The organism is Ferrimicrobium acidiphilum DSM 19497 (assembly GCF_000949255.1).
GTDB lineage: Bacteria > Actinomycetota > Acidimicrobiia > Acidimicrobiales > Acidimicrobiaceae > Ferrimicrobium > Ferrimicrobium acidiphilum.
The window spans coordinates 1-57,671 of the sequence record NZ_JXUW01000011.1 but is presented as its reverse complement, the minus strand read 5'-3'; the positions used below and the strand labels follow the sequence as shown (position 1 = coordinate 57,671).

Below are 57,671 nucleotides of genomic sequence, written 5' to 3'. Positions count from 1 at the left end.
AGCCACCGATGCAGCAAAGGCATCATCTGGCAAGCGATCAACTTTTAGAACCTCACCTTGTCCTTCAATGACCCGTCGGACTTGCGAGGCACCGTCTGAGGATAGAAAGGAGATCGGAACTATCATCGCACACACCCCGCCCACACGCAGATGTCCAAAGGCTCGAGCGACGAAGTAAGCAGAGAGATCGGTGGTCGCCCTTGTGATATCAGGGTATGAGTGACGAAGCTTACTCCACTCCACTCCGTTGCTACCCTCGTAGCGAAGCGAACGCAATCTTGGACTCAAGAATGGTGGATTGCCAACTACCAAATCGAAGCGGTCAAACTGGTGTGAAAGGCGTGTGTTGATTTCAGGGTCGAGACCGTCACCTTGGAAGATAGCCAGATCGCTGCTTGCATGCATCCGATCGGCCAGATCATTACGGCAACACTCCGCTACCATTGCATCTTGCTCAACGCCTACCAGCGTGAGAGGTCCGGGTAACACTCGATCGGCAGCAAGGAGCAAAGAACCAGCACCCGCAGCCAAATCAAGTACCCGATGGACATCGAGAGTGTACTCATCGAAAAAGCCAGTAATCAACCGCATAGCAACGTCCAACGGGGTGAAGAACATGCCATTGGCCCGTTCACCGAAGGTGGGCTGGCCACCGGAGTCTCGGTGGCGGACCTCACCATTCAACAGTGCTGCGCCATAGCTTCGCCGCCTTGGCTCCCAAGCACCGGCGGAGTTGGGCCAACGATGTTGTCTACCTGGCCCACTACGACGGCGCAGTCTCGGTGGCGTGCACCCAGTTTGGAACCACCTCCACCCAGGTCTGACCGGGTGCAAGAGAGATCTGCTCACCATCCGAAAGATGATATGAGGTGGTTTGAGATAACGAAGACCGCTGCCAGCTTCCCTTGAAGATCTCGCCATTGCGCAGAATCCATGCTGGCCCAGTTCCAACCGTCTGCGAATGCACGCCAAGGCTGTGTGGTCCACTCTCGTTGTACTTACCTGGCGGGGCGTTCACGAACTGTATGACAACATTGGTCGCGCTCAATTGCTCACCACCGTTGCCGTTAGCAGGCTGGCCCGAATAGAAACGCAAAAAACGGTTCGCCGACGCGCTCCACTCCCAACTCACGTCCTCTGGAGACGAGAAGGGCAGATAGACGGTCCCAACGCTGGTTCCACCTTTAGGTAGCGTGGAGGAAAAATCGAAGAGGCGAGGAGGCGGTGTCTTCGACGACACCAGAGACCAGATCTCTGATGGTGACCCATAGAGATTTTCGGGAGGAACTCGCGAGGAGATTCTCTCGAAAGGAGCGCCGGTAAAGGCAAGCGCATCAATATAGTGGAGCCAACTCTGGGCTTTGACTGCATAGATATCAGGATTGATGCCTCCAGCAGAGACAAGGATGGGGTGACCAAGCTGATGGACAACATGCCAGTCGACCCAACGCAGCGATCTGATCGGACCCACGGTAGCCGGAGTCTGACATTGAAACACGGCTATGAACCGAGTAATACCACCCTCCGCTTGGACTTCATAGACCACGTCAGCCGCGCTGAGTCCACTCTGTGGACGAGCTCCTGGATCGTTGCCGACCTTGATTGCCAAGGCAGGGCGTTGTGGCACCTGCCCGTTAGGTGCAGGGAGGTCGGTCAATGGACACCGTGCCTGGGTCGATGCTGGAACCGTGGGCGGAACAGACTTAGATGTCTTGGGAGCGGAAGTGTGGCTGGTCTTTGTCGGTGTGACAACTTGGTGACTCGACTGCAAAGAACCTATGGTCACCGCCACGGCGAGAATCACGACCACCACAAGAATACCTATGATCTTGCCACGGCGACTTCGCCTGGAGCGCTGAACCTTGCCCCTTTTGGCACGCGCATGTTGCGCCATTCCACCTCCCCTAGCAGCAATCGTTGCTGAAGACTGACTTAATTACTCCGCGCGACGCCAACCAGGTCGCGGAATTTCACCCAGCCTACCTCGTAACAGCCATCGGTCACCCGCGCAACATCATCAAGCGACGTTACGCCACGACGGATCCACTGACCAACCGCTAGCGAGGCCGAATCTGCGAGCTGGATTACAAAGCTCGCAGTCGGTGGAATGGGGTGCTCGCGCAATGTCGTAGCTATTGCACCTGCTCGACGATGGATCGCAAAAGGCTGTTCGAGATAGCCCTGCCAGCAATCAACATCACTATCGATCAGGAACTCTAGTTGAGCCTCTTCCTCGACACCAACGCCAATGACGCGTGACCCAATCCGATGTGTCATAGTGGAGAGGTTCCGTACTATTGAACGCGAGGTCCCCGAGGTCAAGGTCGTACCAACCAACCGACGATCGATCTTGACCCACTCTGGCTCCAATGCTACAAGCATTGACAGTCCTCCGTAGCCAACTCCCGCGTTGTCGAGTGCTATCTCTGCACCTTCCGCTCTGAGAGGTGCCACCGCCTCGGCAAGCACTCTCGGATCCCGGACAATGTTCTCCTCAGAGATCTCGATGATAAGGCGATCGCACCAGGGTGCAAACAGATCCTGTACAGCCGTCGAGCCTACAATTGACGGCGAGACGTTAACGCTGAGACGCACCTCTGTCTCTTCGGCTGCGAACCGCTGTAGCAGCCGGTTAAGGGTACATAGTTCAAGTGTCACATCTAGTCCAAGTGCACTAGCTCGTGCAAAGAGCTCCTTCGAACCGACCCGCGGACTCCGCGTGAGTCCCTCAATGGCCATCAACTGCGCTGAGTGACAAGAATTCACCGGCTCCAAGACTGTCGTTAGTTCGTGGGGGGCTGCAAGGGTGCGCCGAACCTCGAACTCCCAGTCCCAATCTCTAGCAAGCGTGACTTCGATCTGCTCTGGCATCACGACACCTCCGATCCTGGTTTGGCGTCTGCAGCATTGAGAAGTCGCTCAAGTCTGGTTATGCCCAGAACCCGACGCGCGTGGTCGGTCACCACCAACGGATCGAAGCGGGTCTCCGAACTCCTGCCAAGGGCTCTCCTGATGCACTCTTGTATCGAGCAACCAGACTCTACCTCAGTCGCATTTCGAACGTGTTCAACTCCATTAACATCCATCGACCATACGAACAACGGTCTCCCGTAGTGGTCCACTCCGACACCAAACTGCACACCGACAAAACTCGAACTCCCAAGCGCCGTTGTAACCGGTTCAGTCACCGTAGCGAGTTCCCTACCAAGGGTAACGTTGCGTTCTATGCGGCTATGTCGTGACAACTTCGCTGCATCAATCCGTGGTAAACCCGCTGCTGGCCGTGCAATCCAATACCCCTGCCCAAGGTCGATCCCTAGACGGGAGGCAGCATCAAACTCAGATGCTGTCTCGATTCCCTCTGCAACTACCTTGATGCCTTTGGCTCTAGCTGAGGCCACAAGCGTTGCAACAACAGCCGCCTTGGTGTCAGAGCGATCTATGTCACTGATGAGAAACCTGTCGATCTTGATCATGTCGGGCTCGAGTTCATACATGAGCTCCAGTCCTCCGTAACCTGCACCTGCGTCATCAAGTGCGATACGCGCACCGAGCGAGCGATAGGTAGCGAGCTGTCGGCGCAACTGACCGGTCTCAGATACTGGGATATGTTCGGTAAGTTCAATAACCACCCGATCCAATCGTGCCGCAAGCAAGATTCGATGTATATCTTGCATACCGAGATATGTTGGCGACACATTTACATGGAGGACAAAACCGTGAGGGAGATAGTGAAGTATCGCCAGACCCCGATCTAGAGCAATAGCCTCCAACTCTGCACCCATTCCAAGTTCGGAAGCCTCCTCGAACAAGCGCTCTGTGGGGATCTCACCGGCGAACCGGGCTAATGCTTCATAACCAACCACATTGCCGTCGTCGAGTGACACGATTGGCTGGGCTACGATGCCAAGAGTGCTTGGATCGGCAATCGTGGAGGCGATCACTCTCTCGACGGGCTCAACATCAAGTTGAGTGACCCCCGAACCTTCCCCTGCCACCTGCTGCTGCATTGCCTACACCTCGTCATTCCATGCGCCATGCTGACCGCTTTTAGGCATTTCGGCAGAAAAACACGGGCCTTTAACATTCGATGAACCCCAGAGCTGGTGTGCAAGTATTTGATCCAGGACTCCCTCGACCGAATCTGAGCACCACGTGAACAGTTTCCACAAATTAGCTGGCTAGTATCTACGTGTCGCGGGCGCTTAGCTCAGTTGGTTAGAGCGCAGCCTTCACACGGCTGAGGTCGGAGGTTCGAGTCCTCTAGCGCCCACTACAAAGTCACTGTCAAGCGCTATCTAGACCGAGGTGGCGACAACGGTTACAGGCCTTTCACCCCCATCACTGGAAGACCGCAAGGTGGGAGGCACGGTGCTACAACTCATCTGGCAACCGACATACGGCCCACTACGACAACCGAGGCCGAGGCTTACCGCCAGGAACGCCTGCGAGAGCATCGTCACGGCGGCACTCGAGACCCAAGCGGCTGCAAGATCACCGTGGCCGAGCGGTGGGAGCGGTGGTCAACCGCGAGGCAGACGACCGACTCGACCACCGCGCGCGAGAGGAGCATTTGGGGGTATCAGATCGAGCCACGAATCGGAGCTGTCCGCCTAGCGGACCTCCGGCGGTCATATGTAGCCGCATCGGTGGTGAGCCTGTTCCGGCTACCGTGACCCGATACCTAGGGGTGCGAAGAAGCTACTCACCGACGTGGTGATCGAGGGCTTGCTCGCTTCCAACCCTGCCATCGGAGTCAAGCCGTCCCGACCCGGCCAGTCAAAGCGGAGATTCCCTACCGTTAGTGAGCTGGTGCGCCATCAGACGCCTCTCAACCCACCCCCGAAAAAGCAGTAGAGCCTTCGAAAAGTCGGCAATGACCTCAAGCTGGCCGCCGCCACGACCGAAGTAGTGGGAGACGCCGCCACGTGTATGAAGGCCGTTACGGGCTGAGCGTCGGCGGGCGGGAGGAAGCTAGTGGAAGGGCTGAGGTTGGAGAACCTCGATCGGGGTGCACTCGACGAAGGGTTGGCGACGGTCTGTCGTACCGCCCTGGGCCCGCTCGATGCCAGCCGGATCACGGTGTGGCGCCTCGATGAAGAGGGCCGCGTAGTGACCCCGTACCTGAGCATCACATCCGACCGTGACCCCGCCGACTGGTCGGCACTGCCAGTCATACCCATCGGCGACCTGCCGTGCTACGCCGCCGCCTTAGACGGGACCACTTCGATCGTCACCGGCGCAACCAGGGCCGAGCAGGTGCTGCTCGCCTCAACCTACGCCCCGTCAGTCCGGTGCCGGGTCCTTCAACATCCCCGCCAGGTCGGGATGCTCACTGTCGAAGGCGCCGACCCCGCAGCAGGCGCGCCGGTACTGGAGGTCCTCGCCGCTGCAGCCGGAACGTGGCTCGAGACCCTGGCGCCGGAGGACGCCGAAACGGATGCGGCGGATGCGGCGTTGCTACAACTCCTCGAAGCCGGGGTCCAGGCCTGCTCACCGATGGAGGCGGCGGAGGCCTTGGCGGCCGCCGCGGCCCGAGCTCTGCGGTTGCCGACCGCCTGCGCCTACCTGGTCGACGGGGCCGGAATCATCAGCGAGGTGGCGACCGTCGGAGCCGGGCCAGGGCGGAACGAGGAGCTCCGAGCCAGCCTGATCGGGCGGCTGGCCGCCGACTCCCCGGTGTGGCGAAGGGCTGTGGAAGGTCCGACCCCGGGCCCCGACCTCATCACCGACACCAGGGGCGCCGGCCGGGTGAGGAAGAACGGAGTGGCGCAGGTACTCGGCCTACGGTCCCTCGCTGCCATCCCGCTCCTATCCAGCGACGGTCCGCTCGGCCTTGTCCTATGTGGTGATCAAGCGCCGCGCCGCTACTGGAGGGCGAGCGACCGAGCTCGCCTGGGTCAGCTCGCCCTCGAGGGCACCGTCGTGGTCGACAACGCCCGCCTCCGGCAGGCTGAGCGCTACGAGGCCAGTCACGATCCGCTGACGGGGTTGCTCAATCGCCGGGCCTTCTCCCAAGAGATGGACACCGCTCTCGAGACGGCCGCGGCTGCCAACGACTTGGTGACGGTGCTGGTCATCGACCTCGACCGCTTCAAACAGGTCAACGATCAACTCGGGCACCAGTACGGCGACGAGCTGCTCACCGAGCTGGCGGGGCGCCTCCGCGCCGCGCTGGACGATGGTGACCTCCTGGCCAGGATGGGTGGGGACGAATTCGCCATCGCCCTACTCTCGGGCCGTGACGGGCGGCCCGAAGAGGTCGCCGCCGGCCTGTACGCCAGCATACGCCGGCCCGTGCTCCTAGGTTCAACGCCCGTCCAGGTGACCGCCAGCATCGGCATGGCCACCTTCCCGGGTGACGGGGCCGATCTGACCGGCCTGCTCCGGGCGGCCGACCTGTCGATGTACGTCGCCAAACGAGCCGCCCGGCCATCCGGGGGACACCCGCGCCATTCGACCTGCGGCCGCGACCGCGACGCCCGCCTCCTCGACGACCTGCGCACTGCCCTGGACCGCGACGACCAACTCGTACTGTACTTCCAACCGAAGGTGAACCTCTCCAGCAGCGAGATCACCGGCGTCGAAGCTCTCGTCCGCTGGCGTCACCCTGACCTCGGCCTCCTCGGCGCGGATCGCATCGTTCCGCCCCTCGAGGCCGCCGGTCTGGTGACCGAGCTCTCCGACTGGGTCGTCCCTCGCGCCCTCGACCAGCTGCGCCGATGGGATGCCGACGGCCTGGAGCTGAGCATGTCGGTCAACGTGTCGGCCGACGACCTGGCCAATGACCTAGTCGCCCGGGTGGTGCGTTGGCTCGGGCAGGCCGGAATTCCGGGTCACCGCCTCGTCACAGAACTCACCGAGGGCGCGCTGCTCCCCGAGGAATCCCGGACTCTTTCCGTCCTCGAGGAGTTGCGTGCCCTCGGGGTCGAGACGAGTATCGACGATTTTGGCACTGGTTACTCCTCACTCGCCTACCTAGCCGCCCTGCCCGTCGACGAACTCAAAATCGACCGCGGCCTCCTGCGCGACGACCCGCGACACCGGCGCATCCTACGCGGGATCATCGGCGTAGGCCACGAACTCGGGGCTCGGATCGTGGCCGAGGGGGTCGAGACGGTCGAGGATCTCCGCTGGTTGCGTGCCGCTGGGTGCGACCAGGCCCAGGGATTCCTCCTCGGACGGCCGGCACCAGCCGCGACCCTCATCGACGTCCTCCGAGCGGAATCCGGTGCAGCCCGGACCCCCCGAAGCCGCAGCAGTCGGCCATAGTTGGCTCGACCATCGGTGGTGCCTACGGCGGCCGTGGTCTGCAAAAGGTCCCCGCCACTACGGGGCATCGATGGGCCAGTGGATGCAGTGCACGCGATCCGACCCAACGTGATCTAGGCGATGGATCTCCAGTTCGACCAGACCGCGGCTGGTGGGATGTTCAAGATCCTCGACGTCGTCGACGCGTTAACCGGCGAAGCACTCGCCTGCGAAGTCGAGTGTTCCATCGACGCCGACGGAGTGGTCAGATGCTTGGACCACCTGGCCTCCAGCCGCGGCGTCCCGGTATACGTCTGTTCCGATGCGAGTCCGAGTTCATCGCCAATGTCCTGGTCGACTGGTACCGGTTCACCGGTACCAGTACCGTGTTCATCGACCCGGGCTCACCGTAACAGAACACCTGGATCGAGAGCTTCAACGGTCAGCTCCGCTATGAGCGCCTCAACGACCAGCTGTTAGACCGGTTGCTCGAGTTCCAGGTGGGTGCTGGCCGACCGGAGGGATGCGTACAATCACCAACTCCTTTCTCATTGGGTCAAGGAATGTCGGCGTGAAGTGGAACTGAAAGGCGAGGGAGAGTACGGGGCTAGGTTCTCACCGGATCGGTCTTATAGGCTGCGTAGTTGTTAAGTGCGACGTGAACTCCCAGCTCTTTAGGTGCTTTCTTGTCGATGAACTCTACAGCCCTATGGGCAACGGTCATCTTGGTGATGACCTTGCCGGAGGCGACGTCGAGGGCGCACATTGTGGTTGCTGATACCGCCTGCGCTTGTACTGAAGTCCCTCGACGCAAGGGGAACCCCTGGCACCACCCGAAGCATGGGTTGGGTGCGGCTTAGGGCTTGCACCTCTCGTCTTCTCGTCAACACAGAGCACGATCGTGCGCCTCTGGTGGGTTTATATAGATCCCAGCAACGTCTCTGACCTTTTCGCATGAACTCTGGGTCATTGGATATGCGTAAAGGTCTCTACTATGTAGGGCTTTAAGCCAAAGGTTCGCCAGATCCTTCGCACCAGGATCCTTCCATTATGGAGGGAGAGACTCCAGCGGCGGTTGGATCGTGACGACGCTCGAATAAGTCCGCTCCGGGTTCTTGCCAGGTCACGCAATTATTGAACTCACCTTTCAGATCGCCTGCTCTCGTGGGGAGGTGATATTCTTTACAAATATGAAACGAGTAAAGAAACAGTGGCGTAGCGCCAAGATTAGCGAAAAGCACCAAGTGACTATTCCGATTGCCGAGATGCGAATCGCTGGTTTGGAGGCCGGTGAGCGTGTCATAGCCAGAGCTGATGGCCCGGGACGGGTTGTACTGGAACGAGAAGAGGACATTCTGGAGAGTTTCTCCGGATCTTTGACGGGAGTATTCGATCACGCAATCCTTGAGCAACTTCGCAACGAATGGGACTGACTGTCATCGACGCAGGTATCCTCATTGGTTTCTTCGATGAAAGTGATGCGCATCATCCGGGGGCAAAGAGAGAGTTGGCGCACGCCCGAGAGCGCGGTGATCAAATGGCAGTACCGGCATCAGCGCTTGCTGAGACCCTTGTGTCCCCGGCACGCAATGGCGAGTCATCGGTGATGGCGATTCGAGAGTTCATCGAGCGTCTTCCACTCGTGGTGGCTGAACTTGATATTGAAACCGCCGTTGTGGCAGCGAGATTGCGAGCCCGTCACGGCCAGAAGCTCAAGCTGCCTGACGCCATCGTAATCGCTACCGCTATTCAAAAAGAGGCGAGTGCACTTGTCACAACCGATCGGGATTGGCCTACAAAGAGCAAATTGGGTTTCGAAGGAGATCTCATCAGGCTCTGACCATCGCCTTTTCGTCTTTCCTGATTTCGGCAAGCGTAATCGTGGATGCTGAGTAGGCGATGCCACCAGAGCGAGATGCAGTAATCAGGGCAATGTCAATTGCCGCAAGCGCTGGGATCCGGTTCTTATTGTCTCTCTCAAGGTCCACCGAGTGGGAAGGCGGGCGAAGTGCGCTGTCCACTGAATGCTTACAGGAATAGGAACTCGGGGGGCGCCTTCGCCGCCTAACGAGTGCTCCTGCAAAGTGGCGGACGACAGCGTCTGAGAACTTTACGTAGTGAAGTTGATCCATGGGTGGGACCACCACCTCTTGGTTCTGTTCTCCACCACCTCATCGTAGGTAGCCATCTCGACATCTCAGCCTTCTCGCCCTCATCCAATTATTTTGCAATCCACGCACACACTGATACTGAGAGCGAGGGTGGCGCGCTAGCAAGGTAGCCCCAGTTCACAGGACCTACATAATGCTTGGCTCTCATGGCCACGCCGCTGAGGATCAGAGGCTCCAGGCACGCTGATGACTAACCACACCGAGGCTGACTCCACTAACGTGAGGGTGATAGCAGTTGACGAAAGGACAGATGTGGCGATCGAACACCTCCGACTGAGCGACGGCAGAACGTTAGAGTATTCTGACACTGGATCCAACTATCAAGACACGATCAACGCTCACCATGGAACTCCAGGGACCGGCTCGCCAATGGATTACGAACTTGCCAACGCAGCCGAACTTGGCATCTGTCTGATCTATCCAACTCGACCAGGTTACGCGAGCTCCTCCAGGCATCCAGGTCGAAGCGTTGCTTCCGTTGCTAACGACATCAAGGAGTTGCTCGACCACCTCGAGATCACTCGCTGTGCTAGTTATGGCACTTCAGGAGGAGGACCGCATGCACTCGCCTGTGGCGCACTACTTCCCGATCGAGTAGTCGCCGTCGCCTCGATAAGTGGTGTCGGAGCATACGGTCAAGATGATCTCGACTTCCTTGAGGGGATGGGGGAAGATAACCTCGACGAGTTTGGGTTAGCACTCCAACTTAAGTGAGCACGACGGCGCCTTAGGTCGCCCAACAGCGAACTCGGAGCAAGCGCGTGAATCTGAGGTTGATGGCGACTTCTGCTGATAGAACATTCCACCGCGCGCCAACTGTTTAATGTAGCGGTGTGAGTGTCCCACCAACACCTGAGGCTAGCTCCAAACTGAGCGCTCGTTAGGATAGAGCTGTGGTAACATTGCACGAGGATGAGATTGAGCTTGACTTGCCACTCGTGCGCAGGCTCATCGACTCTTCCTTTCCCCACCTCGGCAATCAACCGCTAAGACCTCTTGACGCCGGCGGGTCGACCAACATCCTGTTCCGGCTTGGCGATGACCTCCTGGTGCGACTACCTCGCCAACGGGGAGGCTCAGCAAATATTGACAAGGAAGCTCAATGGCTGTCTCTTGTCGCTGCCGCATCACCAGTTGCAGTCCCAAAGATCATTGCGATCGGCGAGCCTGATCTCGGATTCCCGGAGCGCTGGGTGATCATGAACTGGATAGCAGGGAAGACACCAGGGTTAGCATCTGCTGATCACAACAGCTCCACAGCTGATGATCTGCAATAGACCTAGCCAACTTCATCAAGGCTCTCGGGGAGCTCGAAGTTCCAGCTGACGCGCTCACAGACCCGTTGCTTTCCCACTACCGCAGTGAATCGCTAGTGTCAATAGATGCTGACATTCGGAGCTACCTCGATGACTGTCGCAGACTTCACGGCCTTGACCTTGACCTCGATCGCTGCCAAAAAGTCTGGGAGGCTGCGATCGCGCTACCTGACAGTGCCGAGCCGGCGACTGCGCGGTGGCTACACGGCGACCTGCTCGCCGAGAATCTGTTGGTCCAAAACGGTCGACTGGCCGCGGTGGTCGACTTTGACTGTCTCTCCGTTGGGGATCCCACTGTAGACCTCGTCATCGCATGGGAACTACTCAACCCGCCAAGCCGCGAATTGTTTCGATCTCGCCTTGAAGTTGATGACGTCACCTGGATCCGAGGTCGGGCCTGGGCGCTGGCAATCGCGCTGATGACCTTCCCGTACTACTGGCAGACCATGCCGGAACGTTGCGCTGCTCGCCTCGCCATGGCACGTGCGGTATTAGCGGAAGCTCCGCCGTTGCTCGATAATGGGTGATGATTTGGCAGACTGTCTCGCACGCCTCGCCATTCCAAAACTGTTTTTGGTGATCAACATCATTCGGCTATGCCCACTAGCGTGATCCTGAAAGCAACTTAAGAAAGGGAGGCGATGGCACTCAATCAGCTCAAATTGAGCGACGGTAGAAGGTTCGAGTATTTTGACTCTGGACCTGACCGACGCTACACGGTCATTGCACACCATGGAACCCCTGGAGCTGGCGTTCCAATGAACTATGAGCTTGCTAACGCTGCCGAACTTGGGGTCCGTCTCATCTTTCCAACTCGACCGGGTTACGCAAGCTCCTCTAGGGATCCAGGCAGATCAGTAGCTTCCGTGGCCAGCGACATCAAAGAGCTCCTTGACTACCTAGAGATCGCCACCTGTGCTTGCTATGGAACTTCGGGGGGAGGACCGCATGCGCTGGCATGCGGAGCATTGCTTCCAGACCGAGTAGTCGCCGTCGCCTCGATAAGTGGTGTCGGAGCATACGGTCAAGATGATCTCGACTTCCTTGAGGGGATGGGGGAAGATAACCTCGACGAGTTTGGCTTGGCGCTTCAAGGCGCCGACAATCTCAGTCAGTATCTAAATCAGGCGCGGGAGGCGATGGTGGCCGCAGACGTTGATTCCATAGTTGCCACCATGGCCACACTATTGACCCCCGTTGATGTGGCAGCCATCCGACATCTCGGAAAGGAGATCGTCGATGACTTTGACCACGCCTTGAGCAACGGAATTGACGGGTGGCTCGATGACGATCTAGCCTTTGTCAAGCCGTGGGGATTTGAACTTGATGCGATGACTACCCCGGTGCAAATCTGGCAAGGTGATCAGGACCTGATGGTTCCGGTACAGCATTCCAGCTGGTTAGCAAACCACATACACAGCAGTGAGCTGCTGCGACTACCCGATGAAGGACATTTATCAACACCGCTTCATAACTCAACCAAGATCTTGTCCTGGCTGAAGGGTCATCTGCGCGACAATCTTTGATCGCGTTTAGCTCCGATTCTCTTGGCAACTATCGTCGTGAATCACATACACAACCACAGAGGCTGAACTAGTTCCTCTAATCGCGCCGCAGTAGCTGTTCTAGGACGCCTAACCATAAGAGTGGTTAGTCGACCACCACCAATTATCATGCCCACCAGTGTCAATGGTTGGATTATGACAGCTCGATGAGATAGGGAGAACACGTTCGGTGACTGAGAGCATAACACAGCACCTGCGTGTTGTCGAAAGAATTACGAGTCACCAGTCCCAGCCAGGACGAACTGCTGATCCATTGAGAGTGGTCCAGATATGAGAGCAAGGTCAGCCATCTGAGCCACTACCACACAGATGGGCGGAGAACTGGCCGTTCACCGTCATGCGCCCAGCCATAGACACAGATCATTGACCGACTTAGAGAGACTTAGAGAACAGTCAGCATCGCTGGCAACGTGCGACTAAGCGAGGATTAGAACGACAACTATAAAGCTCACCCAGCCGTTCCCTGCCAAGAAGCGGCTGAGTGAGCTGTCAGAACATTTGTATGCTGCCGACAAATTTGACTCCCGATGGCTAACCATGCCAGCAATGGCCATTGAGCTAAATCTCTGTCGAACCTGGTCACAACGCAGCAATGGCCAGCAGAGGACACTATCAGTCTGCAATCGTCTCCTCGGGGACATTGTCCTCAGATGGTCGCTTGTTGCCAATTGCGAACCCTGTCCCTGCTCCAAGTAGACATACGACGATGCCAACCACCATCGCAACATGGAGTCCAGAGAGAAATGCCGCGTGCGATCCATTGGTGATAGCCAGCTGCAACTGCGCCGGGATATGAGCGACATGCGGCGCCGCCCCCTCTGCTATCAACGGTTTTGCAGCCAGCAACTTCGGTGCCAGTGAGCCAGGGACCCCTGCCTTGGTCATTTTACTCACCAGCGTCGAACCCACTCGATCAAGGAGGACCGAACCGAGTACGGAGGTTCCAATAACTCCACCAATCTGTAACGCCGTCGACTGAACCCCGCCGGCTACCCCAGCATCCTGGGATGGTGCATTGCCCACTATCGCGTCAGAGGTGGCAGTCAGAACGAAACCGACTCCAAGACCCAGTATTACGAAGGGAACGGCGAGCAGGGTATAGCTCGAATTCACCTCGAGGCTCGTAAGAATCCATAGACCGACAGCGGCGAAAAGCATGCCAATCGTTACTGGGAATCGCGGACCAAAACGCTGATTCAGGGCTGCGCCGAGCGGAGCAGAGACAACAAACATCGCCGTCAGCGGCAACAGGCGAACACCAGCTTGTATCGGCGAATATCCATGAACCTCCTGCAGATAGAGAGAGACAAAGAAGATGACACCATAGAAGGCGAAGAAGTTAAGGATCACGCTGATGGTGGACATAGAGAGCGCCCGGCTAGCGAAGATCCTGAGTGGCAGCAACGGACTGCTAACTCGACCTTCGGCAAAGATGAAAAGAGCCGCAAAGATGATAGCCCCTCCGAAACAGGCGAGCGTCTTCGGATCCGTCCAACCCCAGGTCTGCGTTTTGATCAGGCCAAAGACCAGCAGAAACAGGGTCGCAGCTAGCGTCAGTATCCCAGGAAAGTCCGGAGACTCCACATCAGTCTCGCGACTCTCTAACAACACCAAGACACTGATAACGATGCCAATGATCGAGACCGGGAGGTTTAGGTAGAACACAGACTGCCAGGAGACGTCCTGAACGAGAAGACCTCCAACGATTGGTCCTCCTGCGATGGCGATCGCGGAGGCCGCACCCCATACTCCTATGGCAGTATTCAGCTTTTCGAGTGGGAAGGTCTTACGCAAGATCGCCAGCGTGTTTGGCATGATGAACGCCCCGAACGCCCCTTGGAAGACACGGAACAAAATAACTAGACCAATCGAACCCGATAGCCCGACTCCGACGCTCGCGAGGGCAAAGCCAGCCATCCCGATCAGATAGATCTTTCGACGGCCAACACGATCACCAAGCTTGCCGGCTGGAATAAGGAGGACCGCTGTAACCAACAGATAGCCATTGGTTACCCACTGCAGGTCCGCGAGGTTCGCATGTAGTCCTCTAGCGATAAACGGATTCGCAATCGAAACGACGGTTGCATCCAGACCAACCATAATGACGCCGAAGGCCACCGCAACCAGCGACCACCACGGGCTGCCTCGAAGCCCCCTCCTCGTAACACTTTGGGACGAATCCATTCTCTCTCCTTCTTTCTTACCACTACGCCAACTAGGGCATAATCAGCTAACTGCCTTTAGAACTCTGTCAGTCACTGCCATTTTCAACTACCAACCTAGCAGATTTGTTCCCAAAACTGATCCTCCCGAGCTGAATCCAAAGACTTACGGTGTGATCTATCATGAAAAACAGTCGCAAGCTGGGCAAAGGTTGTCATCCGATCGGCTGACACCGAACTCAACAATCGCTTTTTCAACGGAATACACTTGGTTACCATGACGTTGCAATTTCCCGCTGAAGAGAGCTTCGCCGCAGTTCGCGCCCGCCGCACTCATTCCATCAAATGGCAACGCTACCCAGCAGACGTCTTGCCGGCGTGGGTAGCGGACATGGATTTTCCACCCCCCAAAGAAGCCCTTGAGGCCGGCATCACACTTCTCGACCGAGGCGATACTGGATACCCTTCGCCCGATCTAGTCATGAACTACCAGCTCTCCTACCAGGACTGGGCCAAGAACAACTTTGGCACCCAACCCAACTCTCTCGCAACCGTTGCTGACGTAGTGGCAGCACTGCGAATTATCATTATGGCGGTGACCGACCCTCGGGCAGGAGTTATCGTCCTTACGCCGAGCTACCCACCGTTTTTTCGGGTTGTGAACGACGCCGAACGCGAGCTAGTTCCAGTCCCTATGCAGCGAATCAATCGACGTTACACAATCGATTTTGACCTCGTCGCTAGAGTCGCTGCCAAGGAGCATGTACAGGCGATCATCCTGTGTAATCCCCAGAATCCCACAGGACGTGTCTTCACCAGGAACGAATTGACGATGATCGCTGAGATTGCGGAAAGGGAACGGCTAATCGTCATCTCGGACGAGATTCACCAGGACCTTCGCGCACCGGGTACAGTCCATATTCCGTACTCCTCGCTCGATCACGAAAGCTCCAGCCGTGCAGTCGTCCTCGCGTCACCGTCGAAGTCATTCAACATCGCTGGCCTCAAGGTAGCTCATATCGAACTGCCAAGCGACACCGAGCTCCGCTCTCGCATCGAAGGCAGTCCTCTCCTAGCGCTCTCGCAAGCTACCTCTATTGGGCTCAGCGTCGGCACACAAGCCTACCGGACCGAGGGCGATTGGCTCGCCGAGGTTCGCACCATCATCGATGAGAACTTCAACCTCGTCATAAAGGGGTTGGGAGATCAAGACGGTATAACCATCACAGAGCGCGAAGGCACCTATCTCCTCTGGGGTGAGCTGCTAAGGCGTCCCTCCGGCCAGTCCGCCTATGAGTTTCTACTCAACCGTGCACGAGTAGCGGTAGGCCCAGGGGAGGATTACCTGCCAGGAGCACCAGAGTTCTTCCGGCTAAACCTTGCCGCCTGGCCATCCGTCGTCGAGACAATGATTGAAAGGATCCACGATGCGCTCGCTGCCCTCTAAATTCTCCAAATCTGGGCTCCTGCAGACGCAGGCGACTCTTGTACAAGGGGAGGACATCCCTCATCTCAGCCGATTCTTTGCCGCCCTTGCCGACCCGACGCGGCTCAAGTTGCTTGTTGCGATCAACTCCGCTGGTCGTCTAGGTGCCACAGAGTGCGTGAAGGCATCAGGGCTGTCGCAAGGACGAACCTCTGTGCATCTCAGCTGCTTAGCAGCCTGTGGGCTCATCGCTGTAGAACGTGTAGGGAGACGTAAGTACTACAGGATCGCTAGCACTTTAGTGCCAGAGATTCTCTGTCTTTCTCATGTAGTAGTGGACGAAAACGTTGCCACCCTTGCCCAGTGCAGGACTGCACAACCGACCGCGTCATAACCATCTATCGTCTCCCCCACGGCCGTCGCCCTCGAGATTGCGAAATCCACGAGGGCGACAGTCGTCGAAACTGATTAGTTGTCATTACGACTACGAACTCTGATCAACGCACGAGTCCCTCACGCGATCATGGCAAAATTTTGAGCTAAACCCGATAGGGATTGCTCGGCGAGACTAGATCCCTTCACCACCAGTGCTCAGCAACCCTCCTCGATCCAACAGAGCAAGGGCGGCAAGCATGTCGCCAACAAAATCACCGCCATCATAAGACCATTGATCAAGCACCGTCTCTGCGACCATAAACAGAGCGTTAGCAATCAACCCAACCCGGGAACTCGACTCCTCGAGTCCGAGGCGCCCAGCGATGATCGGACGCAGACGAACCGCTGACTCCCAGCCATCCACCAACCAACGAGCACGCAGCGATGGTGTGGTTGCCAACAGGCGCAACAGCTGCCGGTCTCTGTCTACATCGGAGTCTGCCTCCGTCGAACGAAACACCACCTGCACTGACTCTAACAGACTCTCGTCAGAGGGTCTAACAGCCAAGGAAGCAAGCAGCTTGTCGACCTTTAGCCACAGAAAACTCATCACCACCTCCTCTTTGGTGGCGAAGTATCGAAAGAAGGTGCGTGGAGAGATATCGGCGGCCTGAGCGATCTCCTCGACCGTAGTGTGATCGAAGCCCTTCATGACAAACAGATCGGCTGCCACCTCGGCCAGCAAGGCACGGGTGCGCTCCTTACGCTCTTCAATCGTCATAAGCTAACTCCATTCAGGGCTCCTCGGTTAGTCGCTACCATCGGCTGTCCCGTTGCGAACTCAATTGCCTCTCTATATCGAGAACTCCCGATGATGGGCAAGTAGTGGAAATCTCCGCCATCCAACCGATGCTCAGCATACTCTCGGAGTCGAATCTAGCTACCTGGACGCAGCCAGACCCTATCCCACTAGGCTTGCCCAAGTATGGCCGCCCCACTTTCAAAACGCGAACGTCAGATAGGTTTTGGTATCGTAGCGCTCACCGCTATCGCCTACATCGCCATCTGGACTCCAGTCATTATTGGCAAAGTAAAGCCAGCAAAAAATGCATCCTTCCTCAATAATCCAGCCGTCGCGATCACCGAAGGACTAGTGTTGATGGCGATCACAGCCTTCATGATCTATCGCAACCAACGCCGATTCGCCGGAGTTGGTGCAATCGTCGTCGCACTAGGCGCTGGATGGGGCAGCCTCGTGCTAGTTGCCTTTCCTCTGATGGCTTGGGGCGTTTTCGTTGGGTTCAAGGTTGATCGCGCCCAAGTCGAGCTACGACGTCAGGCGCGGCTGGCAAAGAAGGCTGGACTAGCTCCTCCAAGCTCGTCTGGTAGCAGCGCCGCCATGATGGCACCCAGGCCAAGGCCTACCGCATCAAAGCGCTATACCCCACCCAAACCTCCCTCCAAACGCGAGGCTAGGCGTAGGCGCAACAGCCGTCCCTGACACGGCGTAAACTGACAACTCACATGATGGGGATAATACGGTGCTCGAATCTGCACTAAGCGGAAAAACTATTTTTGTAACCGGCGCGACCGGGTTTTTGGGAACGGCTCTGGTAGAGACCGTGCTTCGAGCACTACCAGAGACCAAGCTGGTCTTGCTCATTCGTCCTGGGCGGGCTATCACCGCAGAGGGGCGCGCCGAGAAGGATCTATTCAGAAATAACTGTTTCGATCGACTCCGCGATCAATGGGGTTCGCAACGTTTCCGCGACGAGATCGCGAATCGAGTAAGCATCGCCAAAGGCGACGTAGGCACCGACGGCCTCGGACTCGACGAAGAGGGTCAGCGACTGCTTGCCAACAGCGACATCGTAGTTCACTCCGCTGCTACCGTGAGTTTTGACGCCATGTTCGACCAGGCTATTGAGATAAATCTTCTCGGGCCAACACGGGTGATGCACGCCTACCAGCAAGCACGATCCAATCTTGAGGATAAAGGACACTTCGTATCCGTCTCCACCGCCTATGTCGCTGGCTCCCGGAAGGGAGACGCCCCAGAGCTCTCACTAACCGAGCAACCTCACTATCCAGACATCCCTTGGCAACAAGAGGTCAACGCCGCGCGTGCACAGCGCACCTCCACCGAGGCCTCCAGTCGAGAGCCAGACACCCTGGCTGAACTGCGTTCGATTGCACTTGCTGAGCTTGGAGCTGCAGGAGTTGCGCTCCTTTCGGAGAAGATCGAACGACTGCGTGCTGAATGGGTAAAGGATGAGATGGTGGCCAAGGGCCGTGCCAGAGCTCAAAGCCTGGGGTGGCCTGATGCCTACGCGATGACCAAGGCCCTAGGGGAAAGGTTACTCGAATCGGAGCATGGCCAAGTCCCTCTGTCGATCGTCAGACCCTCGATCATCGAGTCTGCACTCCGTGACCCTTTTCCTGGCTGGATTCGTGGTTTTCGCATGGCGGAGCCGATTATCATTTCATTCGCTCGTGGACTCCTGAAGGATTTTCCTGGAGTCCCTGAAGGTGTCGTCGACGTTATCCCCGTCGATCTGGTCGTAGGCGCAATTCTGACGGCTGCAGCGCATCCACCTGAGAGCGTCAAGCACTATCACTCTGCATCTGGATCCGTGAACCCGCTCAAGTATCGTCAGCTAGTTGGCTTTATTCGTAAGTACTTCAGCGAAAATCCACTCTACGACGAGATTGGACAGGCGATTGCGATTCCAGAGTGGACTTATCCTGCTCGGGGCCAGGTGGAGACGACGCTACGGCGTTCCAAACGATTGGTTGACACCTCAACTAAGATCATCTCGAAACTGCCGCTGCGATCGAACTTCGTCGAATATCAAGACCAGCTCGCAGAGACTCAACAGGGCCTTGAACGGGCCAGTTCATACGTCGAGCTATACGGTGCCTACGCCGAATGCGAGGCCATCTATCTTGCCGATAATCTACTAGAGCTAGCCTCCGAACTCGATGATGCTGAGCGAGCAACGATAGCAATGGACCCACGCTTGATCGACTGGGAGTCGTTCGTGCTAACGACACACCTTCCATCGGTAGTAGAGCACGCTCGCGCACGTACCCGCCCCAAGAGCAGCGCCCCAAAGCGGACATCCAGGGAAGACCGACTTCGAGCCTCGCTCCTCACCGGTCATCGCATGGCGGCATTCGACCTAGAAAACACCATCCTGGCGGCGAACGTCGTTGACTCATTCTCTTGGCTTGCGACAGCGAGCGTAGAGGGAGGTCAGAGGCTGGCGATCGCAGCGAGCCTCTTGGCCGAGGCCCCACAGCTCTTAGCGCTCGATAATCACGATCGCTCCGATTTCCTCCGCTACTTCTATCGGCGTTACCGTGGTGCCGAGCTCGAAGAGCTGGAGCGCAAGGCACCTGAGTTTCTCACCGGATACTTGCTCCGCAAATCCTTTCCCCTCGGCCTTGCGCGCGTGCGCGCTCATAGGCGCGCAGGCCACTTCACCGTCTGCATCACCGGTGCACTCTCCTTTGCCGTTGCCCCTATGGCACCGTTGTTCGATCAGATGATCTCTCTGGAGATGACCACCGATGACAACGGTCGATTGACGGGTGAGGTCCCTGGCGCACTCCCGATTGGGGAGGCGCGCGGTGACCTATTGCGCAAGCTAGCCAAGAGCCACGGATTCGAGATCGAAGAGACGATCGCCTATGCCGACTCCACAAGCGACCTCCCGATGCTCGAGGCCGCCGGTGCAGCTGTAGCCGTAAACCCAGATACCAAACTGCGCCAGCTTGCCCGGCGCCGCGGATGGCTAATTGAAGAGTGGTCACGCGCGAAGGGGTATGGCAACATCTTCCTCCCGATCGGAGGCCAGCTTTGAAGGCACTAGTCGTTAGCCGGTCGCCGGCCAGATTTCTAACAGCACGGTTTCTAAAGGATCGGCTGACAGACAAGGCTATCGAGTCCGGTCCGCTCAGCCTAAAGGACGTCGATACTCCGAGACAGCCCTCCAACGAATGGGTACGAGTACGACCGCTGCTCTCTGGAATCTGTGGGTCAGACATCGCCACCGTATTCTTCAACTCCTCTCGCTACTTTGATCCACTCACCTCGCTACCCTTCACGCCTGGGCACGAGATCGTCGGCGAGCGAGTAGACCGCCCAGGAGAGAGAGTCGTCGTAGAACCCGCGCTCACGTGCGCGATAAGGGGTCTCGCCCCGTGCAGGTTCTGTGCGGCTGGTGAGACGCAACGCTGCGAGTCTATAGCCATAGGAGATCTCAAAGAGGGAATACAGCTCGGCTACTGCGCCTCTACCGGTGGTGGTTGGTCAAATGAATTCATCGCCCATGAGCGCGCGTTACACCTGCTCCCAGAGACATTGACACTCGAGGACGCTGTGATGATCGAGCCACTAGCCTGCGCGATTCATATCAGCCTTGCGCCAAGTCGCCGCCAAGGCAACCTTGCCATCATCGGTGCTGGTACCGTAGGGCTCACAACCCTAGCAGCCTCTGCTCAGCTCGGTGAGTACGACTCAATCACCGTGGTCGCCAAGCACCCCCTGCAACGCCAGCTCGCAAAGGATCTTGGCGCCACTCAGGTGCTGTATCCTGATGAACTCCTCGGTGCTGCTCGTCGGTTACACGCCAGCCAGCGTGTAGGACGGTATCTGAGCGATGGTTTTGACACCATTATCGATGCGGTGGGCTCTACCTCGACCATCGAGTCAGCCGTCGAAACCGTGCGTCCAGGCGGCGAGGTCATCATGGCCGGCATGCCATCGAGGCAATCATTGGATCTCGCTCCACTCTGGCACCGCGAGATCACGCTAAAGGGCGCCTATGCCTACGGCCAAGAGCAGCTCGACCCAGCGACCGCCAAGCGAATTGGACTGCTTAGTAGCGATGGACTACCACGCACCTTCGACATCGCCCTTCACCTGGCCCCTAAGCTAGGGCTAGGTAGGCTCGTAACTCATAGATATCGACTCAATGAGTATGTTCCAGCCCTTCGCAAGGCCTATCACGGTGGCCGCGAGGACGCCATTAAAGTTGTTTTCGATCTCACAAAAAGAAAGTCGGTACACGATGCCTAGACCCGGATTTGTTCTCGAGGTTGACCGCGCGACTCCTCCGACGCTATTTTGGCACGGAGAGTCCTTCCGGCTTGAGCGTCTGCCAAGAGGGTCACGCATCCTCTATCCTCCAGAGCCATTGAACCCGATCAATGACGTTCGCGCCGCCATCGAGAAGGCACTTGACAACCCGGTTGGCGATGCACAACCACTGTCGAGTCTGCTGAACGCAAACATGAAGCTGACGATAGCCTTTGACGATGTCTCGCTTCCACTCCCGCAGATGACGTCACCTGACATTCGCTCACTGGTGATAGAGGCTGTGCTAGAACGTGCAGCCGAAGCTGGCGTCACCGACGTTGCCCTCATCGCAGCTCTCGCACTCCATCGTCGCATGACCGAAGGAGAGCTTCGCCATGCGCTTGGTAATCGGGTCTACAATGCTCTCGCACCCAGGGGGCAACTAACTCAGCACGATGCCGAAGATAAGACGAACATGACCGTGGTTGGAGAGACGGACCGTGGTGAACTTGTAGAGCTCAACCGTCGCGCAGTCGAGAGCGACCTCTTGGTCTACGTCAACATCAACCTCGTCTCGATGGATGGTGGGCACAAGTCAGTCGCGACCGGACTCGCTAGCTATGACTCCATAAAATTCCACCACAACGTCGACACCATGGTCCACTCGCGATCGTTCATGGATCGACACAACTCAGAACTACACTCATCTAACTGGCGTATGGGTCACGTGATCAAAGATGCTGGAGTCAAGATCTTCCAGATTGAGACGACGCTTAACACCGCTACCTTTCCAGAGAACTTCCGCTTTCTCTCCAAGCGAGAATGGGAATGGAACCTTCGAGATCGTGGAAGTTTCATCGCCTCTAGCGAGGCATTAAAGAGGACTCCACCCCACCTCGCCCGCCAGATCTTCCAGTCGGTGCGATCTCCCTATGGCGTGACCGGAATCACCGCTGGGGAGGTAGAGGCGGTCCACGAGATCACACTTGAGCGCGTCTACCAACAGCAACTAGTTAGAGTGGACGGCCAGTCAGACATCTTGACCCTTGGGCTCCCGTTCATCGGGCCCTATAACGTCAACTCCATCATGAATCCGATCTTGGTCTATTGCCTTGGGCTTGGTTACTTCTTCAATATGTACCGCAACAAGCCACTGGTGCGAAAGGGTGGTGTGCTTATCATGTCCCACCCAAACCGTCCCGAGTTCGATCCAGCATTCCACCCGAGCTATGTAGACTTTTTCGACCAGGTACTCAGTGAAACCACCGATCCGCTGGTGATCGAGTCCAAGTACGAGGAGTCCTTCGCTCGCGATCCCTGGTACATCCACCTCTATCGGACCGGCAATGCCTATCACGGCGTACATCCGTTTTACATGTGGTATTGGGGTGCCCATGCCCTCGACCATCTAGGTGGCGTCATCATCCTTGGTGGCGATCCAAAAACGACTCGCCGTCTTGGCTTCCAGTCGGCATCCACAATGGCTGATGCTCTTGAGATGGCCCGAACGATAGTCGGACCTGATCCCAGTATCATGCACCTACACTCTCCCCCCTTGGTGATGGCCGATGTCTACTAGGAAGTCTCCACGCCCGCTAGCAGAGTTCCTGTTGCGTCGACCAACGCCACCTGGATCGATGATCCCACCGCGAACTCATGCCACCGGCACAAACTACGACACCAGTTTTTCGCGCAAAGAGGTTGTTCGACGCGTACGCAGTTTCCTGCTCGACACCAGCATTGCCCCACTTACTCGTTCGATCACAAAACCTACAATCATCAATGCATCAGCGCTAGAGGCACTGGAGCGACCAATCATCTTCGTGGCGAATCACCAAAGCCACCTCGACACTCCACTCATTCTCACCGTGTTGCCACCCAAGCTACGCCACCACACCGTCGTCGGCGCTGGAGCCGACTTCTTCTTCGACCGTAGAACGAAGGGCTTCTTCTCCTCCACACTCCTCGGCGCTATCCCCATCGACCGAGTACGACCCTCGCGTGCATCGGCAGAGTTGGCCACCCAGCTCCTGGAGGAGGGTTGGAACCTCGTTCTCTTTCCAGAGGGTGGGAGGACGCCCGATGGACTCACCCAAGAACTCAAGTCTGGTGCCGCCCAAATTGCGATCAAAGTCGGCCGGCCGGTGGTACCGATTTTCATTGACGGCACCTATGAGATCTTCGGCAAGACCGCTGACCGAATCCACCCCGGCTCCACTACAGTCATCGTCGGAGAACCACTGTTAGCTCGAGATCAAGAACGAGTAGCCGACTTCAACGATCGCATCACTCATGCCCTAGGTATCCTAGGCCGCGAGGCGGCAACCGACTTTTACACCGCCCGTCAACCGAACGAAGCCTTACCCTTCCCCGCTTCGTCACGAAGTTGGGTTGAGGAGTGGCGCACGAATGGACATCGTCATGGTCATAGAGATCCACGTAAGTGGCCCAAACTGTTTGGCTCCCGAAGCTAACAGCTAAAACCACTCCCAATCTGCAAACCTAAACACCAGGTGTTCGACCGAGCTGGTAGCTATCTAAGCTCCTCCGTAGACGAATCGGCAATAGAATCGATCGATCTCCACGACCAGTCAACAGCCGGATCACGTCTCCCCCAACGGGTTGATATGACACTGGTTCGGCACACGCAAGGTCGCCTGACTTAGAAAACCGCCACACACGTCAAACGCCCTTCGCCCTTGACTCGCGGCGACTAACTCATCTTAGTTCGACTCCATGAGGCGCAGCCCAGTAGGGGCGATTGAGTTAAGCGCTGGGGCGAGCTCAATCTCGAAAACCGCCATCGACGCAGGAAAAAGTGACCGCGAAAAGAGGACCGGATGATCTTCGTCGTCGAAAGTGATCCGCTCACACAAGAGTCCAGGCACCCCCGGGGCAACGTGAAGGAGTTCAGCATCGCCATCGCTGATACTGACCCCTGCGATAGTCTGGACAGCGCGCTTTAGAGGTCGCTTCAACAATCGCGAACCACTAAGCAGCTCATAGAAGGAACGATGCTCGAGATCAACAATAGAGAGGCCCTTGCCCAGATACGACGGCACCCATACCGTAATCTTTGCGAACGGCGCACCATCAGCTAGATTTACCCGGGTAACTTCGAGCAACTCACCACCGCCAAGCACCTCTTCAAGTCTCCCGGTCGCCGTAATGATCCGCGACGCGACAATCTGCCTCCGCGGCACAACACCGATCTCCTCAAGTTGATGCTCTATAGTGGAAAACTCGCCGAGCACTTGTCGAAATGGAGCACGCGTAACCACCCAACCTCTTCCCTGCTGCGACTCCACAAGTCCTTCGTTACGAAGGATCTCCAGCGCCTTCCGGATAGTAATGCGCGACACACCAAACCGAGAGCCGAGATCGGCTTCGGATGGCAAGAGGTCGCCATTTCGGAAATCGGTAGACGAAATCTCCGCCCTGATCTCCTCAGCGACACTCGAGTAGCGAGGTATACGTACATGTCTTATACTTGTATTCTACCACAACATGACCGGACCAAGTTAATCTGCCGGGCGGCTGAGGCAAGCATCAACAGAAGTGCGACACTCTTATCTCACATGATGACAAAACGGCACCAGATCTGAAGCCTGTGTACTGCTAGCCGGCAATAGTTGCTCAGCTACAGAGATCAGAAGCTACCTCTACGAATGCATAACCCTACATCTCGGCCGAATAGAGACAATCGAGTGCAATGTGCAGGGCCGCGCCAATAGTCCTCTAAAGGTGCCCCAGCCACCGCGCCCCTCCTATGTTGCTGTGCCTAATTAAAGTCGATAGACCGTGTGCGCCGCCGCCTGAGGCAGTTGCTCGTCGTTGGAGTTTGGGTCCTATCATCGGAACACGGTTGACAACTACCTCAACACCCGACTAGAGTATCGTTAATCCCATAGGGGTTGTGTGCCGAGAGGGATGAGGTCATAGGGTTCCCTACTGGGAACGGTTCGGTTCCCCTCCCCTAGGGCGACCGAAGCCACCCTAGGGTTGTGTGCCGAGGGGATGAGGTCCAAAGTTCTATACTTCCACACTGGCGCGATAGCTCTGCTGCCGTGGAGAGTCTCCGCGCCTCCAGGAATCAATCGCTGCCTGCAACTCATTGATAGTGTTCATAGCATTAGCTGTCAATCCGCTGCCTCCCTGCAGCGCGCGAACTTCATTGATGGAACGCGCCACCGCGGCTGCCAGATCAGGCCTTATGCCAATCGTCTTCCCAATATCGTCAGGATGAACTTCATTGGTATCAAGCATCATCTTGAGTAGCCCAGCTGCATCGACGTCTGGCCAGGCAGCACCGCACAAGTCACGAACGAATTGGAACAGTCCATCAGCATGACTCTTCATCGCGCACTGGGCGACTACTTCATAGCCACGACCAGTAACTGCATTTGCGAGGCGATCAAGAGCATGCCCAGGATCGAATCCATAGGTCAACAGGACCGCTACATCCGTTGAACTACCGGGAAGGAGCTGACCTACAAGTTGCTGCGTTGCAGCACTCGCGTGCTGGCCGCCTACAACCATGCCGTCAACCCAAGTGGCCAAGATGAGGAGGTCGTAATCAGCAACTAGCTCAGGCGTAACTTGATCAACCGGAACAGCAACGATCTCGTTAGTGACCATGCTGAGGAGTTCGGCCAACCTCATAGCTAAAGCCCGCGTTGTACCCCCGGGGGAGTCAATACTGATAAGCACCCTAGGCGGACGCAGACGTCCAGCGGACGAAGGCGCATGTCGCGAAGATCGAGAAAGCAAGCTCTTGCCGAGCTTTCTCCCCTGTGCCATCGCCTCAACTACCGTCGAGGGACCAATGAGCGAATCGCCAACGACATAAACCCGATCACCAAGGGCGATCTGGGCACGTGAGCGAGCTCGCTCACGACCTACGGAAAGATCTCCAACCGGCATTCTTCGAGATATCTCATTCTCTAACCCGTTAAAGATCCCACTAGCCACCCAATGGCGGTCCTTGATAACAGGTACCTCTTTACGTACCGGCAAAGACGGGAAGCTCGCCAACAGTTCTGGCTCGAGACGATAACCAAGGGCTGCTACTACCTCATCTACCTCCATGACCCGGAAGACTTTGTCTGTCACCTTTGGACGCTGTGCTCGCTCCTCTTGGACTGTAGCGACGAGCGTGGCTGCGATCCGCCCATTGGGCAATGGCCTCAGACTCGCAACCGTCACCGAGAAGAGCACCTCTACACCCTCGTGCTCAGCCTCACCGAGCTCGTCTGGACGCACTAGCGAGAAGCGGCGGTCCATCCAGTCAACGCATGTCGCATTCCCACCCAGTCTCCTTGTCATGCGAGCGACATCCATAGCAGTGTTACCGGCACCAACCACGAGCACATCGTGTGGGCCATTGATTATATTTGCATCTCCAGAGCTCTGTCGAATCGTTTGGTATGCGTGTGCGAGGAACTCGTTCGCCTCGGTCACCTTGACGCTCTCCTTGCCGGCCGCCGTGATCGGGAGCGGAGCATTAGCACCTTGAGCAATGACAACGGCATCATAGCTGTGTGACAGATCCTCAAGAGTCTCGAGTGAGACCCTTGTGTTGGTAACGATCTCAACGCCTAGCCCTTCAAGTTGGGAGGCGACACGTGAAACTACAGCATCCGGAAGCGTGAACTCCGGGATGCCAGAACGAAGGAGACCACCTATCTTGGAGGACGCCTCAAAGATCGTTGCCTGGCCACCACCTCGTGCAATGACATCAGCTACTCCAATACCTGCAGGCCCACCACCAATTACGGCGACTGAGATTCCGACGGGCTCGCTAGTAGCGGCCTTTGGCTCACTCCTGTCTGCGAGATACCGCTCGATCTCGTGTATTGCTACTGGCATATCGCCCGCCAATGCAAACGAACACGCTCCCTCGCACTGGGTTCCAGTATCACAAACACGTGAACAGATCTCTGGCATCGAAGAGCTCGCCGACAGAATCTCGCGTGCACCAGCAAAATCAAGATTCCGAGCACGCTCTATGAATGCAGGGATGTCATTGTGCGTCGGGCAACCTCGAACGCAGGTTGGGTCTGGACAGTTCAAACACCGGTTTGCCTCGGCTACCAACTCATCATCACTGAGAAATCCGACGCGCACCTCGTGCAAGTCAGCCCGGACATCAGCGGGCTCAAACAGATGTGCTCCAACTCGATCGCTAACCCGCAGGGAACCCTCCACATGGATTGCTGCAAATGGACAGGTGCGCTCGCACTGCCTGCAGGCCACGCAGATGGATTCATCCACATTCACGGTGTAGGTGAACTCATCGAGGGTGATTGCCTCCACTGGGCAACGCACCAAGCACTCCTGACAACCTGAGCAACGATCCTTCAATACTGTAACTTGTGGAAACTCACTACTATTCATCAATCTCACCTCTAAGACGCTGCATGCATAATGATGTACAACCAACCGGCTACCCCGCCAAGGGCAACCATGAGGGCGACCGCAGCCACCCGTGCGCCTGCCACATGTCGCGTGAGAGGAGCGAGATCTCTTTTGAAGATCCTGAGAACTGCATAGATGCTCCCAATAACTCCGACCGCCATTACCGCAACCTGAACATCAACAATCGACGGATTGGAGAGGAGATGGTAGTTCACAAGCGACCACTTCGAAGTATTCACACCAAATATCTGGACGATGGCAGGAATCAAACGTGGAACATGCTTGAAGAACTTTGGTAGCTGCCTGGCAAAGTAGTCCATGCCAACAATCGGAATGAGTGCATACGAAAGCGGGAGAAACACTTGTCGGAATGGATTGACCTTCTCCATGAAGTTGCCAGCGGCATGAACTCCTCGAGCGGGATCGAGGAAAAGCATCTGATATCCCTTGAAGATGAATGCTGTTAGCACTGAGGCCAGAACAATGATGAGCAGATAATCGATCGGATTTGGATAGTGATTCCATCCAGTCAACCGATTCAAGAAGCCGTCCACGCTGGCGTAGACATTGGTGGCGTTCACCTGCTGATAGATAACCAGACCCCAAAGCAGAGCAACAGCCCAGGCGATATCTGCGCGACGACGCTTCGGCGCAATCACTGAAGTGAGAGGACTCTGGAGATAGAAACCAACGTTATTTGAAGGACATGCCTTGTAGCACTCTGTGCAAAGACCACAGGCTGCATTCGACTCGGCCGACCCGGGCCACGTGTACCAAGGGCACCCGTAGCCGGAAGTTCCGCCTCGCATGCAATCCTTGGTGGTGCATGCAAGACATACCGCTCGATCGTTGGTCCTAAAACCAGCCACCGAACCCATAGAACCCACAGAACCGATAAGGGCAGATAGAGGGCAGAAGTAACGGCAGAAGGTGCGACGTTCGAAGACGAGATAGAAAGTTACGGCAGATACAACGATGCCGAGTACCATCAACGAGGTGTCTCGCGGCGTTCCTGGTCCGGCGATGTTGAAGTACTCCTCCATAAAGGTGAGGAAGATGAAGGTCGCCACCGAGAGGGTGAAGCCCCACTGCGCCCAGCTCTCAGGAAGCTTGCGTCCCAAGCCCAACGGCTTTTGAATCCGCTTAAAGAGAGTGCGCCGCTGAATCCACTCAGCAAACCCGCCGAATGGACACATCGAGCACCAGGCACGACCGATTACTGCCATCATGACAAACACTAGACAGAACCAAAGATACCAGGTGATGGCGGTAGCGAAGTTGAGACCTGGATCCACGACCCCCATAAATCCGAGAAAGATAACTAACCAGAAGATGATCTGGTTAGGGATGATCAACAGGAACTGCGTCGCTCGCCTGGACAGGATCCGCGCTATCACGGGGTGGTTCGCTAGATTTGCCTTCTTAGGAAGATCTGTCTCTTTAAATCTAGTCTCACTCGCCACCACTGGAATGTGGAGACGCTTAGAAATCGTATCATCCGTTACTAGCTTGACTTTGGTCGGTTCAACTTTCGTCACCGCTTTCCTCCTCAGCACACTTATACCACTCGTTCATAACTATTGATTAGTCATGTACTAATGGTTAGTGTAGTTGGGTGATTTCTACTTGTCAAGTCCTGGAGTAACCTTTATCCATGAACTTATCTATGTCACGCCGAGCAGACTACTGCGTTCGTGCTGCGCTCTATCTTGCGAGGACCACCAATAACCCAGAAGCGACCAAGGTCAAGGAGATCGTGGCCGAGATGGGAATCCCAGCGACCTTTGCCTCACAGATTCTGGCAGATCTGGTGCGTGCCGACATCGCGACTTCGAAGCCAGGACGCGACGGCGGATATCGGCTGAAGCGAGACACTAGCTCGATCACTCTTTTAGAGCTGGTTGAGGCGGGCGAGGGGTCACTTCGTGCCGATCACTGTGCCCTTGGCGAAGGACCGTGCAGATGGGACACGGTCTGTCCCCTGCACGCCAGCTGGCAGTCGACCGTAGCAGCTGTACGACAGCAACTCAGTACCATTACGCTGGCTGCTATCGCCGAGGAGGACCTCCGACTTGAAGGCGCTCATGAAAATCCGATAGATAGTCATAGATCATTTCACCGCATCGAGGCCGAGGACTCCAGCTACGTTGAATTACCGCTCATGGAGGTCGAACAGCTTCTAGGTCGCCTTCACGATCAACAGCTGATCGAAGAGTTGCGTGACCCTATCAACAGCATCGAGGCTCTACAAAGCACTAACCTCGCGATGGCCTACCTGCTCGACGGCGGTCGAAGGCTCATTCTTGAACTCATCGATTCGGATGAGCAGAGCATCCGCCTCGAGTTAGACCTCGAACCAATCGCTATAGACCCTAAACGAGTTGAACTAAGAGGACATGCAAAGATTCGTAGTACGATGTCGACCGACTCCGATCCTCTGGTGCGAGTCGTGCTCAATAAGACTGCGCGCCTGCTGGAGGGGCTAGCAACCACACGTTAGCCACGTCGCGGAACGATTTCGCTGTCGATAGCGTTGGCCCTTAGGTATGACTCATGCCCTCTGGCTGCGTGGTGACCTTCGGCTCGCGGACCACGCTGGTTTCGCAAAGCTAGCAAAGCTTGTGGAGTCCTCGGTCGCGTTTTTCAACCTAGACCCAGGACTCAGGCGCTCACTAACTCCGCACAAGCGCGAGTATCTGATGGCGGCGCTTGCCGATCTCGACGTCCAGCTTGAGGGCCGGTTGACCTTGTTCGCTCTAGATCCAGCGACCCAACTCCCTGCCCTCCTGGCTTCGCGAGGGATCACCACCGTCTACACGCATACATCCGTGGGTCCAGGGATTCGCCGAAGACTCAATGCAACCAGCAAAGCCCTTCAGGACTTCGGTATCGTCGTTGAGCCTCTTGACACTCCCTATCTGCTTCCACCGGGGACTCTCAGCACCAAGGACTCAACGCCGAACTCAAATAACCTGGGCTATCGGGTCTACACTCCTTTTTTCCGAGCCTGGCGCCCACTCGCACTTGCGACACGGCCAATCGAAACCCCGTCTTCGCTACGCCTTCAGTGTCTTGCTCGCAACTTCGAACCAAAGGCGGAGGTTGGCCGTGGTGGCGAAAGCATTGCGCACGCAGACCTCGCACGCTTTGTCAACGACCGAAGATCTCGCTATCCGACTGAGCGCGATCTCCCAAGCCGTCAATCCACATCTGGGCTGAGTGCCCATCTACACTTTGGAACGCTGCATCCACGCACGATCATCGCCTCAATCGGTCCAGACGATGAGAAGTTTCTATCCGAGCTCGCTTGGCGCGACTTCTACGCCGACGTTCTCTATCGGAATCCAGACGCCGTCGATAACGAGCTTGATATCCGTTTCCGGTCGATCCAGTGGCGACAAGCTGGGGACAATCCTGATCTTCTCGGCGCCTGGCAACTCGGACGCACAGGATATCCGATCGTAGACGCTGGGATGCGCGAGCTCAGAGCAACCCACCTCATGCATAATCGAGTACGGATGATCACCGCTTCCTTCCTGGTCAAGGATCTTCACTTCGATTGGCGCATCGGGGCACGATACTTCGAGGAACAACTCCTCGACGGGGACCTCGCCTCAAACCGAATGAACTGGCAATGGGTCGCCGGGACCGGAACCGACGCCGCACCCTACTTCAGGGTCTTCAACCCGACACTGCAGTCGAAGAAATTCGATCCCGATGGAAGCTACATAAGGCGATGGATTCCTGAGCTCGCGTCGCTATCTAGTGACAAGATCCATGCACCCTCAGATCATCTAGACCCAACCACGCTCGGCTACGTCACACCAATCGTCAACCATCGCGTAGAGCGCCTGGACGCGCTTGCTCGCTATGCCAACGCCAAGGACAATTTAGTTAACTCCCGAAAGCATGACTGAACTCGCCAGAGAGCCTTCTCTCCTCCCCACATGTGTTGTATCAGGCCGGAACCGCTGATACATCAAGACCCTCGTCAGCTGTTGTCCCAAGTACCCGCGAGACCACGTGAAGCAGTCCATCCAGCCTCTCCGCTTGGAGCTGACGGATCCTGCCAAAGGTTACTTACTCTCGCCCCTCGGCATCGCAGCTAACGACGGTGTTGCCGTTTGAGTCAAGTGTTTCCAGTTTGCGGATCCGATCGCCGTCTGCGAGTTATACGATCCCCTATTTCGAAGATCTGACTTGGCCCAACATACGCCTTTGCCGATAATGACTCTGGTCGCCGCTCTCATATTCCGGGTCGATCAGATCGGGTCGACCGGACTAGGTTCACCAATCGAGTCCGAAGAGCTAAAGTGGGGCTAGGGTGGCAATCTTTGCACGCAAGCTCACGGTGGGCACTCGCTTAAGCGTCCGTGTGTCTAACCAACGAATAACCGAGTCATCCTTGCAACCAGAAGTTGAAGCACCGCATCGGCATCCAATAGCGATTCACCACGCAGGTCACGGGCCGCGTCGGCTAGCCAACTCACGATCGTCACCGCTGAGTGATAGTTCAACCGTCTGGCCGCACTCAACATGTTTCGCAAGGCAAAGTCTGGAGGTTTACGGGCACCGACCGAATCAAGAGCTGCCTTAGCCTGTTCTAAGCTCCGAACCCCCGGTGATACCAGCACGACCATGTCAAGATAGCGACGCTGCAGGACTGTAATTAGAAGCTGTGGAGCCTTCTGCGCCGCGAGAAGCCGTTCAAGGACAGCCATCGCCTTGCCAAGCTCTCCACGCTCGATAGCGTCTGTAAGAGTCCAGAGTGGAACCTCTCGCGCCTGACCTAAGTAGGGGCGGATATCGGCGACATCGAAGCTGTCACTCCCGCGTTGCAGCCCTGCTAGCACCTGAGCAAGTGGATTGACTTGCGACAGATCGACACCAGCGTGTTCAGTCACCAACGCAATCGCCTGGTTAGTCAACCGTACACCAGCCGCCGCAAAAACTGATGAGATAAAGCTCCTTCGTTCAGCCTCCTTGCCGACGGTGAGCTCGACCTTTTCAAGCACTGGATCTTTTAGACCACTCAGCGCCTTTGGCAGCCGCTTATCGGAGCTAAATAGGACAACGATATGCTCGTCTGCCATCGCGGTGAAGCCTTCAGCTAGAAACGGAGCATCCTCGGCCTTCAACGCTTCGAAGGATCGGACAAGGATCCGAAAGCGACTGACGAACATTGGGGCCTGCGAGAGCATGGCGACTAAATCGCTGACCTCGTCTTCACGCAGATCAAAGACGCGCAACTCCTCACTAGCTGGATCGAAGTTATTCATCTCCTGAACGATACGCTCTTCGAGAACGATCGGATCGCTAGCGACTACCAGAGATACAGTACGCATTAGCTATTAGGTCTCTTGTGCCGAAGCAAAGCGGTCAACAACATCGTCGCCCCGCAGTGCCGCAATCGTATCCAGTGCCTTCACGGTACCAAGAACGTCATGTACCCGAAAGATCACCGCGCCCAGCATCATAGCAAAACTAGCTGCGGCGATCGATGCCAAACGACGCTCGGTGATATCTAACCCCAGCGTCTCGCCGATAAATCCCTTGTTAGAGGCGGAGATCAACACTGGATAACCAGTATCCACAAGACTCTTGGTCGAGTTCAAGAGTAGGAGCGACTGAGCCGTGGTCTTGCCGAGATCGAAACCAGCGTCGACGATCACCGACCGAGGATCGACTCCATCCCGAAGCGCTCTATCTACGCGTTGGAGGAGGAAGTCACGAACATTGGCGACGAGGTCGTCATAGACAGGATTCGGGTCAGGGACACGCGGCTTTAGACGGATATGGGTAGCAACCACACCAGCACCGTGACGAGCCGCTACCTTGGTGTAGTCAGGATCACCAAACCCGGAGATATCATTACCCAGATGTGCCCCTGCGTCTAGTACCGCATCCAGGACCTCCGACCTCCAGGTGTCGACCGAGATGGCTACGTCGAGGCGACTTGCGACGGCCTCGACGGCCGGCACTACCCGATCGAGTTCCACCGATAACGTGACCTCGTCTCCTGGGCCAGCCTTGACGCCACCTATGTCTAGGATATCCGCACCTGCAGCCACCAGTTCGTCGGCCTTCTCGAGGAAACGATCAAAATCAAAATAGGTGCCCTTGTCGTAGAACGAATCGGTGGTCCTGTTCAAAATGCCCATAACGATTGGTCTAGCGAGACCAATAGAGCGACCCTTGAGGCGTAGTTCACGCAATAGGTACCTTAAAAAAGCCGAGAGGTAAAACTGCGCCGATACTGATTGATACGCGGGTCGTCGTCGGGAAGAAGGTTGAGCAAGTCCAAGAAGCGTTGGCGGGCAGCCTCGTCGGCTTTGACCGATTCAAGGAGTTCATCCAGCTCTCTGGTGATCTCATCATCTCCGAGTCCAGCGTCGCCCTCTTTAGCGAGTCGTATTCTCGCCTTCAACTTGGCCACCTCTGCAGTCTCTGGAAATCGAGCGAGAATTCCCTCCGCCTCATCGAGCTCCCCACGATCAGCCAGAAGCTTAGCGAGCAGGTAGCCGGCGACTTCGTTGGCTGGCTCAAGTTCTAGTGCCTGTCGGAGAGCGGGTTCGTTCCCCTCCTCGATTAGCACGTCTACCACCGTCTTGGCTGGTGCAAGTTTAGCGACGAACTCGCGAACCGAAGACTCCGGATAGGCACCCACAAAGCTATCGACGATCTTTCCGTCTTTGATGGCGAAAACGGCAGGAATACCCTGAACTTTAAAGGCCTGAGCAGAGGCAGGGTTATCGTCGACATTGATTTTGGCGAGCTCGACCTTGCCCTCGGTTTCAGCTATCACCTTCTCGATGATAGGACTCAAGGTCTTGCAGGGACCGCACCACGGTGCCCATAGATCCACCACCACCGGTCGATCCTTCGAGGCCTCAATTACATCCTGTTCAAAGGTTGCATCAGTTACGTCCATACTCAACGATTCTACCCTCTACTAGGCGTCAATCCGAGTCCTGCCAACAGAAGGTGTTGGTAATCGAGTACCATGAGACGATGGCCGAATATGACCGCCTCCTCTCGCCCAAGGCACACGACGTTATTCGAGATCTCGCCCACCTCGCCGGTGATCTTCGGGTCGAGCTCTGTCCTGGTGGTCGCTCAAACCTAACCTATCGGATCGAGGATACCAATAGCCACTCGGTCATCTTGCGTCGACCTCCTCAAGGCATGGTCCTACCAACCGCCCACGACATGGCGCGAGAGTTTCGCTTCCTCTCAGCTCTCTCTCCAGTCGGCTTTCCAGTCCCCTCACCTATCGCACTCTGCGAAGACCTCTCGATTCTCGGCGCACCCTTCTACCTCATGGATGAGGCCAAGGGCCTTATTTTGCGCGACCAGAAGGCAGCCAAAGATCTCTCCGTTGAGACCCGATCCAAGATAGGGTCCAACCTAATCACTACCCTTGCCCAACTCCACTCCTATGATCCGAGCAAGCTTGGACTCACAGGAGGGGCTGACCCTTTTGAGTATCTCGCTCGCCAGCTTGATCGGTGGCTAGGCCAAATCGCAACCGTCAACACCTTCTCGACCGCTCTAATCGAAACGGTCACCCGTGTTGGCAACGCCCTCCGCAACCGCATGCCAACCACAGACAAAATAGGTGTGGTGCATGGCGACTACCGCCTCGACAATGTGGTTGTCTCCGCAGATGGAGACGTAGTCGCCGTGCTGGACTGGGAGATCGCCTCTGTCGGCGACCCACTGGCAGACATCGGTATGCTCGGGGTCTACTGGATGAACGCAGACGACAATAGGTCCCACGCTATAAATGGCACCACCAAATTGGAGGGTTTTGCCTCCCGTGAAGAACTGTACGATCTCTATGGGTCGCTTCGGCACATAGATCCAGCCCAGATCCTCTACTATCAACGCTTCGGCAGCTGGAAACTTGCCTGCATTCTTATCGGCGTTGTCGAGCGCTACCGCAAAGGCGCATCAGGTGGTGACACCTCCAGCATCGACGACTACCCGGCGCTCATCGACGAGCTCCTCGAAGCCGCCGATCCGCATTAACTCCACAGAGCAACCAACAACAAGAAGCCAATCCGAGGCTGACAGCTATAGATCAACCAGCACTAAAGAGCTACTAGTGCACACCCGGGGATCCCTTCCGATGGAAGTGATCACACAGTTAACGCCGACGCGTTAGCCCATCATCGACCGATTAGGTCAAGCTATCAGCTCGGCCGATTAGGCGGAATCAAGGTCCAACCGATCTGATGGTGTGAAGACTGACCCTGGCGCCTTTTGACTCCTTCAGTGTTGATGTAAAAACGATTAGCATCATCGATGCGATCGTCGAGAAAGAGAGAGACGCTGCCAAGCAGAGACTGGTCTGGCTGACTCCAAAAGACAACGGCGGTGTGCTCCCCTACCTCGACCTCGTCAACATGTATGTCAGCATCGTGCAGACTCTGTTCTATGAGCGCCACCATCGTAGCCAGCCCGGCCTTTGATTCGACGCTGATCCTCTCGTAGCTCTCGGATTCACTGCCACCGCTTCCACCCCCATGGAACGCCACTACATCCGGCGAACGCACCAAGGCGGTAAACTGCGGCAGCTCGATCGAAGCTTGGAATCGGCGGGGGCCACTAGCCTCCATCTCAAGCATATGTTTTGGCATAGTACGCACGAGCGACCTGGTCACATCACCCTCGGGTGACACGCCAATGAACCACCCTCGACCCAAGTCGCGGGAACCAAAATGAAGTACGACAGAACCGTTGAGGGCGCGGGGCTGTATGGCCATGGGCAATTTCGGATGGATTTGCTGCATACCCTCGCGCGTCAGCACCTCACTGTACATAGACACCAATTGTGCGGCACTGTAATGTGAGAGGCATGTAATCGTAACATGTTCTTCTAAGTCGCCCGAACGCAGACAACGGGAAAGTACCTGGAACGCATCTCCAGGGAGAGGTATTGGAAACCCGAGTACTGGGACGGCCTGATAGCGCAGAACATCCTCGACTCCACCACTCCCCATCCCAAACATCGCCTCGACCGCACGAATGGGAACGAACTCCTCGCTAGCACGGTCATCCGCCATCAGTCCCCCCTTTTCTCGACATGACTACCTTATCATCATGGCCGACCGACCCAGGTACTCTATGTCGAAGGAAATTCTCCACCACGGAGTTCCTAAATAGACCTAGCTATACCTCCGACTACGGACAGCGTTCTCACCATCTTGATCTCGGAATCGACGACAAACCTAGAGTCTCAAAAAGATCCAATTGGGTTAGCCGACAACGAAGTTGATCACCCGTGGCAGCTTGGTGATCACCCTTCGCACCTCAACCCCAGTCAGATAAGACGCTATTTCGGCTTCGGCGATGGGTCGGACCACTTCCTCGGTCGCGCCAGGGTCGATGGACAGAGTACCGCGAGTCTTCCCATTGACTTGGATAACCAAGGTGACCATCGCAGATGCAAGTACCGCGTGATCGGGCTTTGGCCACGGCTGGGCATGAACATCACGGTGATACCTTCGTTCGTAGAGCTCGCTGGCGATGTGCGGTGCCATCGGAGCGAGGAGTTCGAGCATGGTTCGAAAACCGTAATCGAGGGTAGCTGGATCCGCGCCATCGACCTCAGCCTTCGACAGGCCGTTTATCAACTCCATCAATGCAGCTACCGACGTGTTGTAAGCCCATCTCTCGATACCATCTGTGGCACGAGCAATGAGCTGTGAGATGGTGAGATAGATCGGCTCGTCCCTATCTGGCTCGCCCTCCACGACCGCGATCCGATCCGCCAGAGCCCACACCCGCTGTAGAAATCGATGACAACCCTCAATCATCTCATCGGTCTGATCGGTCCAATCGAAATCGTCAGCCGGGGGCCCAACAAAGAGATGGAACAAACGTAACGAGTCAGCACCAACGGTATCGAAATATCGCTGTGGGGTAACTAGATTACCCTTCGACTTCGACATCTTAGAGCCGCCTAAGCGAATCATCCCCTGCGTGAAGAGGCGCTTAAACGGCTCGCGTAGCGTCGAAGGGATCAGACCAAGATCCGAAAGCGCCCGAGTGAAGAACCTCGCATAGAGAAGATGAAGGATGGCGTGTTCTACCCCGCCGATATATTGATCGACCGGCATCCAATCCTCGACCGCCGCGGCATCAAAGGGGCGATCCTCGGAGAATGGATCACAGAATCGCAAGTAATACCAGGAAGAATCGACAAAGGTATCCATCGTGTCGGTCTCACGCGTAGCGAGACCTCCACACTTAGGACAGGTAGTAAAACGGAACGCATCACTGTGGAGCAATGGGGACTCTCCAGTGGGGCGAAACTCTACATCATCAGGCGCCAAGACAGGAAGTTGATCCTCTGGAACCGGCACCGTACCACATGAATCACAATAAAGGATGGGAATTGGACAACCCCAGAATCGCTGCCTTGACACTAGCCAGTCACGAAGCCGGTACTTCACCGATCCTTCACCGGCTCCAAGCTCTTCGAGCCGCTGGATAATTTTCGCTTTCGCTTCATCGATGGTTAGTCCATCAAGAAAATCACTATTTACTTTGACACCCTGACCGGTATAGACATGTCCTTCGAAACCCTCAGGACGTTGTACGGTCTCGACTGCTGGAAGGCCAAAATTTTGAGCAAAGGCGTAATCACGGTCATCCTCACCGGGCACCGCCATGATAGCTCCGGTACCGTAGTGTCCAAGTACGTAATCAGCCACATAGATGGGAAGACGTTCACCTGAGACAGGATTAATGGCATATGTGCCCAAAAAGACGCCTCGCTTAGACGCGTCCTCTCCTGCCATACGTTCTAGCTCGCTCCGAGTTGATACCTCCTCCAAGAAGGTGGCGACCAGGTCCTTGTGATCGTCGATGGTTAGCCGAGAGAGGTCAGGGTGTTCTGGTGCAACCACCGCAAAGGTGGCACCAAATATCGTGTCAGGACGAGTGGTGAAGACCTTCAGCCGATATCCATCAAGACCTCCAACCTCAAACGAGACCTCTGCCCCAACAGAGCGTCCAATCCAGTTGCGCTGCATCGTCTTTACTCGTTGAGGCCACTCAAGTTCCTCAAGTCCATCTAGGAGTTCGTCGGCGTACTGGGTTATCTTGAAAAACCATTGGGTCAGCTCTCTCCGAACTACCAAGTCACCAGAGCGTTCACAGGTTCCGTCAGCTAGCACCTGTTCGTTCGCCAGCACAGTTTGGCAGCCCGGACACCAGTTGACTGGCGCATCGCCACGATAGACCAGGCCAGCCCGATAAAACTGAAGAAAGAGATATTGCGACCATCGAATGTAGCTTGGGTCATGGCTGTAAATCTCGCGACGCCAGTCGTACGCAGCCCCGAGTCGCGATAGCGAAGCTTTGAGCTCTGCCATTCGTTCTTCAGTGAAGATACGAGGATGTACTCCCGTCTTGATGGCAGCATTTTCGGCTGGTAGTCCAAATGAATCGAACCCAATAGGAGAGAGCACCGCGTCCCCGTTCATCGTGCGATAACGAACGTTCAGATCCCCAAATGTATAGTTGCGAACATGACCCTGATGTGCAGGCCCCGAAGGATACGGGTACATACAAAGGACATAGGATTTAGGTCTAGGGTCATCATTACTAACGTGATAGGCTTCGCCTTGGCTCCACCTAGCTTGCCACGCAGTCTCTATCGCTGGCGGGTCATATCGATCGCTCATATGCAAAAAGCCTAGTGTGCACGCCATCCGAGCCACTCGGTTGTGGCAACGCACCGACCTGAGATCTATAGCCAGATACTACACTGTCTTCGGTAAACCATTGGGGGTGTAGCTCAGCTGGTAGAGCGCTTGACTGGCAGTCAAGAGGTCCGAGGGTTCGAGTCCCTTCACCTCCACCACATTACAGCAGGTCACAGCCACTATTTGATGGCAGGCAGCGACGAAGAAAGTTTGGCCGGTTGCCTTAGCGGTTGCCTATGGTAATTTGATCCTCACACAATCGGGTGCGCCGAGGTGTACAGCTGCTCTGTTCGGGCAGAGTTTTACGACCTCCTTTATTGCCTCAAGAAAAGAGTCCAAGAATCCTCACCGGTCGAGTGCCTTGCACTATCGACCCACGCCCGACCAGGCCATTTAAGAGGTCTCCCCGGAGCGGAAGTAGCACCGCGGCGAGCCGTAGCTAAAAACTCTCGTTCGCAAACTAGTACGACGCTCGCCTATCGATGAGACCTCCAGTATTCGAGGTTCTAGAACGCTCTGGCTCAGGAACTCAGCTACTACGCATTCCTGTACCAGAACGAGTCAAACCATCAGCTGCCTCCATCTCGTGCTATGGTAGAAATGGGCATACAAGCTGCTTGGTTGGGTTTCTAGGAGTTGAAATGCGGCCTATGCTACGAACCGTTTTTGAAGGAGTTAGTAAGTTTATGACCATTGGCAACAGGTCGAGGAGAGCTGCGTGACTTTACGAAAGTCCGATCTCTACGGCTCCCTCTGGAAGAGTTGCGATGAGCTGCGCGGTGGAATGGATGCCTCTCAATACAAGGACTACATCCTGACCTTGCTGTTCGTGAAGTACGTATCCGATAAGGCAAAGACTGACCGGAATAGCTTGATCGAAGTCCCAGTTGGCGGTTCCTTCGACGACATGGTCGCACTCAAGGGTGACAAGGAAATCGGCGACAAGCTCAACAAGATTATCGCCAGGCTTGCCGAGGCTAACGACTTGCAAAGAGTCATCGACCAGGCTGACTTCAACGACGAAGAGAAGCTCGGTAGAGGCAAGGAAATGCAGGACCGCCTCTCTAAGCTCGTAGCCATCTTCGCTGACCTTGACTTTCGAGGCAGTCGTGCCGAAGGTGACGATCTACTCGGTGATGCCTACGAATACCTGATGCGCCACTTTGCAACCGAGTCCGGCAAGTCCAAGGGACAGTTCTACACCCCAGCCGAAGTCTCTCGGATTCTTGCCAAGGTGGTAGGTATTGGTCCAGATACCAAGCAGGACCACACGGTCTATGACCCTACCTGTGGTTCCGGGTCGCTCTTGCTCAAAGTCGCCGACGAAGCTCCTCGTGGCATCACTATCTATGGGCAGGAGAAGGACAACGCCACCTGGGCACTGTCGAAGATGAACATGATCCTACACGGCAACGCGGATGCTGAGATCGAAAAAGGCGATACCATCACCAGCCCAGAGTTTCTCGACGGCAGTCAACTTCGCACTTTTGACTTCGCTGTTGCTAATCCTCCATTTTCAGTGAAGTCATGGAGTAGTGGCCTGGAGAACGACTATGGTCGCTTCGAGTTCGGCAGACCTCCTGAGAAGAATGGTGACTACGCCTTCTTACTACACATTTTGAAGTCCTTGAAGAGCACCGGCAAGGCGGCTGTCATTCTACCCCACGGTGTCCTCTTTCGCGGAAACGCCGAGGCAACCATTCGAAAAGAGCTCGTCAGACGTGGCTATATCAAGGGGATCATCGGACTGCCTTCCAACCTGTTCTATGGCACCGGCATTCCAGCTTGCATTGTGATACTCGACAAAGAGAACGCTCAAGCTCGCAGTGGGGTCTTTATGATCGACGCATCGAAGGGCTTCATGAAGGACGGCCCGAAGAACCGTCTACGAAGCCAGGACATCCACAAGATTGTCGACGTATTCAACAAACAGACAGAGATCGCTCGTTACTCCAGCATGGTGCCATTTGCCGAGATCGACGATCCAAAGAACGACTACAACCTCAACATCCCTCGCTATATCGATTCCTCTGCGCCCGAGGACATCCAGGATCTCCACGCGCATCTAGAAGGCGGCATCCCGGAGCGAGACATAGACGCACTCGCTCCCTACTGGGACGCCTTCCCGAGCTTGCGTTCAACGCTCTTCAAACCGAACCGTCCTGGCTATGTGGATCTGGCGATCGACATCACAAGAGTCCAGCAAACCATCCTGGACTCCGAGGAGTTCAAGAGCTTTGCGGAAGCGGTAAGGCACAAAGTCGATAACTGGTTTATGGACCACCGTCTAGCGCTAAAGAACCTAAGCTCTGACACCAAACCGAACGCACTGATCGCCACGCTTGGAGACGACCTACTAGAACGGTTCAAGGCTGCGCCGCTACTTGATGCCTACGATGTCTATGAACAACTCATGACCTACTGGCATTCGACGATGCACGACGACATCTTCCTACTAATGAATGATGGCTGGGTTAACGCTGCCAAGCCTCGCAAGGCCATAGAGGACAAGGACCGGAAGCTAGCGGAGGTTCCTGACCTTGTGATCGGCTCTGGTAAGTCCGCTACCAAGTACAAGATGGACCTGGTGCCACCGGAGCTGATTGTCGCTCACTACTTCGGTGATGAACAGACCCGAGCGGATGCGCTCAAGGCTACAGCCGAGGAAACCAGTAGAGCAATCGAAGAGTACATAGAAGAACATGGAGTCGAGGACGGTCAGCTATCAGAAGCCATGGATGATGGCAAGGTGATCAAGTCCCTTGCAATATCTAGGCTCAAGGAAGCTAAGCGGGAGAGATCTGACCCTGACGAAGTCAAGGGTCTGGAACGGCTACTTGAGCTGTATGCCGAAGAGTCCTGGGCCAAGAAGGCTGTCAAGGATGCCCAATCTGCTCTGGATCTCGCAACGTTGAGGAAGTGCGGAGAGCTAAACGAGGCAGATATCCAACAACTGGTGCTCGAGGATAAGTGGCATGCCAGTATTGCAGCCGGTGTCGGAAGCGAGGTCAACGCACTCACGCTAGCTCTTGTCGTCCGCATCCAGGAGCTCGGGGAGCGCTACGCCGAGACGGTTGATGAGCTTGACGAACAACTGAGAAGCCTTGAGATCAAGGTCGCAGCGCATCTGGTTGATATGGGGTTGGAGTGATGAGTGCGATAAAAACGTTACCCTCAGACTGGACCGTTGGGTTACTTGAGCACATCAGTATCAAGATCCAGGACGGAACGCACTTCTCGCCCAAGCTCGGCGGTACCGAGTTCAAGTACATCACCTCCAAGAACGTCGGCCCAGGGCGGCTGCGTCTCGAATCGGTGGAAACTATCTCGCGCGAAGAGCACGAGAAGATCTACCACAGATGTGACGTGCGTTATGGCGATCTGCTGCTGACCAAGGATGGGGCAAATACAGGCAACGCCACCATCAACTTGTTTCGGGAAGAGATCAGCCTACTTTCGAGCGTCGCATTCATCCGTGCCAACCCGCGACGATCCATCGAGAGTTACATTCTCCAGTATCTGCTTTCGGCAGCTGGTCGAAAACAAGTCGAGGATGCCATGGCGGGTAACGCCATAACCCGACTCACTTTGGCTAAGATCAAGGATCTTCGAATTCCACTGCCGCCGGTTCCAGAGCAGCGAGCGATTGCCGAGGTCTTGACCGACGCCGACGACTTCATCTCCACCCTGGAGCGCCTGATCAAGAAGAAGGAAGCCATCAAGCAGGGAATGATGCAGGAGCTCCTGACAGGGCGGACGCGGCTGCCGGGGTTCAATGGCTCATGGTCTAAGACGACATTGGGCAACCACGTCACATACGTGAGGACCGTTCCGCTGTCACGAGATCAGCTTGATGTTGCTTCGCGTCTCAAGTACCTCCACTACGGCGACATTCATACTAGGACAAGCCCGTTTCTAAATGCATCACAGGAAGAAATGCCCAGGGCATCATCCCATCTGGCTGGTAAAACTGGACACCTGAGAGTAGGTGATCTTATATTCGCCGATGCTTCTGAGGATTACGCAGGAGTCGGAAAATCTGTCGAATTAGTGGGCGTACCCACGGAGGGCGTGATTGCCGGGCTACACACCATCGCAGCGCGCTTCGACAAGTCGGTGCTAGCGGATGGATTCAAGGCGTACCTCCAACACATTCCATCGTTTCGACAGGGCTTGTTACGTCTGGCCGCCGGTACGAAAGTTCTTGCTACGACTCGTTCGTACATTTCTAGCATAGACGTTAGCCTGCCCTCCACAAAGGAACAACAAGCGATTGCCGGAGTGTTGACAGACTGCGAACAGGAGATCGCCGTTCTGGGTCATCGGCTTGATAAAGCCCGTGCCATCAAGCAAGGCATGATGCAGCAACTCCTCACCGGTCGAACTCGGCTACCTGTTGCGGAGACAATGACGTGAGCGACGGGAAGTCCATCCGCCTCTTCTTGGCAGACGGTACCCCTGGTGGCCTTTTGACAGCAGAGATCATGAACTGGACGGGCCACGTAGTCGCTGCTCCACGCTCTGACCTGGCTTCGCTCCTAAAGCGCCCGGAGGCCAGTCGGACTGGCATCTATATCCTGCTCGGTGACGACGCAAAGAGCCTTGGTGACACGATCGCCTATATCGGTGAGGGGGACGATGTCAGCAAGCGACTCTATCAGCATGCTCGACCCGAAGACCAGGGAGGTAAAGACTTCTGGAATAGGGCGATCGTCCTAACCAGCAAAGACACCAACCTCACCAAGGCGCATGCTCGCTATTTAGAGTCCCGCCTGATTACCCTGGCTCAACAAGCCAACCGGGCGGTACTGGTGAACGGAACCGCACCACCTCCGCTACCACTTCCTGAGGCCGATATCTCCGACATGGAGTACTTCATCGCTCAAGCAAAAATCGTGCTACCTGTCCTTGGCGTGAACCTATTTCGCTCGCTACCTTCAGCCGGAGAAACTCAGCAAGCACCGAGTGCCATGCAAGCCACGTCGTCGGCACTGTCTCCTATTTTTCAACTAGGTCCGACGAAAGAACGCATCATTGCGACCGCCCAGGAAGTCGATGGGGAGTTCACTGTATTAAGTGGATCACTAGCAAGGCTTAAGTGGATCGGTGTTGATGACGGCTACCTGCGTCTCCGTGAGAAGCTCGAAGAGGATGGCACACTCGTGCTCTCAAATGATAGCAAGTCTCGGGTATTCACCCGCAACCAGGTCTTCACCTCGCCATCGGCCGCAGCGGCGGTGATCTTGGGCCGTAGCGCGAACGGTAGAACTAACTGGAAGGTGCAAGACAGCGGAATTACTTATGGAGCGTGGCAAAGCCAAGGTATCGATCAGGCGCTAGCGGAGTCTGGACCATGAGCGACGTCGGCCAAACCGAACGCAACACTCAGAATCGGATCGTTCGCTTCTTTGCCGAGCAAGTCTGCTATGACTACCTGGGTAACTGGGAGTACCGGGTGGGTAACTCTAACGTCGAGGTAGGTCTGCTCACCGAGAACCTCAAGGCTCGTGGATATTCTGACTTACTAATCAACAAAGCAGTCGACAGACTCAAGAGCGACGCCTCGCTTGGCGGCGGTCGTGATCTCTATGAGGCAAACAAGGATGTCTATGAGCTCTTGCGCTATGGAGTTCATGTTCGGCCCGGCATAGGAGAGCAGACCGAGACGGTCTGGCTGATCGATTGGAAGCACCCAGAGGCAAACCACTTTGCCGTTGCCGAGGAGGTTACAGTAGCTGGCGTCCACACGAAACGCCCGGATCTCGTCCTCTACGTAAACGGTCTGGCACTGGTAACCATTGAGCTCAAACGCTCCAAAGTGGCGGTGTCAGAAGGTATTCGCCAGACCATTGGCAACCAGAACGCTGAGTTCATCCGATCATTCTTCACCACTGTGCAACTGGTCATGGCTGGCAATGACGTCGAAGGGCTACGTTATTCTGTCATCGACACACCCGAGAAGTACTGGTTAGCCTGGAAAGAACTCTCAGAGATCGAGGAGCCACTTGAGCGATCTTTGGGTCAGCTCTGCGCCAAGGAGCGGCTCTTAGAGATCATCCATGACTTCATGGTCTTTGATGCTGGAGTGAAGAAGACATGCCGTCACAACCAGTACTTTGGCGTCAAAGCTGCTCAGGCTCGGGTTGTAAAGCGCGAAGGCGGAATCATCTGGCACACCCAGGGCTCTGGCAAGTCACTCACTATGGTCTGGCTGGCTAAGTGGCTGCGAGAGAACCAACGCGATGCTCGAGTTCTACTCGTCACCGACCGCACCGAACTCGATCAACAGATCGAGGGGGTCTTTAAGGGCGTCAGCGAGGACATCTACCGTACCAAGAGCGGTGTTGATCTCCTTGGCACGCTAAACGAGAGTCTGCCCTGGCTGATCAGTTCGTTGATCCATAAGTTCGGCACCTCAGAGGACGATTCGGAGCGCGATGAGGCCGAGGGTGATTTTATCCGGGAGCTAAAGGCAAAACTACCAGCGGACTTCAGGGCCAAGGGCAACCTCTTCGTCTTCGTTGACGAGGCTCATCGAACTCAGTCTGGCAAGCTCCATGATGCCATGAAACAGATCCTCCCCGGTGCCATGTTCATCGGCTTTACTGGAACACCACTACTAAAAGTAGAAAAACAAACTAGCATCGAGACCTTCGGCTCATTCATCCATACCTATAAGTTCGACGAGGCAGTCGCCGATGGCGTGGTACTGGATCTGCGCTACGAGGCTCGGACCATCGATCAAGAGCTGATGGCGCCGGCCAAGGTCGACCAGTGGTTCGAGGCCAAGACCAAAGGCATGACCGATCTCTCAAAGGCGGAGCTAAAGAAGCGTTGGGGCAACATGCAGAAGGTGGTCAGTGCTGAACCGCGCGCCCGACAGATCGTCAATGACATCCTGCTCGACATGGAAACCAAGCCACGACTCATGGATGGTCGAGGCAATGCCATGCTGGTTAGTGCCAGCATCTACCAAGCCTGTAAGTTCTACGAACTGTTCTGTCAGGCTGGCTTTAAGGGCAAGTGTGCCATCATTACCAGCTACGAGCCCCAGGCTGGTGGCATCTCCAAGGAAGACTCAGGAGAGGGAGCCACCGAACGCTTGCGCCAATATGAGATCTATCGCCAGATGTTGGCTGATCACTTCAAGGAGACAGCTGATCAAGCAGCCGGGAAGGTCGATCTCTTTGAGCGCCAAGTCAAGGAGAGATTCCTCGCCGAGCCTGGCCAGATGCGCCTACTGATCGTCGTTGATAAGTTGCTCACCGGTTTTGATGCCCCAAGTGCCACTTATCTCTATATAGACAAGAAGATGCAAAACCATGGTCTCTTCCAAGCCATCTGCCGGGTGAACCGGCTCGATGGAGATGACAAGGATTATGGCTACATCGTTGACTATCGAGATCTGTTCAACTCGTTAGAGTCAGCGATCACAGACTACACCATCGGTCCCTTGGACGGCTATGACGAGCAAGACATCGAGGGCCTGATGTCGGACCGTATCGAGAAGGCCCGTATGGATCTTGATGAGGCACTTGAAAAGATCAGAGCGCTCTGTGAACCAGTTGAACCTCCCAAAGGTACGCTTCAGTACCAGAGGTACTTCTGTGCACGCGAGCCAGGTAATGTCGAGCAGTTAAAGACAAACGAGCCCAAGCGAGTCGAGCTCTATAAGGCCGTCACGGCATTGGTACGAAGCTATGGCAACCTGGCTAACGAGATGGATGTAGCTGGCTATAGCGATGCTCAGGCGCAAGCCATCAAGGTAGAGGTCACGCACTACGTGAATGTTCGCGACGAAGTAAAGCTCGGCGCAGGGGAGGACGTTGACTTCAAACAGTACGAGGCAGGCATGCGACACCTCCTTGATACCTACATCTTGGCAAAACCCTCCGAGGTTCTCTCCAACTTCGATAACGCTGGACTGATAGAACTGATCGTCAGACTCGGACCGAATGCCATCGAAGGACTACCTGAGGGAATCAAACAAGACCCCGAAGCAGTCGCCGCCACGATCACCAACAATATGCGCAGTCTCATCACCGATGAGCGACCGACAAATCCGAAGTACTACGACCGAATGTCAGCACTTCTTGATGCATTACTAGAGGAGCGTCGAAAGGGAGCACTTGAATACAAGGAGTTCCTTGCTAAGTTGCTAGAACAGGCAGCAAAGCTCGGCAAGAGAGAATCCGAGACTGACTATCCAGAATGGGCCAACAACGGCGCTCGACGAGCTCTTGTTGACTTCTTCGCCCCAGACCTCGACCTTGCCTCTCGGGTCGACAAAGTTGTACTTGAGACAAAGCCTGACTCATGGGTTGGCAATCAACTCAAAGAGAGAAAGGTAAAACTGGCGATTAGGGAAGCCCTCCCTGGCGGTGATGCTCGCCTTGATGACCTGTTTGAACTCGTGAAGGCACGAAGTGAGTACCGCTAACTCGCGTCTCAGGGTGAGCGACATCGAGGTCGATGTCGTCTACAAAGGGGTCAAGAACTTACATATTGGCGTCTACCCGCCCAATGGACGCGTGCGGGTTGCGGCGCCTGAAACGCTCGATGACGATCAAGTGCGCCTAGCGGTTATCACACGTCTCTCCTGGATCAAGAGGCAGCGCCAGAGACTGCAGGCTGCCGAGCGCCAGAGTATGAGAGAAATGGTTACCGGCGAGTCTCACTACGTGTGGGGAAGGCGTTACCGGTTGAAGGTCATCGAGTGCCCCGGTCGGGCTCATATAGAGCTGACAGACCAACGACTCCTGCTCTACATCCCGGTAGGCACAACTGTTGATCGGCGACGGGACCTACTAGATCATTGGTATCGTGAGCAACTGCGTCTCACCATTCCTCCTGTGCTCGCGGAGTGGGAACCAATACTTGGTGTCACGGTATCGCAATGGAGGATTCGCAGAATGAAGACGAAATGGGGTTCGTGTAATCGAGAGGCGGGTCGCATCTGGTTTAACCTCGAACTAGCCAAAAAGCATCCCGAAGGTCTCGAATATGTCGCGGTCCATGAGATGGCTCACCTCCTCGAACGGGGCCATGGGGAGCGCTTCATCAAACTGATGGACAAGAACATGCCTGACTGGAGAGCACGCCAAGCTCGATTGGACCGAGCACCGCTTGGTCATGAACGATGGGGAGAAATGTGAGATGACAGGTAATCAACAGGGCTCTCTGTGGAGGCGTTGGGACCCTCACATCCACGCTCCGGGAACACTCCTAAATGACCAGTTCGGCGGTAACGGGTCCATTGACGACTACCTAGATGCCATCGAAGCAGCATCTCCGTCACTAGAGGCCGTCGGAGTAACTGATTACTTAACGACAAGGTGCTACGAGGCGGTGGCCGCTGCGAAGCATGACAAAGGACGCCTCGCGGGTGTCGCCCTCCTCTTTCCAAATATAGAGCTACGTCTGAGCATCGAAACTAAGAAGAGCAAAGGAATCAACCTACATCTCCTTGTCTCACCTGACGACCCTAGACATCTTGAGCGACTCAACCATTTCCTTGCGCGACTTACCTTCGAATACAAGAAAGACAAGTACACCTGTGCGCCTGCGGATCTGGCCCGCCTGGGTCGGGCGCATGATCCCTCTCTGCCCGACGACGAGGCCGCGCTACGTGCAGGAGTGAACCAGTTCAAAGTTGATTTTCGGCAGCTGCGCTCTGAGTTTGAGGACAGCGAGTGGATGCGAGCGAACTCCCTTGTCGCCGTCGCTGGCAGCTCTACCGATGGCACGGCGGGGTTGCAGACCGATAACACAAGTTTCGCAGCAATACGCCAAGAGATTGAGGGATTTGCGCACATTATCTTTTCAAGTAACGAGAGGCAGGCGGCGTTTTGGTGTGGCGAACTAGGGGCAACAAAGCACGATCTGGAGACTGAGTACGGTGGTCTCAAACCATGTCTCCACGGTTCCGATGCGCACTGCATAGCCGACGTTGGGAGACCCGATCTTGGTCGCTACACCTGGATCAAGGGCGATCCGGTATTTGAGTCACTCCGGCAGGCCTGCCTTGAGCCAAGAAGCCGTGTCTACATCGGGCCGCTGCCTCTAGAGCTCGAGAGTCCGGAACGAACACTCGCATCCGTTAAAACCTCTGGTGCTCCATGGTTGCTGGATAGCGGAATGCCACTGAACCCGGGCCTCGTGGCAGTGATCGGAGCTCGGGGTTCCGGAAAGACAGCACTAGCCGATCTGATTGCTCACGCGGGCGGCAGTAAGCTACCGAGCAACGGCAACGATTCATTCCTGGTGCGGGCGAAACAGTTCCTGAGCGGTGTCAGTGTCGAAGTTGAATGGAGCAATTCCGATCAGTCACAATCTCAGGTCGGGAAGACCCCCGACGACGATCCTGAAGTCCACTACCTCAGCCAGAAGTTCGTCGAACACCTGTGCAGTGCCGAAGGTATTGACGACGAGCTGATCGAGGAGATACAGAAAGTTGTATTCGAGGCGCATGATCCGTCGGCGCGTTTGGAAGCAACGAACTTCAACGAGTTACTAGAAGAGCGGGTCGGCGATACCCGGCGCCAACGCACCTATCTCACAGAACAACTTGATCGTATATCGGAGGATGTTCTTGCTGAACGGACGCGCCGCGCTGAGCTCCCAGGCAAGAAGAAGGCGCTTGAAGTCCTGCACTCTCGGCTGATGACGGACAAGAACAACAGAGACGCGATAGTCAAACAAGGCGAGAAAGAACGCGCCGCTTATTACGAACGACTTCAAGAAGAAATAGACAGGCGACAACGGAAGATGCAAAATGCGGCAAAACGTACCCAGCGCTTAGTACATCTCGCCGAGCAGGTGCAACGCTACGAAGCAGACATACTCCCCCGCCTTACAAACCAACTTCAATCGGAATATGGATCGCTGGCACTGTCGGAAGTGGATTGGGCCGAATTCAAACTGATATTTGAAGGTTCTCCCACGGACGTCATCGCAAGACATCAGAAGAACAATGCCGAGATGATCAACCGCCTGCAGACGGCAGATCCTGACGCTCCTGCGACTATCACGTCAACGGCAGACCAACTGCGTAATGTCGCTTTGGCCACCCTAAAAGACCAATTTGATAAAGTCTCTACGGAGATCGGTATCGACAGGCAGAATGCGCAGAAGCTTAAGATGCTTAATACGCGCATTAGCGCGAGGCAGCTCGAAATCGAAAAAGCACAGCGCGATATCGACCTATTCGAGGGATGGAGCGAGCGGCTGAAAGAACTCGTTCGGGAGCGCTCCGAGGTGTATCAGCAATACTTTGAACTCGTGCTCGCGGAGGAGAAGATCCTCGAAGAGCTATACCAGCCCTTGTCAGCCAAGCTCACAGACACAGGAGGGTCGGTCGGAAGCCTCCGTCTCAATGTAGCGAGAAAGGTTGATCTCCAACTCTGGGCTTCACGTGGCGAGGAGTTGATCGATCTACGAAAGATCGGTAAGTTTCGCGGCCGTGGATCACTTGCACAAATGGCACGTATACTGCTGTTGTCTAGCTGGGAAACCGGCACAGCCGCCGAGGTCGTGCACGCGATGTCCGAGTTCCGAAAACAGTATGATCAAGCTATTATCGAGCAAGCTAATGCAGAATCTGGAACGCCTGAATACCAACAGTGGACGCTCGATGTCGGTCGATGGCTATACTCCACTGATCATATTTCTGTCACGTACAATTTCGAGTACGAAGGCCAACCGCTTTTCCAGCTGAGTCCCGGAACTCGGGGGATAGTATTGCTGCTGCTGTACCTAGCGCTTGACGTCAACGACCATCGCCCATTGGTTATAGATCAGCCGGAAGAGAACCTTGACCCACGCTCCGTGTTCAAAGAACTGGTGTATCTGTTTCGGAATGCGAGGGCGAGACGACAGGTTATCATTGTCACGCACAATGCAAACCTCGTTGTCAATACTGACGTCGACCAGGTGATCGTTGCCACTTGTGTAAGAGATAAGGAAGGCAACCCACCAAAATTTAATTACCACGCTGGCTCGCTAGAAAATGCGGCTATTAGGACTGATGTCTGCGAGATCCTCGAAGGTGGTGAAGCCGCGTTCCGAGAACGAGCACGTCGACTTCGAATCAGCCATATCTAGATGCATGTCGGAGACTTCTACTCGAATTAAAGTGCAACGACATGGGGACCATTGGATTTATTCCCAGTCGAGTGGTGAACCCCTGTTCGATCCACCTGAAATATGAGAAGACCGGCCACAATAGATGTGGGAGGAAATCGCATCAAGGGCAAGGGCAAGGGCAAGGGCCAGAATAGGTCATCACAAAAACTAGCAGAGGGCAATTGTTTTCAGGCGATCAGACGCTTAACAAGGGCAAACGGTAGCTGAAGTAGCAAGAAACTTTGGCATCACAGAAACCACTTGGCATAGATGAGAGGACTCTTGACACCGGTGCGGCAGAATGAAGGCTAATGAGGTAACACGCTTGAAGGAACTCGAAGCGGGACACTACAAACTCAGGACAATCGCGCCGGACTGGACTCTTGACAAGTCCATGGTAAAACATGAATGTCAATAGAGCCCCATGTTTTCTATCTGCTTCAGGGTCACGTCTTCCCAGGCTAAAGATGGAAAGAAAGCAACTCTCCTGTACTGCGCCTTCTGATTCTGAAATACTCCGAGAGGCCAGACCTCGAAGAATATCACATGAGCAGGGTCGAGCTGATATTCCCGGCAGATGAATTTAAAGATCAGAGAGATGCCATTCGTGATGGAAGGGCCTGGATTCCCAGGGACCTCAGTGACGATAACAACGAAGCTGCTGGTATCGATGGCATAAAGTCGGAGCCAATATATACCGTGTTGTTGGCCGATAAATGGAACCCGAATAAGACCGTGGCGGATGGGAGCGGAAGCCATAGTCCAAGCCTATGCTCTGGCCCCGACACCCTGCTCTATCGCGGTTCAATTCGGTAATTATGCGAAGTGTAGTCCACTGCGCGGACCGTTCCACACTGCGCGACCTCTATGGAGTTTCTTTCTGATGCGGGTGGTCAAAGATGTCGCGGTTCGATATAGCAGTAAACAACGTTCACAGGTTCACCCATCGTTCATAGCAGTAGTGGCAGTGTTACCTCGCGTGCTAGCCAATGCCAAGAAATTCCCGGATCCACTTTGGGTCTCTGATCACGAATCGACCGCGACGAAGAACTCCCTTGACATCCCTCTCGCGCATTGCGACGTGCACGGCTACGGTAGCTCGCGCTACGACCACTATTCACTCAAGAACAAAATCGCAACTGCCTGATGGATATCACCCAGCATTCTCAATTACCCTGTGACATTGACACTCCAGGCTCCTTAGATTTTGCGGGAACTGCTTGGTTCGCTGGAAAATTAATCGTCACAGAGATACCCGTCCCGACTGACAAAGAGAAAGTTACTCCCTCGCCAAGTTTTTCAACGATCAAGTCAAGCTTGTCGAGGATGCACGTGATCCACCCCTCGAGTTTGTTGACGATCTCTTCAACTGGATCTAGGTCCCCGATCGACTCGTAACTTTGCGGTGGAATCAAACCTTGATTGATTGCTGCAACGGCTGCCGTAGCATGAGCAAGCGCTTGGCGGGCAGTGGGTACGTCCGACACGATTACATCATCCATGCGTTTGACATGTGTCTCTATCAACTTATTGGTCTGCTTGCCCCCATAACTCGATCTCCTTCCCAGTAGAACAATGTCACCATGATACAGCTCGCACTTTCTCGTGTGCAACGGATGGAGTCGTGTCAGGAGTTTGCGGCTAGCATTCACTTCGATTAGCGCCGTACATTCAAGAAGAGCAACGTCCCCCGCGACGGCGATTCGCAGTCACCCACCGAGCTTCGATCCTACGCGCGCCAAGTATCCAACACACACCAGCGTGCGCACCGGCAACCCGATATTGTTACCCTCTGGAGAGGTGGGGCTTGTCTGGTAACCCTACGCAGAGTAACGTTTGGGCGTAGCCATGAATTGAATATTCACGCCCATTTCAGTCAACGCCTTTGGGACCCGAGTTGTTCGAAAACAAGCTCCTAGATATCGGAGCAATGCCAAAGCTGTTGCTTTGGAGCATTCTGTGCGAAACTAGAGTTATGCAATCACGTGAGTACCTCGGCCAAGAAGAATTTCGCATGGTAATTGCGCCAGCGCGAGTCGCGTACCTTATTGGTGAAGGAAGCGTATCGGGCTTCATAAGAGCGGTTCAAGAAGCATGTACACGTTGGGGGGGCGTCACTGAGCCGATTATCCCCGTCAACCAAGATTTAGAGCTCGATGACCAGTGGCGCACCATTGCGGAACTCGCCGATGTGGATGAACTCGTAAATGTTGATTGCGATGATCGGGCTGCCCAGGCCGTTTCTAAACGCTTAGGGTTGCCTCTTGTTTCGATTGATGTCATCGATCAAGAGGGTCCTGGTCGGCATACCTGTCACCCGATGGTCATCAGCCAAGAAGATCAACAATCATGGAGCCAATCAGCAGAATACGCCGGGGGTTTTGGGCCGATAACTGGCTCCTGGTTCTACACCGAATCCACCGATGATCTAGGGGACCTCTGGGCGATCGCGGCAGCAGGCACCTTTGCATCAGCCATCGCTAGATCACAAGGCTTGGTCGTACCCAGCAGTCCCGGTCAATCAACGGGCTTCGCCTCCAGGCAGACTGCCCTTGATCGCACGGCCTCACAGTTTGGCCAGCATTGGAGTGACGGTGGCCCCTATACACGCCCAGCGGTCTTCTGGCTCTGCGATAAGGACCCATTCCCGGATTGCATAGCATATTGGAACTTTCGAGCACTTCGGCCCTTCGGTCGAGAGAGCGTACCCATGCTGCTACTGCCCGCTGAAAAGGTTGATAGCTGGATCCTCTTCTTTGAGCGAATCCAGGAATTACTTCGAGGTCGATCAGGTGTGTTCCCGGCTGATGCTGTTTTATATAGCCAGGAGGTCACACCAGATCGACTTCGCACAATTGCGGAATCGTGGGGTTTAGTGGAAGACAGCAGGAACCCGTCGCAAGAATTTAGTGCAGTGGATGCCATCGCTCCTCGACTACCGCCGTTCACCTACCGCGTTGGCATAGATCCAGTGCCTTATATGAGTTGGCACCGTCGCTACGGGATGACAACGAGGGTTCCCATACAGGTCTTTCGAGATAAAACATCAGTTGCCTTCAACTCTCCGGTACGCTTCGCTGGTTCCGGAGCCACTAAAGTAAAGATCAATTCCGATATCCTTTCGCCTTTTCCCAAACGCCCCTCTATTGCGCGACTTATTCAGCCCGAGAGCCACTGGCGGGATGGCGGGATCGAACTGTACCAACAGGCATTGTCCTACTATGAGATTGATATCTGCGTTCCTCAACTTCGCGAAGTCGTTGAAACGTTGCTCGACGATGCGACCGAATCGCATTGCCTGTCCGATAAGGGTCGCATGGGTCAGAGCATTACTCCGTCGTGGAAACTCGAGCGTCTGTTGGAGCCTGGGGTATTCGAGGCGATCCGCTCCTTAACGACCTTGAGGAAAGAGCGCGTAGGTGCCGCCTTGGACGAGCAAGCTGCGAAGGGAAACCAATTAGACCTCTCGAGGTTGGCTAGCGAATTTGGTCGTCTTGAGCGCACGAGTCAATGTACGAGCGACCTATGTGGCGTCCACCAGCCAGAGGTCGGGGTCGTCGCCGCGGAGACTCTCGTCACACTCGGCTGGGCCGAGCGTGGGTGTCGGATCAGCTGTGAGCGCTGCTCCGTCACGAGTTTTGTTCCCTTTCGCGACACCACTCCCTCTGCGAGATGCCCGGGGTGTGAGAGTTCTGGACGGTACGCTTACACATCAGCGGGGATCACTACCTACTACCGTCTCAACTCATTGATTGACTTAGCAAGTGACCAAGGGGTTCTGCCGCATCTCTTGGTGATAGCTGCGCTACACAAGCGGTCGTCGAACACGTTCATTTTGCCAGGGGTGAATGTTTCCTTCGACGATGGTATCGAGAGCGAGGTTGATCTCTTTGGCGTCCATGATGGAAAAGTAATCGCAGGAGAAGTAAAAACAAGTGCAGCAGCTTTCGACGAAGAACAAATTCATCGCGATGTTAAGCTGTCCAAGCGTCTCTTGGCCGATGCACACGTAATGGCTTGCACCGAACCGCTGGAGGAAGGTGCGATCACGATAGCGGAGGAAGTCGCCCAGAAATATGGAGTCCACCTTGTCATCCTGGATGCCGTGGATTTGCGACCCGTAATCGCAAACATCTAACCCATATATCCCAACCACAAATGGGACAATGACCCCGGCAATCTAGCACGTATAAGGGGAATACGCTGGAGCTAGACAACATTAAGTAAGTCAGAGGTGCTCAAGTTGTGCTTCTAGAATCGCCAGGTAGACATCGAGATACGTAGACGTCTTATGCTTTGGGCCCAGCGCTTCGGGAAGCATCCACGCCGCTTCTTGGTTACTCCTTCCACCCCGAACATTGTGCGAAGTTACGAGCCCCGGTTCGCAATGTAGAACCTTACTTCACCGTGGATAGAGGTATGAATAAAATTAACACTTGTCTGGTTGCGGGCCTAACTCCTGAAGCCCTTCAACTCTAACTCCTGGGAGTGATTGACAGGTACAACCAATCGACCATACTCCTCCAGGACACCAAAGGGGGGTCCCATGGAGAGGAGGTCGACGGGTGTCAAAGAAGAGAGGAACGTGGGGAACTGAAATGAACTATGTTAGGGAGGTGATTCGCCTCCACTATGAACTCGAGAAAAATCGTAACGAGATTGCGCAGTCGTTAGGGATATCACATGCGACGGTATCGCGGTTCCTTGGACTTGACGGTGGAGCGTGCAGTTTTCAGTGACCGTTAACACACTGAGCTCAAAGCGTTGATGTATCCGAATCCGGCTGGTCCAAGACCAACGACGATAAAGGTACCGATTGACCTTGCCCATGTTGTTAGCGAACTTGGCCGAAAATCCATGACTCGAGCACTCCTGTATCAGGAATATGTAAAGGCTGTCAATGGCCAACGAGGGTTCCGAGGTCTATGGCTACTCGAACTTCTGTGTCCAGAGCCTCTCGCCTGGCTGGGCACAACTGACCGAGTTGATCGAGACGGATGGCAGTCAAGCATTGGCCTCGAGCCAGGTACGAAGGGCACTCTCTCGCTGGGAGTGGAATCGCGTGAGGCAGGAGTCGGAATTCTTGGTCATACCTACAGGGGTGAGCAGACGAAAAGCCGCAAAGCAACATCGAAACAGCGAAAGTCCCAACCGAAACAAGCCCGCACCCCGATTCCTAACCGCTGGCCCCAACCAGAGCCCAGCCGGTGCCCAACGCCTGACCTAACCCCAAACACCCAAAACCTGACGAAGTTCCTACCACACACCTTGCATCCGAGGCCGCTACCGCGAGATTCGAACAGGCATTCGTCAATGTGCGTGACAGATTTCCAACCGTTGGGCCCTCCAACAAGGGCGTACTCGGCACCCCTTGACCAAAGGAACACTCCCATGCTCACCATTCGCAAGCTCTCCCTCGGCCAGGGTTATAAGTACCTCATGGACTCGATCGCCGTTGGCGATGGCCGAGGAGATCAGAGCTCAGAACTAACCCGTTACTACGCAGAGTCTGGCACCCCACCGGGTCGATGGAAGGGTAGGGGTCTGGCTGATCTCGGAGAGGGAAAGGGGATCGAGCACGACTCAGAGGTCACCGAATCCCAGCTGTGGAACATGCTTGGACTCGTTGCTGATCCCCTCACTGGTGATCCAGTTGGACAGGCGTTACGAATCCGACGGGTGAGTATGAGCGATCGGATCAAGGCCAAAGTTGCCAGGTTACCAGAGACCCTCACAGGGGAGGATCGAGCCTTGGCGATCGAAACGATCAAGGCTGAAGAGGCCCAAGCAGAAAAGAAGATCGGCAAGCCAGTAGCTGGTTTCGATCTCACCTTCTCACCCTCTAAATCCGTCTCTGTCGCCTGGGCCTTAGCCGATCCGGAGACCAAAGCAATTATCTATCGCTGTCATCAACGAGCCATCGACTATGTCCTTGCCTATGCAGAACGTGAAGTGATTCACTCGCGCTCTGGTAAGAACGGTGTCCTCCGAGAGGACGTCACCGGCATTAGTGCTGCAAGCTTTACCCACTATGACAGCCGAGCTGGTGATCCACAGCTCCACGA

At 55.5% G+C, this 57,671-nt stretch carries 45 protein-coding genes and 2 tRNA genes (1 of these 47 running past the window's edge); 30 read left to right on the top strand and 17 right to left on the bottom strand.

From position 1 onward, the window contains the following. From FEAC_RS06930 to FEAC_RS06915, 4 genes are all read right to left on the bottom strand, one after another. Window positions 1-684: the 5' end (the start) of an HsdM family class I SAM-dependent methyltransferase gene (locus tag FEAC_RS06930; RefSeq protein ID WP_035389747.1), read on the bottom strand. The gene continues 801 nt to the left of window position 1, outside the view; 684 of the gene's 1,485 nt are visible here — the first part of the coding sequence; its start codon is at window positions 682-684; its stop codon lies off the left edge, out of view. Between the two features lie 79 nt (window positions 685-763). Then, on the bottom strand, window positions 764-1,894 hold the full coding sequence (locus tag FEAC_RS06925) for a DUF3048 domain-containing protein (protein ID WP_035389746.1): 1,131 nt from the start codon (window positions 1,892-1,894) through the stop codon (window positions 764-766). Window positions 1,895-1,932: 38 nt separating this feature from the next. Further along, on the bottom strand, window positions 1,933-2,871 hold the full coding sequence (locus FEAC_RS06920; RefSeq protein ID WP_052565931.1) for an EAL domain-containing protein: 939 nt from the start codon (window positions 2,869-2,871) through the stop codon (window positions 1,933-1,935). Then, window positions 2,871-4,010, bottom strand: coding sequence for an EAL domain-containing protein (locus FEAC_RS06915; RefSeq protein WP_035389744.1), 1,140 nt, complete (start codon window positions 4,008-4,010; stop codon window positions 2,871-2,873). Before FEAC_RS06915 ends, FEAC_RS06920 begins: the two co-directional genes overlap by 1 nt. Window positions 4,011-4,199: 189 nt before the next feature. Between FEAC_RS06915 and FEAC_RS06910 the strand changes: the two genes are divergently transcribed. Both FEAC_RS06910 and FEAC_RS06905 read left to right on the top strand, forming a co-directional pair. Continuing rightward, a tRNA-Val gene (locus FEAC_RS06910) sits at window positions 4,200-4,273 on the top strand. A gap of 719 nt (window positions 4,274-4,992) precedes the next feature. Further along, window positions 4,993-7,272, top strand: coding sequence for a putative bifunctional diguanylate cyclase/phosphodiesterase (locus FEAC_RS06905; RefSeq protein ID WP_152623121.1), 2,280 nt, complete (start codon window positions 4,993-4,995; stop codon window positions 7,270-7,272). Between the two features lie 586 nt (window positions 7,273-7,858). Here FEAC_RS06905 and FEAC_RS06895 read toward each other — a convergent pair. Further along, entirely contained in the window at window positions 7,859-8,065 is a 207-nt protein-coding gene (locus tag FEAC_RS06895; RefSeq protein WP_052565925.1) for a hypothetical protein, read from the bottom strand. 301 nt (window positions 8,066-8,366) lie between these two features. On the opposite strand from FEAC_RS06895, the gene FEAC_RS06890 reads away from it, so the two are divergent. Together FEAC_RS06890 and FEAC_RS06885 are read left to right on the top strand one after the other, a co-directional pair. Then, a complete protein-coding gene (locus tag FEAC_RS06890) occupies window positions 8,367-8,684 on the top strand; it encodes an AbrB/MazE/SpoVT family DNA-binding domain-containing protein (RefSeq protein ID WP_035389739.1) in 318 nt (105 codons plus the stop codon). Further along, window positions 8,675-9,091 carry a type II toxin-antitoxin system VapC family toxin gene (locus FEAC_RS06885; RefSeq protein WP_052565923.1) on the top strand — a complete coding sequence of 139 codons (417 nt, stop codon included), beginning with the start codon at window positions 8,675-8,677 and terminating at the stop codon, window positions 9,089-9,091. Before FEAC_RS06890 ends, FEAC_RS06885 begins: the two co-directional genes overlap by 10 nt. Here the strand turns inward: FEAC_RS06885 and FEAC_RS06880 are convergent. Then, entirely contained in the window at window positions 9,081-9,383 is a 303-nt protein-coding gene (locus FEAC_RS06880; protein WP_035389738.1) for a hypothetical protein, read from the bottom strand. The two genes, FEAC_RS06885 and FEAC_RS06880, sit on opposite strands and share 11 nt — an antisense overlap. Before the next feature lie 225 nt (window positions 9,384-9,608). Between FEAC_RS06880 and FEAC_RS06875 the strand changes: the two genes are divergently transcribed. The 4 genes from FEAC_RS06875 to FEAC_RS06860 all read left to right on the top strand — a co-directional run bounded on the left by FEAC_RS06875 (window position 9,609) and on the right by FEAC_RS06860 (window position 12,264). Further along, window positions 9,609-10,136 carry an alpha/beta fold hydrolase gene (locus FEAC_RS06875; protein ID WP_052565921.1) on the top strand — a complete coding sequence of 176 codons (528 nt, stop codon included), beginning with the start codon at window positions 9,609-9,611 and terminating at the stop codon, window positions 10,134-10,136. 179 nt (window positions 10,137-10,315) lie between these two features. After that, window positions 10,316-10,699 (top strand): phosphotransferase, encoded by a 384-nt coding sequence (locus FEAC_RS16080; protein WP_035389737.1) that lies wholly within the window; start codon window positions 10,316-10,318, stop codon window positions 10,697-10,699. A gap of 95 nt (window positions 10,700-10,794) precedes the next feature. Next, window positions 10,795-11,265 (top strand): phosphotransferase, encoded by a 471-nt coding sequence (locus FEAC_RS16075; RefSeq protein WP_052565919.1) that lies wholly within the window; start codon window positions 10,795-10,797, stop codon window positions 11,263-11,265. A 114-nt stretch (window positions 11,266-11,379) separates the two neighbouring features. Beyond that, window positions 11,380-12,264 (top strand): alpha/beta fold hydrolase, encoded by an 885-nt coding sequence (locus FEAC_RS06860; protein ID WP_035389735.1) that lies wholly within the window; start codon window positions 11,380-11,382, stop codon window positions 12,262-12,264. Between the two features lie 651 nt (window positions 12,265-12,915). Here the strand turns inward: FEAC_RS06860 and FEAC_RS06855 are convergent. Next, window positions 12,916-14,487: an MFS transporter gene (locus FEAC_RS06855; RefSeq protein ID WP_052565917.1), complete on the bottom strand. Its 1,572-nt coding sequence runs from the start codon at window positions 14,485-14,487 to the stop codon at window positions 12,916-12,918. Window positions 14,488-14,742: 255 nt separating this feature from the next. On the opposite strand from FEAC_RS06855, the gene FEAC_RS06850 reads away from it, so the two are divergent. After that, window positions 14,743-15,912 (top strand): MalY/PatB family protein, encoded by a 1,170-nt coding sequence (locus tag FEAC_RS06850; protein WP_035389734.1) that lies wholly within the window; start codon window positions 14,743-14,745, stop codon window positions 15,910-15,912. Next, the gene (locus tag FEAC_RS06845) at window positions 15,893-16,285 is read left to right on the top strand and encodes an ArsR/SmtB family transcription factor (protein WP_052565915.1); all 393 of its coding nucleotides are present in this window, start codon (window positions 15,893-15,895) and stop codon (window positions 16,283-16,285) included. Before FEAC_RS06850 ends, FEAC_RS06845 begins: the two co-directional genes overlap by 20 nt. A gap of 174 nt (window positions 16,286-16,459) precedes the next feature. Here the strand turns inward: FEAC_RS06845 and FEAC_RS06840 are convergent, their stop codons facing one another. After that, a complete protein-coding gene (locus FEAC_RS06840; RefSeq protein WP_035389732.1) occupies window positions 16,460-17,047 on the bottom strand; it encodes a TetR family transcriptional regulator in 588 nt (195 codons plus the stop codon). Window positions 17,048-17,251: 204 nt separating this feature from the next. Here FEAC_RS06840 and FEAC_RS06835 point away from each other — a divergent pair, with 204 nt between their 5' ends. The 5 genes from FEAC_RS06835 to FEAC_RS06815 are packed head-to-tail and all read left to right on the top strand — an operon-like array spanning window position 17,252 to window position 23,823. After that, the gene (locus FEAC_RS06835) at window positions 17,252-17,767 is read left to right on the top strand and encodes a hypothetical protein (protein WP_035389730.1); all 516 of its coding nucleotides are present in this window, start codon (window positions 17,252-17,254) and stop codon (window positions 17,765-17,767) included. Between the two features lie 40 nt (window positions 17,768-17,807). Further along, window positions 17,808-20,132: an HAD-IB family phosphatase gene (locus FEAC_RS06830; RefSeq protein ID WP_035389728.1), complete on the top strand. Its 2,325-nt coding sequence runs from the start codon at window positions 17,808-17,810 to the stop codon at window positions 20,130-20,132. After that, complete coding sequence (locus tag FEAC_RS06825; RefSeq protein WP_035389726.1) at window positions 20,129-21,349, top strand: zinc-dependent alcohol dehydrogenase; 1,221 nt, start codon at window positions 20,129-20,131, stop codon at window positions 21,347-21,349. Before FEAC_RS06830 ends, FEAC_RS06825 begins: the two co-directional genes overlap by 4 nt. Beyond that, window positions 21,342-22,928, top strand: a complete 1,587-nt coding sequence (larAH, locus tag FEAC_RS06820) for an NPN-dependent hydroxyacid isomerase, LarAH14/15/16 family (RefSeq protein WP_035389724.1) — start codon at window positions 21,342-21,344, stop codon at window positions 22,926-22,928. The genes FEAC_RS06825 and larAH overlap by 8 nt, the downstream gene beginning before the upstream one ends. Then, window positions 22,918-23,823: a lysophospholipid acyltransferase family protein gene (locus FEAC_RS06815; RefSeq protein WP_052565913.1), complete on the top strand. Its 906-nt coding sequence runs from the start codon at window positions 22,918-22,920 to the stop codon at window positions 23,821-23,823. Before larAH ends, FEAC_RS06815 begins: the two co-directional genes overlap by 11 nt. Window positions 23,824-24,072: 249 nt before the next feature. Here the strand turns inward: FEAC_RS06815 and FEAC_RS06810 are convergent, their stop codons facing one another. From FEAC_RS06810 to FEAC_RS06800, 3 genes are all read right to left on the bottom strand, one after another. After that, on the bottom strand, window positions 24,073-24,822 hold the full coding sequence (locus FEAC_RS06810; RefSeq protein WP_269078255.1) for a GntR family transcriptional regulator: 750 nt from the start codon (window positions 24,820-24,822) through the stop codon (window positions 24,073-24,075). A gap of 559 nt (window positions 24,823-25,381) precedes the next feature. Then, entirely contained in the window at window positions 25,382-27,745 is a 2,364-nt protein-coding gene (locus tag FEAC_RS06805) for an FAD-dependent oxidoreductase (protein WP_081901111.1), read from the bottom strand. An 11-nt stretch (window positions 27,746-27,756) separates the two neighbouring features. Then, window positions 27,757-29,304 (bottom strand): 4Fe-4S binding protein, encoded by a 1,548-nt coding sequence (locus FEAC_RS06800; RefSeq protein ID WP_035389718.1) that lies wholly within the window; start codon window positions 29,302-29,304, stop codon window positions 27,757-27,759. Between the two features lie 116 nt (window positions 29,305-29,420). Here FEAC_RS06800 and FEAC_RS06795 point away from each other — a divergent pair, with 116 nt between their 5' ends. After that, on the top strand, window positions 29,421-30,266 hold the full coding sequence (locus tag FEAC_RS06795) for an RrF2 family transcriptional regulator (protein ID WP_081901110.1): 846 nt from the start codon (window positions 29,421-29,423) through the stop codon (window positions 30,264-30,266). Window positions 30,267-30,312: 46 nt separating this feature from the next. Continuing rightward, the gene (locus FEAC_RS06790) at window positions 30,313-31,683 is read left to right on the top strand and encodes a cryptochrome/photolyase family protein (RefSeq protein ID WP_035389716.1); all 1,371 of its coding nucleotides are present in this window, start codon (window positions 30,313-30,315) and stop codon (window positions 31,681-31,683) included. 462 nt (window positions 31,684-32,145) lie between these two features. Here FEAC_RS06790 and holA read toward each other — a convergent pair whose 3' ends face one another. Genes holA through trxA form a run of 3 tightly spaced genes read right to left on the bottom strand, consistent with a single transcriptional unit; the run spans window position 32,146 to window position 34,697 of the window. Continuing rightward, window positions 32,146-33,111, bottom strand: coding sequence for a DNA polymerase III subunit delta (holA, locus tag FEAC_RS06785; protein ID WP_035389714.1), 966 nt, complete (start codon window positions 33,109-33,111; stop codon window positions 32,146-32,148). A 6-nt stretch (window positions 33,112-33,117) separates the two neighbouring features. After that, window positions 33,118-33,981: a dihydropteroate synthase gene (gene folP, locus FEAC_RS06780; RefSeq protein WP_052565909.1), complete on the bottom strand. Its 864-nt coding sequence runs from the start codon at window positions 33,979-33,981 to the stop codon at window positions 33,118-33,120. Window positions 33,982-33,989: 8 nt separating this feature from the next. Continuing rightward, a complete protein-coding gene (gene trxA, locus FEAC_RS06775) occupies window positions 33,990-34,697 on the bottom strand; it encodes a thioredoxin (RefSeq protein WP_052565907.1) in 708 nt (235 codons plus the stop codon). A gap of 80 nt (window positions 34,698-34,777) precedes the next feature. Here trxA and FEAC_RS06770 point away from each other — a divergent pair, with 80 nt between their 5' ends. Then, entirely contained in the window at window positions 34,778-35,797 is a 1,020-nt protein-coding gene (locus FEAC_RS06770) for a phosphotransferase family protein (protein ID WP_156099281.1), read from the top strand. A gap of 164 nt (window positions 35,798-35,961) precedes the next feature. Here the strand turns inward: FEAC_RS06770 and FEAC_RS06765 are convergent, their stop codons facing one another. Further along, the gene (locus FEAC_RS06765; protein ID WP_035389712.1) at window positions 35,962-36,834 is read right to left on the bottom strand and encodes a hypothetical protein; all 873 of its coding nucleotides are present in this window, start codon (window positions 36,832-36,834) and stop codon (window positions 35,962-35,964) included. A gap of 192 nt (window positions 36,835-37,026) precedes the next feature. Further along, window positions 37,027-39,462 carry a leucine--tRNA ligase gene (leuS, locus tag FEAC_RS06760; protein WP_035389710.1) on the bottom strand — a complete coding sequence of 812 codons (2,436 nt, stop codon included), beginning with the start codon at window positions 39,460-39,462 and terminating at the stop codon, window positions 37,027-37,029. 102 nt (window positions 39,463-39,564) lie between these two features. On the opposite strand from leuS, the gene FEAC_RS06755 reads away from it, so the two are divergent. The 8 genes from FEAC_RS06755 (at window position 39,565) to FEAC_RS15150 (ending at window position 52,422) form a co-directional block, all read left to right on the top strand. Next, window positions 39,565-39,641, top strand: a tRNA-Ala gene (locus FEAC_RS06755). A gap of 560 nt (window positions 39,642-40,201) precedes the next feature. Further along, the gene (locus FEAC_RS06750; RefSeq protein WP_081901109.1) at window positions 40,202-42,634 is read left to right on the top strand and encodes a type I restriction-modification system subunit M; all 2,433 of its coding nucleotides are present in this window, start codon (window positions 40,202-40,204) and stop codon (window positions 42,632-42,634) included. After that, on the top strand, window positions 42,634-43,899 hold the full coding sequence (locus FEAC_RS14660) for a restriction endonuclease subunit S (protein WP_035389708.1): 1,266 nt from the start codon (window positions 42,634-42,636) through the stop codon (window positions 43,897-43,899). Before FEAC_RS06750 ends, FEAC_RS14660 begins: the two co-directional genes overlap by 1 nt. Continuing rightward, window positions 43,896-44,840 (top strand): GIY-YIG nuclease family protein, encoded by a 945-nt coding sequence (locus FEAC_RS06740; RefSeq protein ID WP_035389706.1) that lies wholly within the window; start codon window positions 43,896-43,898, stop codon window positions 44,838-44,840. The genes FEAC_RS14660 and FEAC_RS06740 overlap by 4 nt, the downstream gene beginning before the upstream one ends. Beyond that, window positions 44,837-47,923 carry a type I restriction endonuclease subunit R gene (locus FEAC_RS06735; RefSeq protein ID WP_035389705.1) on the top strand — a complete coding sequence of 1,029 codons (3,087 nt, stop codon included), beginning with the start codon at window positions 44,837-44,839 and terminating at the stop codon, window positions 47,921-47,923. The genes FEAC_RS06740 and FEAC_RS06735 overlap by 4 nt, the downstream gene beginning before the upstream one ends. Next, window positions 47,910-48,638: a M48 family metallopeptidase gene (locus FEAC_RS06730; protein ID WP_035389703.1), complete on the top strand. Its 729-nt coding sequence runs from the start codon at window positions 47,910-47,912 to the stop codon at window positions 48,636-48,638. Before FEAC_RS06735 ends, FEAC_RS06730 begins: the two co-directional genes overlap by 14 nt. Window position 48,639: 1 nt before the next feature. Next, a complete protein-coding gene (locus FEAC_RS06725; protein WP_035389702.1) occupies window positions 48,640-51,585 on the top strand; it encodes a TrlF family AAA-like ATPase in 2,946 nt (981 codons plus the stop codon). A gap of 567 nt (window positions 51,586-52,152) precedes the next feature. Then, window positions 52,153-52,422: a hypothetical protein gene (locus FEAC_RS15150; protein ID WP_152623120.1), complete on the top strand. Its 270-nt coding sequence runs from the start codon at window positions 52,153-52,155 to the stop codon at window positions 52,420-52,422. Between the two features lie 350 nt (window positions 52,423-52,772). Here FEAC_RS15150 and FEAC_RS06710 read toward each other — a convergent pair whose 3' ends face one another. Beyond that, window positions 52,773-53,132 (bottom strand): hypothetical protein, encoded by a 360-nt coding sequence (locus FEAC_RS06710; protein WP_035389697.1) that lies wholly within the window; start codon window positions 53,130-53,132, stop codon window positions 52,773-52,775. Between the two features lie 488 nt (window positions 53,133-53,620). On the opposite strand from FEAC_RS06710, the gene FEAC_RS06705 reads away from it, so the two are divergent. From FEAC_RS06705 to mobF, 4 genes are all read left to right on the top strand, one after another. Continuing rightward, complete coding sequence (locus FEAC_RS06705; protein WP_152623119.1) at window positions 53,621-55,744, top strand: hypothetical protein; 2,124 nt, start codon at window positions 53,621-53,623, stop codon at window positions 55,742-55,744. 427 nt (window positions 55,745-56,171) lie between these two features. Then, entirely contained in the window at window positions 56,172-56,345 is a 174-nt protein-coding gene (locus tag FEAC_RS15520) for a hypothetical protein (protein WP_156099280.1), read from the top strand. Between the two features lie 161 nt (window positions 56,346-56,506). After that, entirely contained in the window at window positions 56,507-56,833 is a 327-nt protein-coding gene (locus tag FEAC_RS15515; RefSeq protein ID WP_035389694.1) for a hypothetical protein, read from the top strand. 164 nt (window positions 56,834-56,997) lie between these two features. Beyond that, a partial coding sequence (gene mobF, locus FEAC_RS15510; protein WP_035389692.1) for a MobF family relaxase occupies window positions 56,998-57,671 on the top strand: 674 nt, incomplete at its 3' end.

What these genes read in the sequence shown, in the direction of transcription:
- FEAC_RS06770 (WP_156099281.1), top strand. Translation starts at nt 34,778, where the DNA reads ATGGCCGAATATGACCGCCTCCTCTCGCCCAAGGCACACGACGTTATT.
- FEAC_RS06835 (WP_035389730.1), top strand. Translation starts at nt 17,252, where the DNA reads ATGGCCGCCCCACTTTCAAAACGCGAACGTCAGATAGGTTTTGGTATC.
- FEAC_RS06860 (WP_035389735.1), top strand. Translation starts at nt 11,380, where the DNA reads ATGGCACTCAATCAGCTCAAATTGAGCGACGGTAGAAGGTTCGAGTAT.
- larAH (WP_035389724.1), top strand. Translation starts at nt 21,342, where the DNA reads ATGCCTAGACCCGGATTTGTTCTCGAGGTTGACCGCGCGACTCCTCCG.
- leuS (WP_035389710.1), bottom strand. Translation starts at nt 39,462, where the DNA reads ATGAGCGATCGATATGACCCGCCAGCGATAGAGACTGCGTGGCAAGCT.
- FEAC_RS06765 (WP_035389712.1), bottom strand. Translation starts at nt 36,834, where the DNA reads ATGGCGGATGACCGTGCTAGCGAGGAGTTCGTTCCCATTCGTGCGGTC.
- FEAC_RS06805 (WP_081901111.1), bottom strand. Translation starts at nt 27,745, where the DNA reads ATGAATAGTAGTGAGTTTCCACAAGTTACAGTATTGAAGGATCGTTGC.
- FEAC_RS06880 (WP_035389738.1), bottom strand. Translation starts at nt 9,383, where the DNA reads ATGGATCAACTTCACTACGTAAAGTTCTCAGACGCTGTCGTCCGCCAC.
- holA (WP_035389714.1), bottom strand. Translation starts at nt 33,111, where the DNA reads ATGCGTACTGTATCTCTGGTAGTCGCTAGCGATCCGATCGTTCTCGAA.
- FEAC_RS06735 (WP_035389705.1), top strand. Translation starts at nt 44,837, where the DNA reads ATGAGCGACGTCGGCCAAACCGAACGCAACACTCAGAATCGGATCGTT.
- FEAC_RS06885 (WP_052565923.1), top strand. Translation starts at nt 8,675, where the DNA reads ATGGGACTGACTGTCATCGACGCAGGTATCCTCATTGGTTTCTTCGAT.
- FEAC_RS06790 (WP_035389716.1), top strand. Translation starts at nt 30,313, where the DNA reads ATGACTCATGCCCTCTGGCTGCGTGGTGACCTTCGGCTCGCGGACCAC.
- FEAC_RS06795 (WP_081901110.1), top strand. Translation starts at nt 29,421, where the DNA reads ATGAACTTATCTATGTCACGCCGAGCAGACTACTGCGTTCGTGCTGCG.
- FEAC_RS06845 (WP_052565915.1), top strand. Translation starts at nt 15,893, where the DNA reads ATGCGCTCGCTGCCCTCTAAATTCTCCAAATCTGGGCTCCTGCAGACG.
- FEAC_RS06725 (WP_035389702.1), top strand. Translation starts at nt 48,640, where the DNA reads ATGACAGGTAATCAACAGGGCTCTCTGTGGAGGCGTTGGGACCCTCAC.
- FEAC_RS06925 (WP_035389746.1), bottom strand. Translation starts at nt 1,894, where the DNA reads ATGGCGCAACATGCGCGTGCCAAAAGGGGCAAGGTTCAGCGCTCCAGG.
- FEAC_RS14660 (WP_035389708.1), top strand. Translation starts at nt 42,634, where the DNA reads ATGAGTGCGATAAAAACGTTACCCTCAGACTGGACCGTTGGGTTACTT.
- FEAC_RS15150 (WP_152623120.1), top strand. Translation starts at nt 52,153, where the DNA reads ATGAGCAGGGTCGAGCTGATATTCCCGGCAGATGAATTTAAAGATCAG.
- FEAC_RS06840 (WP_035389732.1), bottom strand. Translation starts at nt 17,047, where the DNA reads ATGACGATTGAAGAGCGTAAGGAGCGCACCCGTGCCTTGCTGGCCGAG.
- FEAC_RS06850 (WP_035389734.1), top strand. Translation starts at nt 14,743, where the DNA reads ATGACGTTGCAATTTCCCGCTGAAGAGAGCTTCGCCGCAGTTCGCGCC.
- FEAC_RS06855 (WP_052565917.1), bottom strand. Translation starts at nt 14,487, where the DNA reads ATGGATTCGTCCCAAAGTGTTACGAGGAGGGGGCTTCGAGGCAGCCCG.
- FEAC_RS06920 (WP_052565931.1), bottom strand. Translation starts at nt 2,871, where the DNA reads ATGCCAGAGCAGATCGAAGTCACGCTTGCTAGAGATTGGGACTGGGAG.
- trxA (WP_052565907.1), bottom strand. Translation starts at nt 34,697, where the DNA reads ATGGACGTAACTGATGCAACCTTTGAACAGGATGTAATTGAGGCCTCG.
- FEAC_RS15515 (WP_035389694.1), top strand. Translation starts at nt 56,507, where the DNA reads ATGGCCAACGAGGGTTCCGAGGTCTATGGCTACTCGAACTTCTGTGTC.
- FEAC_RS06815 (WP_052565913.1), top strand. Translation starts at nt 22,918, where the DNA reads ATGTCTACTAGGAAGTCTCCACGCCCGCTAGCAGAGTTCCTGTTGCGT.
- FEAC_RS06875 (WP_052565921.1), top strand. Translation starts at nt 9,609, where the DNA reads ATGACTAACCACACCGAGGCTGACTCCACTAACGTGAGGGTGATAGCA.
- FEAC_RS06705 (WP_152623119.1), top strand. Translation starts at nt 53,621, where the DNA reads ATGGTAATTGCGCCAGCGCGAGTCGCGTACCTTATTGGTGAAGGAAGC.
- FEAC_RS06915 (WP_035389744.1), bottom strand. Translation starts at nt 4,010, where the DNA reads ATGCAGCAGCAGGTGGCAGGGGAAGGTTCGGGGGTCACTCAACTTGAT.